The sequence below is a fragment of the Nocardia sp. NPDC004123 genome, from assembly GCF_053603795.1.
This window is the reverse complement of sequence record NZ_JBSGGG010000014.1, coordinates 166,547-223,651: the sequence shown is the minus strand read 5'-3', so window position 1 is coordinate 223,651 and position 57,105 is coordinate 166,547. Positions and strand designations below refer to the sequence as shown.

The 57,105-nt window shown below is 68.3% G+C and carries 51 protein-coding genes, 1 tRNA gene and 1 pseudogene (1 of these 53 running past the window's edge); 27 read left to right on the top strand and 26 right to left on the bottom strand.

Annotation, left to right across the window (positions count from 1 at the left end):
* Both ACWEQQ_RS22025 and ACWEQQ_RS22020 read right to left on the bottom strand, forming a co-directional pair.
* Window positions 1-573, bottom strand: partial view of a membrane protein gene (locus tag ACWEQQ_RS22025; RefSeq protein WP_452349493.1) — the 5' end (the start) only. It extends 633 nt beyond the left edge of the window; the window shows 573 of its 1,206 coding nt (coding positions 1-573); its start codon is at window positions 571-573; its stop codon lies off the left edge, out of view.
* A gap of 250 nt (window positions 574-823) precedes the next feature.
* Window positions 824-1,483 carry a transglycosylase SLT domain-containing protein gene (locus ACWEQQ_RS22020; protein WP_452349492.1) on the bottom strand — a complete coding sequence of 220 codons (660 nt, stop codon included), beginning with the start codon at window positions 1,481-1,483 and terminating at the stop codon, window positions 824-826.
* 692 nt (window positions 1,484-2,175) lie between these two features.
* Here ACWEQQ_RS22020 and ACWEQQ_RS22015 point away from each other — a divergent pair.
* Complete coding sequence (locus ACWEQQ_RS22015) at window positions 2,176-2,730, top strand: DUF6529 family protein (RefSeq protein ID WP_452349491.1); 555 nt, start codon at window positions 2,176-2,178, stop codon at window positions 2,728-2,730.
* Between the two features lie 72 nt (window positions 2,731-2,802).
* Here ACWEQQ_RS22015 and ACWEQQ_RS22010 read toward each other — a convergent pair whose 3' ends face one another.
* Window positions 2,803-4,191 (bottom strand): cystathionine beta-synthase, encoded by a 1,389-nt coding sequence (locus ACWEQQ_RS22010; protein ID WP_452342386.1) that lies wholly within the window; start codon window positions 4,189-4,191, stop codon window positions 2,803-2,805.
* A gap of 81 nt (window positions 4,192-4,272) precedes the next feature.
* Between ACWEQQ_RS22010 and ACWEQQ_RS22005 the strand changes: the two genes are divergently transcribed.
* The 3 genes from ACWEQQ_RS22005 to ACWEQQ_RS21995 all read left to right on the top strand — a co-directional run bounded on the left by ACWEQQ_RS22005 (window position 4,273) and on the right by ACWEQQ_RS21995 (window position 6,748).
* Window positions 4,273-4,737 (top strand): hypothetical protein, encoded by a 465-nt coding sequence (locus ACWEQQ_RS22005; RefSeq protein ID WP_364620762.1) that lies wholly within the window; start codon window positions 4,273-4,275, stop codon window positions 4,735-4,737.
* 262 nt (window positions 4,738-4,999) lie between these two features.
* On the top strand, window positions 5,000-6,217 hold the full coding sequence (locus ACWEQQ_RS22000; protein WP_452342385.1) for an acetyl-CoA C-acetyltransferase: 1,218 nt from the start codon (window positions 5,000-5,002) through the stop codon (window positions 6,215-6,217).
* 192 nt (window positions 6,218-6,409) lie between these two features.
* Entirely contained in the window at window positions 6,410-6,748 is a 339-nt protein-coding gene (locus ACWEQQ_RS21995; RefSeq protein ID WP_452349490.1) for a DUF1330 domain-containing protein, read from the top strand.
* Between the two features lie 90 nt (window positions 6,749-6,838).
* On the opposite strand, the gene ACWEQQ_RS21990 is transcribed toward ACWEQQ_RS21995, so the two are convergent.
* The 4 genes from ACWEQQ_RS21990 to ACWEQQ_RS21975 all read right to left on the bottom strand — a co-directional run bounded on the left by ACWEQQ_RS21990 (window position 6,839) and on the right by ACWEQQ_RS21975 (window position 11,562).
* Window positions 6,839-7,696, bottom strand: a complete 858-nt coding sequence (locus tag ACWEQQ_RS21990; protein ID WP_452342383.1) for a Bax inhibitor-1/YccA family protein — start codon at window positions 7,694-7,696, stop codon at window positions 6,839-6,841.
* Between the two features lie 183 nt (window positions 7,697-7,879).
* Window positions 7,880-8,806 carry an LLM class F420-dependent oxidoreductase gene (locus ACWEQQ_RS21985; protein WP_452349523.1) on the bottom strand — a complete coding sequence of 309 codons (927 nt, stop codon included), beginning with the start codon at window positions 8,804-8,806 and terminating at the stop codon, window positions 7,880-7,882.
* A 75-nt stretch (window positions 8,807-8,881) separates the two neighbouring features.
* Entirely contained in the window at window positions 8,882-10,015 is a 1,134-nt protein-coding gene (locus ACWEQQ_RS21980) for a class I SAM-dependent methyltransferase (RefSeq protein ID WP_452349489.1), read from the bottom strand.
* Window positions 10,016-10,134: 119 nt separating this feature from the next.
* Window positions 10,135-11,562 (bottom strand): MDR family MFS transporter, encoded by a 1,428-nt coding sequence (locus ACWEQQ_RS21975; protein WP_452349488.1) that lies wholly within the window; start codon window positions 11,560-11,562, stop codon window positions 10,135-10,137.
* 227 nt (window positions 11,563-11,789) lie between these two features.
* Here ACWEQQ_RS21975 and ACWEQQ_RS21970 point away from each other — a divergent pair, with 227 nt between their 5' ends.
* Window positions 11,790-12,716 carry an LppP/LprE family lipoprotein gene (locus ACWEQQ_RS21970; RefSeq protein ID WP_452349487.1) on the top strand — a complete coding sequence of 309 codons (927 nt, stop codon included), beginning with the start codon at window positions 11,790-11,792 and terminating at the stop codon, window positions 12,714-12,716.
* Between the two features lie 65 nt (window positions 12,717-12,781).
* Here ACWEQQ_RS21970 and ACWEQQ_RS21965 read toward each other — a convergent pair whose 3' ends face one another.
* Complete coding sequence (locus tag ACWEQQ_RS21965; protein ID WP_452349486.1) at window positions 12,782-14,458, bottom strand: DUF885 domain-containing protein; 1,677 nt, start codon at window positions 14,456-14,458, stop codon at window positions 12,782-12,784.
* 78 nt (window positions 14,459-14,536) lie between these two features.
* Complete coding sequence (locus ACWEQQ_RS21960; RefSeq protein ID WP_452349485.1) at window positions 14,537-15,454, bottom strand: ribonuclease Z; 918 nt, start codon at window positions 15,452-15,454, stop codon at window positions 14,537-14,539.
* 118 nt (window positions 15,455-15,572) lie between these two features.
* On the opposite strand from ACWEQQ_RS21960, the gene ACWEQQ_RS21955 reads away from it, so the two are divergent.
* The gene (locus ACWEQQ_RS21955) at window positions 15,573-16,037 is read left to right on the top strand and encodes a DUF6153 family protein (RefSeq protein WP_452349484.1); all 465 of its coding nucleotides are present in this window, start codon (window positions 15,573-15,575) and stop codon (window positions 16,035-16,037) included.
* 90 nt (window positions 16,038-16,127) lie between these two features.
* Window positions 16,128-16,778, top strand: a complete 651-nt coding sequence (locus ACWEQQ_RS21950; protein WP_452349483.1) for a DUF305 domain-containing protein — start codon at window positions 16,128-16,130, stop codon at window positions 16,776-16,778.
* A 120-nt stretch (window positions 16,779-16,898) separates the two neighbouring features.
* On the opposite strand, the gene ACWEQQ_RS21945 is transcribed toward ACWEQQ_RS21950, so the two are convergent.
* Together ACWEQQ_RS21945 and ACWEQQ_RS21940 are read right to left on the bottom strand one after the other, a co-directional pair.
* Entirely contained in the window at window positions 16,899-17,186 is a 288-nt protein-coding gene (locus ACWEQQ_RS21945) for a hypothetical protein (RefSeq protein ID WP_356995903.1), read from the bottom strand.
* A 146-nt stretch (window positions 17,187-17,332) separates the two neighbouring features.
* On the bottom strand, window positions 17,333-18,856 hold the full coding sequence (locus tag ACWEQQ_RS21940; protein WP_452349482.1) for an APC family permease: 1,524 nt from the start codon (window positions 18,854-18,856) through the stop codon (window positions 17,333-17,335).
* A gap of 197 nt (window positions 18,857-19,053) precedes the next feature.
* Between ACWEQQ_RS21940 and ACWEQQ_RS21935 the strand changes: the two genes are divergently transcribed.
* Both ACWEQQ_RS21935 and ACWEQQ_RS21930 read left to right on the top strand, forming a co-directional pair.
* Window positions 19,054-19,926 carry a hypothetical protein gene (locus ACWEQQ_RS21935; RefSeq protein ID WP_452349481.1) on the top strand — a complete coding sequence of 291 codons (873 nt, stop codon included), beginning with the start codon at window positions 19,054-19,056 and terminating at the stop codon, window positions 19,924-19,926.
* 90 nt (window positions 19,927-20,016) lie between these two features.
* Entirely contained in the window at window positions 20,017-20,949 is a 933-nt protein-coding gene (locus tag ACWEQQ_RS21930) for an alpha/beta fold hydrolase (RefSeq protein ID WP_452349480.1), read from the top strand.
* A 36-nt stretch (window positions 20,950-20,985) separates the two neighbouring features.
* Here the strand turns inward: ACWEQQ_RS21930 and ACWEQQ_RS21925 are convergent, their stop codons facing one another.
* Entirely contained in the window at window positions 20,986-22,026 is a 1,041-nt protein-coding gene (locus ACWEQQ_RS21925) for an NAD(P)-dependent alcohol dehydrogenase (RefSeq protein ID WP_452349479.1), read from the bottom strand.
* A gap of 140 nt (window positions 22,027-22,166) precedes the next feature.
* On the opposite strand from ACWEQQ_RS21925, the gene ACWEQQ_RS21920 reads away from it, so the two are divergent.
* Entirely contained in the window at window positions 22,167-23,630 is a 1,464-nt protein-coding gene (locus tag ACWEQQ_RS21920) for a flavin-containing monooxygenase (RefSeq protein WP_452349478.1), read from the top strand.
* Window positions 23,631-23,634: 4 nt separating this feature from the next.
* On the top strand, window positions 23,635-24,552 hold the full coding sequence (locus tag ACWEQQ_RS21915) for an alpha/beta hydrolase (protein ID WP_452349477.1): 918 nt from the start codon (window positions 23,635-23,637) through the stop codon (window positions 24,550-24,552).
* A 36-nt stretch (window positions 24,553-24,588) separates the two neighbouring features.
* Here ACWEQQ_RS21915 and ACWEQQ_RS21910 read toward each other — a convergent pair whose 3' ends face one another.
* The 7 genes from ACWEQQ_RS21910 to ACWEQQ_RS21880 form a co-directional block, all read right to left on the bottom strand.
* Entirely contained in the window at window positions 24,589-24,876 is a 288-nt protein-coding gene (locus tag ACWEQQ_RS21910; RefSeq protein WP_379445972.1) for a chorismate mutase, read from the bottom strand.
* Window positions 24,877-24,953: 77 nt separating this feature from the next.
* On the bottom strand, window positions 24,954-25,523 hold the full coding sequence (locus ACWEQQ_RS21905) for a TetR/AcrR family transcriptional regulator (protein WP_452342371.1): 570 nt from the start codon (window positions 25,521-25,523) through the stop codon (window positions 24,954-24,956).
* A gap of 131 nt (window positions 25,524-25,654) precedes the next feature.
* Window positions 25,655-26,890, bottom strand: a complete 1,236-nt coding sequence (locus ACWEQQ_RS21900) for a cytochrome P450 (RefSeq protein ID WP_452342370.1) — start codon at window positions 26,888-26,890, stop codon at window positions 25,655-25,657.
* A 77-nt stretch (window positions 26,891-26,967) separates the two neighbouring features.
* A complete protein-coding gene (locus ACWEQQ_RS21895) occupies window positions 26,968-29,655 on the bottom strand; it encodes an alkaline phosphatase family protein (protein ID WP_452349476.1) in 2,688 nt (895 codons plus the stop codon).
* A 148-nt stretch (window positions 29,656-29,803) separates the two neighbouring features.
* Complete coding sequence (locus ACWEQQ_RS21890; RefSeq protein WP_452349475.1) at window positions 29,804-30,940, bottom strand: BTAD domain-containing putative transcriptional regulator; 1,137 nt, start codon at window positions 30,938-30,940, stop codon at window positions 29,804-29,806.
* 191 nt (window positions 30,941-31,131) lie between these two features.
* Window positions 31,132-33,270, bottom strand: coding sequence for a glycosyltransferase family 39 protein (locus ACWEQQ_RS21885; RefSeq protein WP_452349474.1), 2,139 nt, complete (start codon window positions 33,268-33,270; stop codon window positions 31,132-31,134).
* 257 nt (window positions 33,271-33,527) lie between these two features.
* Entirely contained in the window at window positions 33,528-34,451 is a 924-nt protein-coding gene (locus ACWEQQ_RS21880; protein WP_452349473.1) for a hypothetical protein, read from the bottom strand.
* A 172-nt stretch (window positions 34,452-34,623) separates the two neighbouring features.
* Between ACWEQQ_RS21880 and ACWEQQ_RS21875 the strand changes: the two genes are divergently transcribed.
* From ACWEQQ_RS21875 to ACWEQQ_RS21855, 5 genes are all read left to right on the top strand, one after another.
* Window positions 34,624-35,721, top strand: a complete 1,098-nt coding sequence (locus ACWEQQ_RS21875) for an LLM class flavin-dependent oxidoreductase (RefSeq protein WP_452349472.1) — start codon at window positions 34,624-34,626, stop codon at window positions 35,719-35,721.
* On the top strand, window positions 35,718-37,079 hold the full coding sequence (locus ACWEQQ_RS21870) for an NtaA/DmoA family FMN-dependent monooxygenase (protein ID WP_452349471.1): 1,362 nt from the start codon (window positions 35,718-35,720) through the stop codon (window positions 37,077-37,079). Before ACWEQQ_RS21875 ends, ACWEQQ_RS21870 begins: the two co-directional genes overlap by 4 nt.
* Before the next feature lie 86 nt (window positions 37,080-37,165).
* Window positions 37,166-38,998, top strand: a complete 1,833-nt coding sequence (locus ACWEQQ_RS21865) for an APC family permease (RefSeq protein WP_452349470.1) — start codon at window positions 37,166-37,168, stop codon at window positions 38,996-38,998.
* A gap of 230 nt (window positions 38,999-39,228) precedes the next feature.
* A complete protein-coding gene (locus ACWEQQ_RS21860; RefSeq protein ID WP_452349469.1) occupies window positions 39,229-39,585 on the top strand; it encodes a hypothetical protein in 357 nt (118 codons plus the stop codon).
* Between the two features lie 234 nt (window positions 39,586-39,819).
* Window positions 39,820-40,308, top strand: a complete 489-nt coding sequence (locus tag ACWEQQ_RS21855; RefSeq protein WP_452342361.1) for a hypothetical protein — start codon at window positions 39,820-39,822, stop codon at window positions 40,306-40,308.
* A gap of 13 nt (window positions 40,309-40,321) precedes the next feature.
* Here the strand turns inward: ACWEQQ_RS21855 and ACWEQQ_RS21850 are convergent, their stop codons facing one another.
* Entirely contained in the window at window positions 40,322-41,374 is a 1,053-nt protein-coding gene (locus ACWEQQ_RS21850) for an alpha/beta fold hydrolase (RefSeq protein WP_452349468.1), read from the bottom strand.
* 95 nt (window positions 41,375-41,469) lie between these two features.
* On the opposite strand from ACWEQQ_RS21850, the gene ACWEQQ_RS21845 reads away from it, so the two are divergent.
* The 4 genes from ACWEQQ_RS21845 to ACWEQQ_RS21830 all read left to right on the top strand — a co-directional run bounded on the left by ACWEQQ_RS21845 (window position 41,470) and on the right by ACWEQQ_RS21830 (window position 44,195).
* The gene (locus ACWEQQ_RS21845) at window positions 41,470-42,075 is read left to right on the top strand and encodes a TetR/AcrR family transcriptional regulator (protein WP_452349467.1); all 606 of its coding nucleotides are present in this window, start codon (window positions 41,470-41,472) and stop codon (window positions 42,073-42,075) included.
* Window positions 42,072-42,956, top strand: coding sequence for an SDR family oxidoreductase (locus ACWEQQ_RS21840; RefSeq protein WP_452349466.1), 885 nt, complete (start codon window positions 42,072-42,074; stop codon window positions 42,954-42,956). The genes ACWEQQ_RS21845 and ACWEQQ_RS21840 overlap by 4 nt, the downstream gene beginning before the upstream one ends.
* Window positions 42,957-43,215: 259 nt before the next feature.
* A complete protein-coding gene (locus tag ACWEQQ_RS21835; protein WP_452349465.1) occupies window positions 43,216-44,061 on the top strand; it encodes a universal stress protein in 846 nt (281 codons plus the stop codon).
* Window positions 44,062-44,121: 60 nt separating this feature from the next.
* Window positions 44,122-44,195 (top strand) — tRNA-Leu (locus ACWEQQ_RS21830).
* Between the two features lie 261 nt (window positions 44,196-44,456).
* On the opposite strand, the gene ACWEQQ_RS21825 is transcribed toward ACWEQQ_RS21830, so the two are convergent.
* Window positions 44,457-45,029 (bottom strand): TetR/AcrR family transcriptional regulator, encoded by a 573-nt coding sequence (locus ACWEQQ_RS21825; protein WP_452349464.1) that lies wholly within the window; start codon window positions 45,027-45,029, stop codon window positions 44,457-44,459.
* 76 nt (window positions 45,030-45,105) lie between these two features.
* Here ACWEQQ_RS21825 and ACWEQQ_RS21820 point away from each other — a divergent pair, with 76 nt between their 5' ends.
* The 3 genes from ACWEQQ_RS21820 (at window position 45,106) to ACWEQQ_RS21810 (ending at window position 47,687) form a co-directional block, all read left to right on the top strand.
* Window positions 45,106-45,576: a cupin domain-containing protein gene (locus ACWEQQ_RS21820; RefSeq protein ID WP_452341530.1), complete on the top strand. Its 471-nt coding sequence runs from the start codon at window positions 45,106-45,108 to the stop codon at window positions 45,574-45,576.
* Between the two features lie 236 nt (window positions 45,577-45,812).
* A complete protein-coding gene (locus ACWEQQ_RS21815; RefSeq protein WP_452349463.1) occupies window positions 45,813-46,232 on the top strand; it encodes a hypothetical protein in 420 nt (139 codons plus the stop codon).
* A gap of 585 nt (window positions 46,233-46,817) precedes the next feature.
* Window positions 46,818-47,687, top strand: a complete 870-nt coding sequence (locus ACWEQQ_RS21810; RefSeq protein WP_452349462.1) for a DUF2510 domain-containing protein — start codon at window positions 46,818-46,820, stop codon at window positions 47,685-47,687.
* On the opposite strand, the gene ACWEQQ_RS21805 is transcribed toward ACWEQQ_RS21810, so the two are convergent.
* Window positions 47,684-48,130, bottom strand: a complete 447-nt coding sequence (locus tag ACWEQQ_RS21805; RefSeq protein ID WP_452349522.1) for a DUF2834 domain-containing protein — start codon at window positions 48,128-48,130, stop codon at window positions 47,684-47,686. The two genes, ACWEQQ_RS21810 and ACWEQQ_RS21805, sit on opposite strands and share 4 nt — an antisense overlap.
* A gap of 12 nt (window positions 48,131-48,142) precedes the next feature.
* Here ACWEQQ_RS21805 and ACWEQQ_RS21800 point away from each other — a divergent pair.
* A pseudogene (locus ACWEQQ_RS21800) lies at window positions 48,143-48,575 on the top strand (hypothetical protein); the annotation flags it as partial.
* A 287-nt stretch (window positions 48,576-48,862) separates the two neighbouring features.
* Here the strand turns inward: ACWEQQ_RS21800 and ACWEQQ_RS21795 are convergent.
* Both ACWEQQ_RS21795 and ACWEQQ_RS21790 read right to left on the bottom strand, forming a co-directional pair.
* Entirely contained in the window at window positions 48,863-49,276 is a 414-nt protein-coding gene (locus tag ACWEQQ_RS21795) for a secondary thiamine-phosphate synthase enzyme YjbQ (RefSeq protein WP_452349461.1), read from the bottom strand.
* A 136-nt stretch (window positions 49,277-49,412) separates the two neighbouring features.
* A complete protein-coding gene (locus tag ACWEQQ_RS21790; RefSeq protein WP_452349460.1) occupies window positions 49,413-50,324 on the bottom strand; it encodes an NAD-dependent epimerase/dehydratase family protein in 912 nt (303 codons plus the stop codon).
* Window positions 50,325-50,611: 287 nt separating this feature from the next.
* On the opposite strand from ACWEQQ_RS21790, the gene ACWEQQ_RS21785 reads away from it, so the two are divergent.
* Window positions 50,612-53,347 carry an ATP-binding protein gene (locus tag ACWEQQ_RS21785; RefSeq protein WP_452349459.1) on the top strand — a complete coding sequence of 912 codons (2,736 nt, stop codon included), beginning with the start codon at window positions 50,612-50,614 and terminating at the stop codon, window positions 53,345-53,347.
* A gap of 16 nt (window positions 53,348-53,363) precedes the next feature.
* Here the strand turns inward: ACWEQQ_RS21785 and ACWEQQ_RS21780 are convergent, their stop codons facing one another.
* Entirely contained in the window at window positions 53,364-54,182 is an 819-nt protein-coding gene (locus tag ACWEQQ_RS21780) for a class I SAM-dependent methyltransferase (protein ID WP_452349458.1), read from the bottom strand.
* Between the two features lie 15 nt (window positions 54,183-54,197).
* Between ACWEQQ_RS21780 and ACWEQQ_RS21775 the strand changes: the two genes are divergently transcribed.
* Both ACWEQQ_RS21775 and ACWEQQ_RS21770 read left to right on the top strand, forming a co-directional pair.
* Window positions 54,198-54,950, top strand: a complete 753-nt coding sequence (locus ACWEQQ_RS21775) for a TetR/AcrR family transcriptional regulator (protein ID WP_452349457.1) — start codon at window positions 54,198-54,200, stop codon at window positions 54,948-54,950.
* A gap of 286 nt (window positions 54,951-55,236) precedes the next feature.
* Window positions 55,237-56,001: a patatin-like phospholipase family protein gene (locus tag ACWEQQ_RS21770; RefSeq protein ID WP_452349456.1), complete on the top strand. Its 765-nt coding sequence runs from the start codon at window positions 55,237-55,239 to the stop codon at window positions 55,999-56,001.
* A gap of 58 nt (window positions 56,002-56,059) precedes the next feature.
* Here the strand turns inward: ACWEQQ_RS21770 and ACWEQQ_RS21765 are convergent, their stop codons facing one another.
* Window positions 56,060-56,782 carry an SDR family oxidoreductase gene (locus ACWEQQ_RS21765; protein ID WP_452349455.1) on the bottom strand — a complete coding sequence of 241 codons (723 nt, stop codon included), beginning with the start codon at window positions 56,780-56,782 and terminating at the stop codon, window positions 56,060-56,062.
* Between the last annotated feature and the right edge of the window lie 323 nt (window positions 56,783-57,105).

Genomic DNA, 57,105 nt, shown 5'->3' with positions numbered 1-57,105 from the left:
CACCGTGATGAGAATCGGCATGGTGACCGAGCTTCCCACCCCGATCTGATTGAGGGCCGCGATGATGCCGATGCCCCAGATGAACACCGCCGCAATGCGTCCCAGCATGCGGCCGTAGTCCAGACCGCTCAGCATGTTCGACACCATGTCCTGCACGACGCGCGCGATCGCGCCCGCGATACAGACGATGACGATGGCGACCGCCAGCCGGGGTAGCCAGGCCACGATGCCGTTGAGCATGGTGCTCACCGGGTTCGGGCCGAAGACGCCGAAGCCGAGCTGCAACGTGATCAACAGAATCGCGTAATAGGCCAGCTTGGCGATGATGCCGGTGGCGTCGTAACTGCCGCGGGCCAGCATGTCCTTGATGCCGCCGCGTTCCACCAGCCGATCGAACCCGACTCGGTTCAGGATCCGGGTCACCAGCTTGGCCACGAGTTTGGCCACGAGCCAGCCGATGAACAGAATGACCAGGAACCCGACGAATTTGGGCACCCACGTGGCGATGGAACTCCACGCGTTCGAGAGCCCCTGCCCGATCTGGATATCGATAGCCGAACTCGAGGTGTGCATGACCCCGTCCCTTCGCTATCCGTTCCGGCCGTGTGCCGGAACTGCTCTTCGGGGTCGTTATACGCCTGGTCGATCGTCGAGTTCGCTCGTTTGCGAAATAGTTGCCAAATCAGATGCCTGAGATTAGCCAAATGGCGGTACGGCCGCCACCGAGACTCCAGCGACAGGCACCGCGGGCCGAGACGACAACGATGGCCCGCCCTCATCGGGCAGGCCATCGCGGTGTCGTCCGGTACGTCGTCGGACCGGATCAGTAGGCGCTGAAGACGTTGTCCATCGAGCCGTAGCGGTGCGCCGCGTAGTTGCAGGCAGCCACGATGTTGGCGACCGGGTCCCAGACGTCGAAGGCGGTGCCGTCGACGTGGTACGCGTTGAAGGTCGGGTCGATCACCTGGAGCAGACCCTTGGACGGGATGCCCATGGCCGCGTTGGAGTCGTACAGGTTGATCGCCTGCGGGTTGCCGCTGGATTCGCGAATGATGTTGCGGTAGATGCCGTCGTAGCTACCCGGGATGCCGTGCTGGGCCATGATGTCCAGCGCGTGGCGGATCCAGCCGTCCAGGTTTTCCTCGTAGACGGGGGCGGGCGGCGCGGGGGCCGGCGCCGGCTCGGGAGCGGGCAGCGGGGCCGGCATGGGCGCCGGGGCCGGAGCCGCAACCTCGGCCGCGGGGGCCGGGACGGGGGCGGGAGCGGGCTGTTCCTTGACCGGAGCGGCGGCGGGCGCGGCGACGGCCAGGGAGGCCTTCAGCGCGGCCGGCTGGACATCTCCGCTGGCGGCGGCGCCGGCGGCGGTGATGATGGAGCCGAAGACGCCCAGAGCGAGGGCGGCGGCACCGGCCGTACGAGCGGTGGCAACTACCTTGCTACGTCTAGCAGGGTCACTGAGAGCAGTCATAACATTCTTGGGCATGGCGAATTTGGATTCCTGTTCGGTTTCGGGCTCGCGGGCCTGAAGAAGGCAGCGCAGGATCATGCAGGCGCCTCACGACGCCTGTCTGCGTACCTCGGGCTGTTGTGGATGCTGTTGTGAAACCCGTTATGGGTCAATGGGTTTGGCACACTGCGCGGAGTGCAGTGGAGACCTTTGCGACCTTCCGGCCGCGGTGCCTCATTGCACCGATGTAGTGATCACGTTCCGCATGTGTGTTCACATCTCCTTGCGCCATTCAGACTTGCGGTCTGTTTCCGACAAGGTCACAGCTTGGTTGCGTGCTATGAACACAGCCTGAATCAAAAGTGAACAGAAGGTGAACTGGCCCGCCGAGCAGCCCCGGGACCTGCATCAATACAAGCACTGACCTGGTGATTCAATTCGAAACGCAAAGTGTTTCGGATCACAGAAAAATATCGCCCCAAGATCGCGATATACCGATATTTGCCTGATTTCTTGCCGTTCATCGGCGTTTCACATTCCAAAAGTAACAGCTCAGCAAATCCACATTGGTTATCACAAATCACATTCGTCCCAATTTTCACGCAATATAAAGACGCCGCAACGGTGCATACCGCGGCCCGCACCGCGGGCGACGCACCCGTCGGCTGTAACCCGCCGAGGTATCTCCAATGCCCCTTCTGACACACCAATCACAGAGGCGAGAGTCCTTGCTGACAGACGTTTTCACCGCGTCTCGGCGCAATCTGATCGCGGTGCCGGTGCTGCTGGCCGGCGCGGCGGTCGCGATCGCGCTCGGGATGGCCGGCACCCACTACTGGCCCGGCACCCAGCCCCTGCCCACCTGGGGCTTCTCCGCACCGCAGATCTTCAAGGCGTACCTGAGCAGCGTGGTGCTGGTGCTGATCGGCGGCCAATTGCTGACCGCCGTCTGGATCTACCGCTTCCACGCGCCGCGATCGGTGCACATCTACCACCGGCTGTGCGGCGTGCTGGCCTTCCTGCTCAGCCTGCCGGTGGCCTTCTACTGCCTCTACAGTTTCGGCTTCCAGTTCGGCCGGGGCGTCACGGGCCGGGTCATGGCGCACTCCGTCGCGGGCGTGGTGTTCTACGGCGCCTTCGCCTCGAAAATGCTGACGCTGCGGCTGAATCGGACACCGGGCTGGCTGCTGCCGATCCTCGGCGCCCTGGTCTTCACCAGCTTCGTGCTGGCATGGACGCTGGCGTCGCTCTGGTGGTTCCGTACCGTCGGATTCGCGAGATGAGCAGCCGCGAAAAGCAGTCCGCCCGCCGGAACCAGCTGTGGTTCCGGCGGGCGGCGAATACTCGGCCGCGACCTAGGAGAGGGCGCCGGTGCTGAGGAAACCGAGCAGGTCGTGGCGGGTGATGACGCCGACCGGCTTGCCGTCCTCGACGACCATGAGGGCGTCGGTGGACTCCAGCAGCTTGGTGGCCGCCACGACCGGCTCGCCCGCGCCGATGAGCGGGAAGGCCGGGCTCATGTGCTTGGCGACCGGGTCGGTGAGCTTGGCGCGGCCCTCGAAGACGGCCGACAGCAGATCGCGCTCGGTGACCGAACCCGCGACCTCGCCCGCCATCACCGGCGGCTCCGCACCGACCACCGGCATCTGCGAGACGCCGTACTCGCGCAGGATCTCGATGGCGTCGCGCAGCGTCTCCTGCGGGTGGGTGTGCACCAGGTCCGGCAGCTCACCGGACTTGCCGCGCAGCACGTCTCCCACGTGCACCTCGGTGTCCGAACCGTCGAGGCGGGTGCGCAGGAAGCCGTAGGAGCTCATCCACTGGTCGTTGAAGATCTTGGACAGGTAGCCGCGGCCGCCGTCCGGCAGCAGCACCACCACCACGGCGTCCGGATCGCGCTCGGCAACCTTGAGCGCCGCCACCACGGCCATACCGCACGAGCCACCGACCAGCAGGCCCTCCTCACGGGCCAGGCGACGGGTCATCTCGAAGGAGTCGGCGTCGGAGACCGCGATGATCTCGTCCGGGATGGCCGGGTCGTAGGCGGTGGGCCAGAAGTCCTCGCCGACGCCCTCGACCAGGTAGGGACGGCCGGTGCCGCCGGAATAGACCGAGCCCTCCGGGTCCGCGCCGACGATCTTGACCTTGCCGCCGGAGATCTCCTTCAGGTACCGGCCGGTGCCGGTGATGGTGCCGCCGGTGCCGACGCCCGCCACGAAGTGTGTGATCTTGCCCTCGGTGTCGCGCCAGATCTCCGGGCCGGTGGTCTCGTAGTGCGATTCCGGGCCGCCCGGGTTGGAGTACTGGTCCGGCTTCCACGCGCCCGGGATCTCGCGCACCAGGCGGTCGGAGACGTTGTAGTAGCTGTCCGGATCCTCCGGCGCGACCGCGGTCGGGCAGACCACGACCTCGGCGCCGTAGGCGCGCAGCACGTTCCGCTTGTCCTCACTGACCTTGTCGGGGCAGACGAACACGCACTTGTAGCCGCGCTGCTGCGCGACCAGGGCGAGGCCCACACCGGTATTGCCGGAGGTCGGTTCGACGATCGTGCCGCCGGGCTTCAGCAGCCCGGCCTTCTCAGCGGCGTCGATCATCTTGACGGCGATGCGGTCCTTCGAGCTGCCGCCCGGGTTCAGGTACTCCACCTTCGCCGCCACCAGTCCCGAGTTCGGACCCACCACGGAGTTCAACCGAACGAGCGGGGTGTTTCCGATCAGATCGACGACATGGTTAGCGATGCGCATACCCCTTATCGTTGCAGAAAGGAGATCCGCGCCCACGCGCACGTCGGAGATATCACGGCGCCGCGAACTACGATCGGCCCTATGTGGATGCCGACGAGCGTGCCCGCCGCCTCCCTGCTCGCCGCCTCCGGCCTCGCGACCATGATCGTCGCGGCCGCGCCCGCGGAGGCCGCAACCGTCGAATTCCCGCAGGTCCCGAGCGTTTATCACGATGCCTTGATCTGTGGCGGCAATATCCGATCCTGGGCCGACACCGGCCCGCAGTGGCCCGGCCGGGCGATCATCAGCATCCAGGCGCTGCCGGTCGCCGGGTTCGATCCGGGCGAGTACAGCTTCGCCCCGCAGTGCATCACCGTGGCCACCGTCGCGTGGCGGAACATGGACACCGGCGCGGCCGGCGAATATCGAGTGCCCGTGCTGGCCGGCTTCTACGGCAGCGAGCACTACGCCCTGTTCCAGGACACCGGGCCGGGGCACATCATCGTCACCGTCTACACCGACATGCCGAACATTCCGGCGCACAGCGCCTTCGACGTCCCCGGGTGACCCACCGTCGTCGACTTGCCGAACATCCCGGTCCGACCCATATCGCGCCTCGACCTGCTCGGGTAACCCAGCTTCATCGCTGTGCTGCCCCATCTTTCACCCTGTCCGTGCCGCGCTGCCGGCGGGCAGCGCGGCACGAGAGCTGCGAGAGTGAGCGATATCCCACAGTTCAGTAGTTGGGATACGGGCATACCGGATGTTTGAGCCGGAACACACCCGTCGTAAATTCGAAGAGGATCACCCCAGCAAAAAAGGAGTCCTCATGGCTGAGGCCGTCATCGTTTCGTACGCCCGCTCGCCCATCGGCCGCGCTGGCAAGGGTTCTCTGGTGAGCATGCGGCCGGACGACCTCGCCGCGCAGATGGTGCGCGCCGCCCTCGACAAGGTGCCCTCGCTCGCCGTCTCCGACATCGACGACCTGCACCTGGGCTGCGGCCAGCCCGCCGGTGAGGCCGGTTTCAACATGGCGCGCGCCGTGGCCGTGCAGCTGGGCTACGACTCCCTGCCGGGCGTCACCGTCAACCGCTACTGCTCGTCCTCGCTGCAGACCACCCGGATGGCCTTCCACGCCATCAAGGCCGGCGAGGGCGACGTGTTCATCTCCGCCGGCGTCGAGACCGTCTCGCGCTTCCCGAAGGGCACCGCCGACGGCTGGCCGGACTCGCACAACCCGCTGTTCGCCGAGGCCGAGGGCCGCACCAAGGCGACCGCCGAGTCCAACGCCACCTGGACCGACCCGCGCAACGACGACATCCTCCCGGACGTCTACATCGCCATGGGCCAGACCGCGGAGAACGTCGCCACCTACACCGGCATCTCCCGCGAGGACCAGGACCACTGGGGCGTGCGCTCGCAGAACCGCGCCGAGGAGGCCATCAAGTCCGGCTTCTTCGAGCGGGAGATCACCCCGGTCACCCTGCCCGACGGCACCATCGTCACCACCGACGACGGCCCGCGCGCCGGCACCACCTACGAGAAGATCTCGCAGCTGAAGCCGGTCTTCCGCGCCGACGGCACCATCACCGCCGGCAACGCCTGCCCGCTGAACGACGGCGCGGCCGCCCTGGTCGTCATGTCCGACGTCAAGGCGCGCGAGCTGGGCCTGACCCCGCTGGCCCGCATCGTGGCCACCGGCGTCTCGGGCCTGTCCCCGGAGATCATGGGCCTCGGCCCGATCCAGGCGGTCCGCAACACCCTGAAGACCGCGGGCATGACGATCGACGACCTCGACCTGTACGAGATCAACGAGGCCTTCGCCGTGCAGGTGCTCGGCTCCGCCCGTGAGCTGAACATGGACCTGGACAAGCTGAACGTGTCCGGTGGCGCCATCGCCCTCGGCCACCCGTTCGGTATGACCGGTGCCCGCATCACCGCGACCCTCATCAACAACCTGCAGACCCACGACAAGCAGTTCGGTCTGGAGACCATGTGTGTCGGTGGCGGCCAGGGCATGGCGATGATCATCGAGCGCCTGAGCTGAGGCACGAGATACCCGTAGCCGAGCTACGGCGATAGTTGGGCCGCCCGACCTCACGGTCGGGCGGCCCAATTTGTTTGGGGGAAGGTGGGCCACACCCCCTCAGCAGCCGGCTTTACCTGGTGGGTAATCGACTTCGTTTCCCGCAGGCGGAAATATCAAGGGCAGCAAAGCAATCCGACCGAGGAGCCTGAAATGCCCGCCTACGCCATCGCCAACCTGTGGGACGTCGACATCAATGCCGAGGTCGTCGAATACCTGGAGCGAATCGACGGCACGCTGGCGCCCTACGGCGGGAAGTTCATCGTGCACGGCGGCACGCAGCGGGTGATCGAGGGCCCGGCCAGTGCGATCGTCATCGTCATCGAGTTCCCCGACTATCAGGCCGTGACCGACTGGTACGAGTCGGCCGCCTACCAGGAGATCCTGCCGCTGCGCCTGCGCAACTGCTCCAGCGTCGGGGTCCTGGCCGCGGACTGCGGCGAGAATCACGTCGCCACCGACGTCCTGCAGGAGGTGGTGACCAACGACTGAACGCTCTCAGGCTGGCTACACAGCAGTGGGCGGGCACCGGATTCCGATGCCCGCCCACTCAGGTATTCAGCTATGTCAGCCCTTCCCGGACTATCTGTCCTGGAAGTAGCTCAGCAGGCGCAGGATTTCGAGGTACAGCCAGACCAGGGTCACGGTCAGGCCGAATGCCACGCCCCAGGCCGCCTTCTCGGGAGCCTGGGCCCGGATGAGCTGGTCGGCGGCGTCGAAGTCCAGCAGGAAGCTGAAGGCCGCGACACCGATGACCACCAGGCTGAACACGATCGAGAGGGTGCCGCCCGAGCGCAGGCCGAAGCCGTCGGCGGTGAAGAAGCTGGCGACCAGGTTGCCGAGCATCAGCACCAGGATGCCGATCATGGCTCCGACGATCATGCGGGTGAAGCGCGGAGTGACGCGGATCGCGCCGGTCTTGTAGACCACGAGCATGCCGAAGAAGACGCCGAAGGTGCCCAGCACCGCCTGCGCGATCAGGCCGGATCCGCCGACGCCACCGAACTGCACATTGGTGAACAGGAACGAGAACGAGCCCAGCAGCAGGCCTTCCAGCGCCGCATAGCTGAGCACCAGCGCCGGGTTGTCCTGCTTGCGGCCGAAGGTCATGATCATGGCGAGCGCGAAGCCGCCGAGGCCGCCGACCGCGAGGAACAGCACGGCCAGGCCGTGGTTGGCCGAGGTGAGCGCGTAGGACAGGATCGCCGTCAGGGTGACCACGCCGAGGGTGATGCCGGTCTTCTGCACCACATCGTCGATGGTCATCGGGCGGGTGGTCGGTACGGCCGGCTGGTAGGGCTGCTGGTAGCCCGGGTACTGCGGCTGCTGACCGTACGGGTTGTTGGGGAACTGTCCGGCTCCAGGCGCCGAGCCGAAGCCGGCGTAGCCGCCCTGCTGCGGCTGCAAGTTCCGGAAGACCGGGTTGGATGTGGAGCGCATTTCCGTGCGTCCCTTTCTGGAGTCGCGGCTCACGTCGGTCGTGGCCATTGAAGCTACTCGTCCAACGCGCTGTGGGGGCTCGGAGTTCCCGAACCCCCACAGCGCGGACGAACCGGACTTTACCTTAGCTTTACCGAGTGCGCCGCCCGATAAGCCGCCGTCCGGCCGCCCCGGAAGCCGGTCTCAGCCCAGCTGGCTCATCACGCGAGTTGCGATGAGCTCCAGGTGATCCAGATCGGACAGATCCAGAATCTGCAGGTAAAACCGGCTGGTACCGGCGATCTCGGCATAGCGGCCGATCTTCTCGACCACCTCGTCCGGGCTGCCGGCCAGGCCGTTGGCCTTCAGCTCGTCCACCTCGCGCCCGATGGCGGCCGCGCGCCGCGCCACCTCGGCATCGCTCGCGCCGACACAGGCGACCAGCGCGTTGGAGAAGGTGATGTCATGCGGATCGCGGCCGGTGTCCTTGGCGGCCACGCGAACTCGCTCGAACTGCTCGGCACTGGCCTCGGCCGACTGGAACGGCGCGTTGAACTCGGTCGCGTACTGCGCGGCCAGGCGCGGGGTGCGCTCGGCGCCCATGCCGCCGATGATGACCGGGATACGCGGCTGCGCGGGCTTGGGCAGCGCCGGGGAATCGGTGAGCGTGTAGTGCTCGCCGGCGAAGGAGAAGGTCTCGCCGACCGGCGTCGACCACAGCCCGGTGACGATCGCCAGCTGCTCCTCGAAGCGCGGGAACCTCCGGGCCGGGAACGGAATGCCGTAGGCGGCGTGCTCGGCCTCGAACCAGCCCGCGCCGAAACCGAATTCGACGCGGCCGCCGGACATGGCGTCGACCTGGGCCACCTCGATGGCGAGCACGCCCGGGTGGCGGAAGGTGGCCGAGGTGACCAGGGTGCCCAGCCGGATGCGGCGGGTCTCGCGGGCCAGGCCCGCGAGGGTGATCCAGGCGTCGGTGGGGCCCGGGAGACCGTCGGCGTCGCCCATCTTCAGGTAATGGTCGGACCGGAAGAAGGCGTCGTAGCCCAGGTCCTCGGCGGTCTTGGCGACGGTGCGCAGCGTGTCGTAGGACGCGCCCTGCTGGGGTTCGGTGAAGATTCGAAGATCGATTCGTCCCATGCGCCCGATTATTCGACGTCGCGCAGGCCGGGCACCCAGCGGGTCACAGTGGGCGGACCCCGCGGGTCACAGGGGACGCACCGAGCGGGTCACGGTGAACTTGCGATTGCGGCCCATCACATCGGTTCTGCCGACCATGCGTTCCATGACGCCCCGGTAGTTGAGGTGGGTGTTGTAGACCGTCCACAGCTCGCCGCCAGGGCGCAGCACCCGGCCGGTCTGCTGGAACATCTTGATGGCCGAGCCGGTGTGCACGGCCGCGCCGACATGGAAGGGCGGGTTGCACAGCACCAGGTCGGCGCTGTTGTCGGGAGCGCTGGACATGGCGTCGTCCTGCAGCACCGTGACCCGGTCGGCGACGCCGTTGGCGGCGGCGGTGGCGCGGGTGGAGGCCACAGCGGCCGCGGACTGGTCGGTCGCCGTCACCCGGATGCCGGGCCGGGCCTTGGCGAGTGCGACCGCGAGAATGCCGGTGCCGCAACCCAGATCGATGGCATCGTGGGCATCGGGCTTCATCCGCTTCAGGTGGTCGAGCAGGAAGCGGGTGCCGATGTCCAGGCGCGGGCCGGAGAAGGCCGCGCCGTGGGCCACCACCTCCAGGCCCTGCTCGTCGAGCCGGTTGCGGATCGGAAAACGGGGCTCGCCAATGGTTTTGGGCTCGGCGGCGAGCAGGATGCGGGATTTCTGGCGGCCGCGGGTGGCGCGCACCGAGCCGAAGGATTCGGCGAGCACCTCGTTCATGGCGGGGGTCAGGTACTTGTCGCGGCCGCCGGCGAAGACCTCGACATCGGGTGCGGCCCAGCGCGCGATGGCCTCGGCGGTTTCGGCCAGGCCGGACAGCGCGCGCGGCAGCCGCCACAGCACCACGCGGACATCGGAGAGCAATCCCGCACCCAATTCGCGGGTCGAAAAGCGATCGGCTAGACCGACAATTCGGGCATTGTTGGCGAGGGCCAATTCCCCGGTGAGCAAATCCTGATGCACCCGGACCCCGTGCAGGTCGTGCGCGGCGATGGCCCCGAGCGTCAACGCCCCGTAGCCGTCGTCGATCACGGCCACCCGCCCGTCCCCGGCGATGGCCAGCGAATCCGCGGCGACATCCAGCATGAGGCGGTCGGCGGCATCGACCGCATACAGGTTCACCGCTTCGACATCCGGATACCGCCGTAACCGGCCCAATACGTCCTCGACCTCAACCACACCTACAGTGTGCTAGATCATTGCCGAAGTATTCCATTCGGCACGGTCGGCGGCCTTTTTGCGGAATTAACCGATCCCGGCGCTATTCTGCGATTCCGCAAATCACATGTCGATCGTGTTCAGGCCGAATGGATTTCCGAGTTGCCCGCGCTTCGCCGGGGCATGACGGCCGCCGCACCGATGAGGACCACCGCCATGGCGGCCACGCCCAGGAACACCAGGTGCACCGCCGGCGCGAGGTCCGACGCGGCCGGCTGGCCGGCCTTCCCGAGCCGGGCATTGACCAGCGCGCCGAACACGGCCACGCCGACCGCACTGCCCAGCGAGCGGGCGAACATATTGGTGGCGGTGACCACGCCCCGCTCCGACCATTCGGCGCTCGCCTGGGCGGCGATCAGGGTCGGGCTGGCCACCAGGCCCATCCCCATGCCGACGACGAAACAGCCGATCGCCAACTGCCACAGGCTCGACCGCGCGTCCACCACCAGCAGCGACGCCGCGCCCACCACGGCGAACAGGCTGCCGATCACCGCCGTCGCCCGGAAACCTATGCGCAGGTACACCTTTCCAGCCTGCGACGCCGACACCGGCCAGCCCAGCGTGAGCGCGCCGACGGTGAGACCCGCGATCAGCGCCCCGCTGCCCAGCACACCCTGCGCGAAGGTCGGCACGTAGGAGGTGAGACCCAGCAGGATCGCGCCGACCAGCAGCGAGGCCAGGCTGCTGGCCACGACGATGCGGCGGGTGAAAACCCACAGCGGCAGAATCGGATTCGCGGCCCGCCGCTCCACCAGTCCGAACAACGCCAGCGTCACCCCACCGCCCGCGAAGAGCACCAGGCTCGCGGGTGAGCCCCAGGCCCACGCCTGGCCGCCCTCGAGCAGGGCCAGGATCAGCGCCCCGGCCCCGACGGCGAGCAGTCCGGCACCGAGGTAGTCGATCCGATGGCTCTGCCGCGGAGCGCTTTCGGTGAAGTTCCGCAGGATCATCCAGGCCGCCAGCGCCGCCAGCGGCAGGTTGATCAGGAAGATCCACCGCCAGCTGATGTACTCGGAGAACACGCCGCCGAGCAGTGGCCCCAGCACCGACGAGGTCGCCCACACACTGGCCAGATACGCCTGCACCTTGGCCCGTTCCGGCACCGTGTAGATGTCGCCCGCGATGGTCATCGAGATCGGGCTGACCGCGCCCGCCCCGATGCCCTGCACCGCCCGGAACGCGATCAGCGCGGGCATGCTCGTCGCCAGCCCGCACAGCAGCGATCCCACCGCGAAGGCCCCGATCCCGAACAGCATCACCGGTTTCCGCCCCACCATGTCGGCGAGCTTCCCGTAGATCGGCACCGTCACCGCCTGCGCCAGCAGGTAGATGCTGAAAAGCCAAGGGAACTGCGCGAACCCACCGAGCTGATCGGTGATCGTCAGCACCGCGGTGGCAATGATGGTCGAGTCCAATGCCACCAGCGACGTCGACAACATGATCGCCGCGAGAATCGGCCCCCGCTCCGACCGCAACCCGATCGACGACGTCACATCCGTAGCCGTCACCGGCAGCCCCTTCCCTCAACACAACTCACCACCACTGTCGAACACGCCATCCGGGCCGCTATTCCCGGTGCGGTTGCGCCGGCAAGCGTGGGACGCGAAACACGAGCCTCGCAACGGTCGGCGCGGGTTGCGTCGGCAGCGAGCCGGCGTTCCCATGGAATCGGGGGCGCAACGATCTGCGTCCGGGACTCGACGTGCTCGGTAGTACCGAGTGGGAGGGATTGTCCATGAAGAGGATCGTTGGCATCATCGCGGCGGTCGCCGCGGTGGCCCTGGCGACGGCATGTCAGGACGGTGGTTCGACACCGGCGACCAGCGGGGCGTCGGTGCCGAGCTCCGCCACCGTGACCGCGCCGGGAACTGTTCAGTCTCCCGCCCCGCAGCAGTCGCCGGGCGCCACGCAGCCCGCCGGTGACGGCGCTCCCGCCACCGCCGGAAACGGCAAATGCGTCGATCTGAAGTCGGCGGTGGTCACGGCCGCGCTGGGCAGACTCGGCTCCGGTGTCGGCGGTGACGGGTACTACGCGGACAGCGGCACCGATGCCGCCGTCGGCTCCTGCCCCGCCCTGCTGTGGGTGCTCGCCGGGACTCCGCACGGCACGGCCAGCTCACCTTGGCACGTGATGCTGTTCAACCACGCGGGTTACCTGGGTACCGCGACCAAGAAGTCGACGTCGTACACCCAGGTGGTCGGCTCGTCCGATCGCAGTGTCCAGGTCCAGTACCGGTGGCTCGCCGGTCAGGACGCCAGCTGCTGTCCCTCGGGCGGACCGGTCACCGTCACGCTCACCCTGGGCGCGGACGATCACACCGTCACCCCGGATCGTGACTTCCCGGCCGAGGTGACCGATCCGAATTCCGCGGGCACCCCGCCGGTGTGCCCGGTCACCAAATCCGTTCTGCTCCAGGCATTGCACGGCACCGACATCGAGTCGCGATTGGCGCAGCCGGTCGAACTCGAGGATCGGATCGACTGCTCGGGCGATTGGGCGATGGCCCACAGCGGAACCCACAACAATACGGTCAACCGAGCCCAGGTCCTGTTCCATTACGTGGCGGCCGACGGCGGCTGGAAGCCGGTGGACCTCGGCAGCGCCCTGCACTGCACCGAGATCGGCGTGCCGGCCGATGTCGCGGACAAGATCTGCCACTGATCGATCTGTCACCGGGCGGGCAGGCCGGTGAGCCACGGGCCCACCGGCCTGCCCGCCACCGAGTGTCAGAGGGAGTCGGCTAGATCGCGCAGAACCGGGAGGCTGACCGAGCCGGAGCCGAGCACCGTGTCGTGGAAGGCCTTGATGTCGAAGGCGGATCCGAGGCGGTCGGTGACCAGGGCGCGCTGGCGGCGGATCTCCAGCTGGCCGACCTTGTAGGCGACCGCCTGGCCGGGCATGGCGATGTAGCGGTCGATCTCCACCCGGATCTCCTCGAGCCCGACGGGAGCATTGGCGGACATGAAGTCGACGGCCTGCTGACGGGTCCAGCCCCTGGCGTGCAGGCCGGTGTCCACGACCAGGCGGCAGGAGCGCCAGGAGTCAGCGGCGAGCATGCCGATCCGGGTGAGATCGTCGGGGTACAGGCCCATTTCGTCGGCGAGGCGCTCGGTGTAGAGCGCCCAGCCTTCGACGAAGGCCGTATTGGAGAAGGACATGCGCTGGAAGCGCGGGAGATGGTCCAGCTCGTTGGCGATGGTGAGCTGGAGGTGGTGGCCGGGGATGGCCTCGTGGTAGGCGACCGCGGCGGTCTCGTAGCGGTTGCGGCTCTTGGGTTCCCGCAGGTTCACGTAGTAGGCGCCAGGCCGGGAGCCGTCGGCTGCGGGCGTGAAGTAGTAGGCCGCGGGCGCATCCGCGGCCAGGAAGTCGGGGACCGGCAGGATGTCGCAGGACTGGCGCGGGAGCCGGCCGAACCAGTTGCCCATCTCCGCCTGGGCGGCGGCCAGATACGCCCGCGCGTCCGCCATGATCTCCGCACCGTCGCCATAGCGCAGCGCCGAATCCTCGCGCAGCCGGGCGAAGATGGCGGTCTGCTCGGCGAGGCCGAACAGGCGGCCGCCCACCTCCTCGTATTCGGTGCGCAGGCGGGCCAATTCGTCCAGCCCGAGCTGGTGGATCTCGTCCGCGCCCAGGTCGGGCAATGTGGTGTGGTGGCGCAGCAGGCGGCGGTAGATGTCGGCGCCGTCGTCGCCGAGCCAGCAGAGGCCGGGCTTGTCATCGGGGCGCGAAACGGGTTCGAGCTCGGCGGCGAGCACCGCCCGGTAGGCGGCGAAGGCGGGCCGGATGACCTCCCGCGCGACCTCGGCCAGCTCTGCGCGCCAGGCGGTTTCGCCGTCCCAGCCCGCCGGGCCGGCCAGGGTGGCGAACGGGTCGTCGGCGAGATCGGAGGCCAGGTAACCGTCCAGCTGATTGAGCGAGCGCTCGATGGTGATGTGCGCGGGCGTGCGCCCGGCCGCGAGTCCCGCCCGGAAGCGCTCCACGGCCTGGTTCATCAGCGTGCCGAACTGCCGGTAGCGCTGCACCAGCCGCTGCGCGTTCTCCGGTTCGGGTGCGTTCACCAGGGGAGCCATGGTCAGCATCCCGGCGTGCACGCCCGTCATCTGATCCGAGGCCATCTCGACGGGCCGCCACTCCAGATGCGAGACCGCCGAAGCCAATTCGGTGCGCAGCAGGCTCCGCGTGGTCCGGTCCTCGTCACCCAGCCGCGCCGGATCCAGCGCATCCACCTCGGTCAGTAGCCCCCGCCAGGTACCCAGCAGCCGTTCCTCCGCCGCGACCGACAGATCCTCGATGCGGTCGTCGAATCGCCTGTCCCCCAACAGGGTCGCCTCGCTGGGCGCGGACTCCAGCATGGCGTCCCAGTAGCGGTCGGCGAGTGCGATGAGTTCCTCGTGCGAGTCCATGCCGACCATCATGCCCGGGCCCGCCACCGCCGCGCGGCCGCACGGAAACTTCGCACCCCCGGCGGCGCGGTCGCCCGCTCAGCGGCGCGGGGGCACCGGAATGCGCATCAGATCCTCGGCCACCACGATCTCACCGTCGAAATGGGCACGGGCATCGGCCAAATGCTGGTCCAGGGTGCGGTAGCGCTGCGAGTAGTGGGTCAGCACCAGGGTGCGGACCCCCGCCCGCGCCGCCACCTGCGCCGCCTGCCCCGCCGTGAGATGACCGTATTCGATCGCCAGGTGCTCATCGGCATCGATGAAGGTGGACTCGATGACGAGCATGTCCACGCCCCGGGCCAGGTCGTGGACGCCATCGCAGAGCCGCGTGTCCATGACGAACGCGAAACTCTGCCCCGGCCGCGCCTCGCTCACCTCGTCGAGCGTGACCGTGCGCCCGCCGATCTCGACTTCGCCGCGTCGCTGTAATTCACCCACGACCGGCCCGGACAATCCCAGTTCGCGCAACCGCTCGGGAATGAAGCGCAGGCTGTCCGGCTCGTCGAGGCGATAGCCGAACGATTCGACCGGGTGGGACAGCCGCTCCGCGCGCAGGGTGAAATCGGCTCCCGGCGGCGGCAATTCACCGGCTTCGGTGATCGGGTGCGGGTACAGCTCCACCTGGCGGTTGTGCGCCGAGGAATCGATGAGCCGTTCGTAGTAGACCTCGCCGGACGCCGGGAAGTAGACGTCCACGGGATGCAGCGCCCCGTCCAAGCTGATGCGGCCCAGCACACCCGGCAGGCCGAAGCAGTGGTCCCCGTGGAAGTGGGTGATGCAGATGCGGGTGATCCCGCTGGCGGCCACACCGGCGAAGCTCATCTGCCGCTGGGTGCCTTCCCCGGGGTCGAACAGCAACCCCTCGCGATCCCACCGCAGCAGGTACCCGTTGTGATTGCGCTGTTTGGTCGGTACTTGGCTGGCCGTCCCCAGAATGACCAGTTCGCGCTGTGACACGGCCGTCAGGCTACCGCCCACCCCGCCGATCCTCGCGATGGCGAGGCGGCGCGTCCTGTGACGATACCGACAGGGGGTATCCGGCCCGGGGCGGCGGCAGGTCCGTAGAATGGCCGCCGTGATCGAGCAGCAGCCCCGAGGCACCCGGTTCATCCGGGCCCTCTGGCTGCTCGCCCTACTGGCCGGGCTGGTGGCCATGCACGCGCTCGTCCTCGGCATGAGCCACGACCGCATGTCCGGCGACCACGCCGGGAGCCCGGCGACCGTCATGACCGAGCACCTGCACGACGCCGTTCTGCCCATGGCGGGTATCGCCCCGATCGCGATGGCCGCGGGCGCGGACCACGAGATGTCCATGCCCGGCTGCGGCGGCGATTGCGGCAATGGCCACGCCGGAATGCACGGTTGCCTGTTCGTGCTCGCCGCGCTGCTGCTCGGACTGGGTTTGGCCGTGCTGGCCTGGGTCGGTATCGGCCGTCGCGACGCCGCCACCTCGACACCGCGCCACCCGCGCGCGCATCACGCCCGTCCGCCACCCTGGACGGTGCTCTCCCTGGCCGAACTGGCGATCCTGCGGATCTGATGGGCCGCCGCGGCCGCGTATCTCCCACGCGGACGCGGGTTTCCGCCTGCTCATTTTCCGATTCGCCAGTACCCACCAAGGAGTTCGACCATGTTCAGCACCCGGATCAAGCTCGCCCTGATCGCCGGCACCGCGGCCACCGCCCTGATCGCCGCCGGCTGCAGCAGCAATGACGGCGACACCTCGAAGGCCGCGCCGTCCTCGACCACCACGGCCATGGACCACGGCAGCATGCCCGGCATGGACCACGGCGCGACCGCCACCTCGGCGCCGGCGGCCACCCGCAGCGATTTCAACGCCGCCGACGTCACGTTCCTGCAGATGATGTACCCGCATCACGCACAGGCCGTGGAGATGGCGAAGCTGGTGCCCACCCGCTCGCAGAACCAGCAGCTGATCACCCTGGCCACGGCCGTGGAGCAGGCACAGTCGCCGGAGATGCGGCAGATCACCACGCTGCTGCAGAGTTTCGGCAAGCCCGCGCCGAGCGGCGACATGGGTCACGACATGCCCGGCATCATGTCGAAGGACCAGATGACCAAGCTGGCGGGCCTGTCCGGCCCGGACTTCGACACGCTGTGGATGCAGATGATGATCGAGCACCATCAGGGCGCGATCACCATGGCGAATACCGAACTGGCACAGGGCGCCAACGCCGAATCGAAGGCTCTGGCGCAGTCCATCGTGACCGCCCAGCAGCAGGAGATCACCCAGATGAACACCATGCTGGGCCAGAGCTAGCAGCGAGAAGCCAACGGGTGCGCCGGTATCCGGCGCACCCGCAAGCCTCGGTCCCGACAAGGGAATCGGAGGCGAAGCCCACGGCCTTGGGAGGTATGGCCGCGAATTACGAGAGTGGTTCTAATTGCCGATGACGGCGTTCATGATGGTGCCGGCGCTGGTGGCGGTGACGCCACCGATCATCGCTCCGGCCACCATCTTCGGTGATTCGAGGCCGCCGCCGCTCCACTTCTCCCAGGCGAACCGGCCACCGCCGTAGGTGATGGCGGTGACGCCGGACAGCATGGTGAACCAGGTGAAGTAGCGGACCAGCTTCATCAGCTTGTCCGCTACGGGCGGGGTCTCCGGGGTCGGGTTGCCGATCTGCGCGACAACCGTGGTGTAGGCGTCATGCACAGCGAGGAGCATGCTCACGATCGGTTCCTCTCGGGATGCTGAGACGGTGCTGATGGGCCGAACTTGTGGCACAACTCTCAATATTCAGAGCAATTGAACCGCATTCCGCGAGGTGGCGTAGGGAAGACACACCACCAGCACCAAACTCGAGCACCCGATCAGCTACCGGTTTTCGCCTCCGCGCGGGCCAGCACCGAGTGCCGTCGGCCGTAGGCGAAGTACACGACCAGGCCCAGTGCCATCCAGATGACGAACCGCAGCCAGGTCTCCACCGACAGGTTGAACATGAGCCAGGCGCAGGCGATGACCGACAGGATCGGGATGAGCGGCACCAGCGGCACGCGGAAGCCGCGCTCGAGATCCGGCCGGTTGCGGCGCAGCACGACCACGCCGACGGACACCAGCACGAACGCGAACAGCGTGCCGATATTGACCATTTCCTCCAGGGTGCCGAAGTCCACGAACCCGGCCAGCACCGCGCAGATGACGCCGACGATGGCGGTGATCCGCACCGGCGTGCCCTTGGGGCCGGTGTGCGCGAGCCGGCGCGGCATCAGGCCGTCGCGGGACATGGCGAACAGCACGCGGGTCTGGCCCAGGAACAGCACCATGACGACCGTGGTCAGACCGGCCAGCGCGCCGACCGAGATGATGTTCTTGGCCCAGGTGACGCCGTGCAGGGCGAAGGCCGTCGCGAGGGTGGCGTCGTTGCCCTGCAGGTCCTTGTAGGACACCATGCCGGTGAGCACCAGCGAGACCGCCACGTACAGCACGGTCACGATGGCCAGCGAGCCCAGGATGCCGCGCGGCACGTTGCGCTGCGGGTCCTTGGTCTCCTCGGCGGCGGTGGCGACCACGTCGAAGCCGATGAAGGCGAAGAACACGATGGAGGCCGCGGCCAGCAGGCCGTACCAGCCGTAGTGGCTGTTGCCGCCGCCGGTGACCAGCTGGAACAGGGTCTGCTGCAGCTTGCTCGCGCTGCCGGAGTCCGCGTTGGGGACCGATGCGGGGATGAAGGGCTTCAGGTTCGAGGCCTTGAAGTAGGTGGCGCCGACCACGACCACCAGCGCGATGACCGCCAGCTTGATGGCGACCGCGACCGCGGAGACCCGCGAGGACAGCTTGGTGCCGAGGGCGAGCAGCACGCCGAGCGCGGCGATCAGAACGACCGCGCCCCAGTCGAACTTGACCGACCCCAAGTGCCAGATGGGCTGACGCCCGCCCATGACCGTGCCCAGGTACTGCGACCAGCCCTTGGCGACCACCGAGGTGCCGAGCGCGAATTCCAGGATGAGGTCCCAGCCGATGATCCAGGCGACCAGCTCACCGAAGGTGGCGTAGGAGAAGGTGTACGCGCTGCCCGCGACGGGCACGGTCGAGGCGAATTCGGCGTAGCAGAGTGCGGCCAGGCCGCAGGCGACGGCCGCGAAGACGAAGGCCAGCGAGACCGCGGGTCCGGCCATGTTGCCCGCGGTACGCGCGGTGAGGGTGAAGATACCGGCGCCGACCACGACCGCGACGCCGAAGACCGTGAGGTCCCACGAGGTCAGGTCCTTGCGAAGTTTGGCATCGGGATCGTCGGTGTCCCGGATCGACTGTTCGACGCTCTTGGTGCGGAACAGTCCGGTGGTGCGTTGGGCAGCGGGACCGGCAGCGTCTCGCGAGGAGTCCGATATCGCCACTGTCTCTCCTAAATCTGGCTTCTCGGCAACAATGCAGTTCTCACCGGTCGGTCACCATCAGGCGAGTTGTCGGCGTCACACGGCACCGTATCATCAGCTGGTACGTACCAGTTCAGCAACGGGCTGGTCACCGAGAACGCACCCGCGTGCCGCCGCAACACCACGCCGAGGACCGGTGGGCGGATTAGTGTTTCGGTATGGCTTTCGGGGGAACGTCCGCGGGCGGCGATCCGGTCGCGCTGGATCGGGTGCTGGCGCATGCGCACAGCGTCAGGGTGAGGGAGATGCCCGGTGACGCACCGACCCTGCTGGAGGAACGGGACCCGGTTGCCGTGCGAGCGCTGCGGGACGCCCTGCGCGTTGCCGACCTGTCCGGTTTCGTGTGCATGTGCTGGGGCGATGTGGTGCTCGACTTCTTCGACACCGACGAGCGTCCACTCACCACGGTGACCCTGCATCACGGCTATTCGATCCGCTGGGACGGCTGGCCCCAGGACGCGCTGCTGGCCGACGGCGTCCGCTCGCTGGAATGGCTGGCCGTGCGCGGCATCGCCGTTCCCCTGCGCGAATACCGCGTGGCCGAGCAGCGCCAGGCCGAAACCGACCGCACCGCCCGGCTCTGGGTGGCCGAGATCCCCGCACCACTCATGCCCTACACCGAGACCTTTCTCGATACGTCCACCTCCGGCGGCGGTCTGACCGGACCCCAGGTGGCAGCGGCCCGGGCCCTGCTGTCGACGGCGTACCCGGATGCGGTGGATCGAATCCTGCGCCTGTGCGCCTGGTACGCCGCGGGCACCGGCGCCTACTCGGGCTACCCGCCGCACGAACGCATTCCGGCCCAGTTCCTGGATCTGGAGAACCGCACCGATTTCGCCCGCGCCGTCGACCTGGCCGATGACGCCGCCATCGCCGGCGCGGTCCGCTACCTGATCAGCTGGGATACCCGAAAACGCCTGGCCCGCCTGCTATCCGCGCTCTCCCCCGCCGCCCGCCGCAAGGTCCTCGTCCACGCCCGCGACGCCGAATCCCGCCGCTGGCTGGAGCGCCGCATCGCGGGGTTGCAATGAGATGCCGCCGGGTTGCACCGAAGTTCACCCGACGGGTTTCGCGAGGGTCGACTCGTCGCCGCACGCGGCTCGGAGATTAGCGTGGAAAACATGGTCGAGTTTCCCGAGAGCAACGTGGGACCGAAGTTCAAGGGCAAGCGGGTCGGGTACTTCCGCGAGACGGCGGGGTATCGGCGGTATGCGGGGGCGTATCGGGACGGGTTCGAGCTGTTGCCACCCGAGCGGGAGACCATCGATGTGCCAACGAGTTTCGGGACGGTGCGGGCGTATCGATTCGGAGACGGGGAGGCGACGCCGCTGGTGCTGCTGCCCGGCAGGCAGGCGGCGACACCGATGTGGGCGGCGAATCTGCCGGGGCTGCTGGCGGTGCGGCCGGTGATCACGCTGGATCTGCTGGGTGAGCCGGGGTTGAGCGTGCAGTCCGGGCCGCTGACCGACGAGGTCGATCAGGCGGCGTGGCTGTCGGAGGCACTGGCGGCGTTGGAGCCTCGGCCGGTGCATGTGCTGGGCGTGTCGATCGGCGGATGGTCGGCGGTGAATCTGGCAGTGCACCATCCCGATCAGGTGGCCTCGCTCATCACCCTGGACGCACCGTTCGTGTTCGGCGGGGTGACCTGGAAGATGGTTCTGGTGTCGCTGGGTTCGGTGCTGCCGGGGATGCCGGAGACCTGGCGCAACAGGCTGTTGAGCTGGATTTCCGGCGGGGTGTCGGCGCCGCAGGACCTGCCCGAGGGCAGGTTGATCGCCTCGGGCATGAAGGACTTCTCCTCCTATCTGCCGATGACGAATCCGCCTGCCAAGGACCAGCTTTCGGCACTGGCTATGCCGTTCCTCGGGATCTTCGCCGGGCGCAGCATCGTGCACAATGCCCGCAAGCTGGCGGACAAGGCGCGAAAGCTGGTGCCCGGTGGTCAATTCGAGGTGTGGCCGGCGGCCTCGCACGCCATCAACGGCGAGTTCCCGGACGAGATCGCGGCGCGCGTCGCGAAGTTCCTCGGCGAGATAGAGCCCGCCGCAGGCTGATTCGTCCGGCCTGTCTCGGGCTCATTCGCGAGTCGGTCAGGGCACCAGGACCGCGCGCCCCCGGATCTGGCCCGCGTCCAGGCGGCGGAAGGCTTCCGGCCCCTCGGCGAGGTCGAAGCGCTCGACCTCCATGTGCAGCTTGCCCGCCTGGGCGAGGGCCACGCACGCGTGCAGGTCGCTGCGGGTGCCGCCCAGCGATTTCCGCACGGTCGCGCCCCACGGCCAGCCCAGGCCGCCGGCCGGTCCTGCGGTGATTTCCGGTGCGCCGCCGCCGATTCCGACCATGCGGTAGGCGCCATTGGGGGCGACGGTCTCGCAGGCCAGCTTGGCGGTGGAGTCCACGCCGACGAAGTCGAAGACGGCGTCCGCGCCGCGGCCGTCGGTGAGGTCGAGGATCTGCTGGGCGGTGTCGCCGCCGGAGAGGATGCCGAGTTCCGCACCGCAGTCGGCGGCCAGGTCCAGCTTCTCCTGCGCCTGGTCCACGGCGATCACCCGCACGCCGGAGATGGCGTGCAGGATCTGCACCGCCACGTGCCCGAGCCCGCCGATACCGATGGCGACCGCGGTGCCGCCGGGCCGGAGTGCTTCGCGCGCACCGCGAATGGCGTGGTAGGCGGTGAGGGCGGCGTCGGCGACCGGCGCGGCCTGCAGGAAGTCCAGGTCGCCGATGGGCACGAACGAGCTCGCCGGAATCCGCACGTACTCCGACATGCCGCCCTCGATGGTGAGTCCGGGGCAGGGCGGCATGGCGACGCGACCCGCCGCGAGACAGACGTTCTCGTTGCCGCTCACGCATTCCCGGCAGACGCCGCAGGTCCAGAACAGGTAGACGACGCCGCGTTCGCCGATCTCGCGCCCGTTCACGTCCGAGCCGATGGCCTCGATGGTGCCGGCGATCTCGTGGCCGAGGGTGAGCGGATCCTCGCGCAGCTGGATCGGGAAGTTGACCAGGGTCAGGTCGGAGTGGCAGACCCCCGCGGCGCCGACCTTCACCAGCAGGTCGGTGGGTCCGATGTCCGGGACCGGGATGTCGTTGATCTGCACCTTTTCCGGGCCGGTCCACTGGAGTGCGCGCATCGTGCTTCCTTGCCTCGAGCTTGTGATCTGGCGCACACGGTAGCAGTGACTTTACACTGTGTCTATCGAATGACGGAATGTCTACTGATTTACTCGAAAGTCTTCCCACCATGTCGGACAGCTGTCTAGGCTCGCGTCCCATGAACACACCGCGGATCGCCATCGTGGGCGCCGGAATCTCCGGGATCTGCATGGCCGTGGCTCTGCAGCGGGCCGGATTCACCGACTTCGCCCTCTACGAGAAGGCCGACGAGTACGGCGGCACGTGGCGCGACAACAGCTATCCGGGCCTGGTGTGCGATGTGCCCTCGCGGTACTACCAATTCCGGTTCGCCATGAATCCCGAATGGTCACACCTGTATTCGGCCGGACCGGAGATCAAGGACTACCTGGTCGGGGTGGCGCGCGAGCACGGACTGCACCGGCGTACCCGCTTCGGGACCGAGGTGACCGGCGCGGTGTTCGACGGCGACGGCTGGCAGCTCACCACCTCCGACGGCGTGACCCGGCGCGTCGACTTCGTGCTGTGCGCAACGGGTTTCCTGCACCACCCGAGCCGGCCGGACATCCCCGGCCTGGACGAATTCGGCGGCCCGGTCATGCATTCCGCGCGCTGGCGGCACGATGTCGAGCTGACCGGCAAGCGGGTGGGCGTCATCGGCACCGGCTCCACCGGCACCCAGCTGGTGAGCGCGCTCGCGGGCACGGTGCCGGAAGTCGTGCTGTTCCAGCGCACTCCGCAGTGGATCCTGCCGACGGTGAACCGGCCTTACACGCGGGTGTCGAAGCGGCTCTACTCGCTGATCCCCGCACTGGGCGCACTCCCCTACTGGTTCAATCGCGCCGCCTTCGCCGTGTTCTCGCAGGGCCTGGTGCATCCCGGCCGGGTGCGCCGGTTCATCCAGTGGGTGGTGGAGCGAAACCTGCGGTCGGTCAAGGATCCTGAACTGCGCCGCAAGCTGACGCCCGACTATCAGGCCATGTGCAAGCGGCTGGTGGTGTCCGACCGCTTCTACCAGGCGGTGCAGCGCCCCGATGTCACGCTGGTGACCGAGGGCATCGATCACGTCGAGAAGCGCGGCGTGGTGACCACCAGAGGCAGCCTGCACGAGCTCGACCTCCTGGTCCTGGCAACGGGATTCGACTCGCACGCTTTCATGCGCCCGATGGCCATCACCGGACTGGACGGCCGCACCCTGGATCAGGCCTGGGAGCAGGGCCCGCGCGCCTTCGAGGGCGTCATGATGCCGGACTTCCCGAATCTGTTCATGCTCGTCGGCCCGCACAGCCCTTTCGCCAATCATCCGCTGACCGCGGTCGCCGAGGCGCAGTCCGCCCGTATCGTCGGCTGGCTGCGACGGTGGCAGGCAGGTGAATTCGCGACCGTCGCCCCCACCCGCGCCGCCACCGACCGCTACAACGCGCGGATGCGGGCCGCCGCCCCGAGCACGGTGTGGACCACCGGCTGCACCAGCTGGTACCTCGGCAAGGACGGGCTGCCCGAGCTGTGGCCGTGGACCCCGGGGCGCTACGAGAAGCTGATCCGCAGCGCACCGGATCCGGTCGACTACGACCTGAATCAGCGTGTCGAGAGCCGGAAGTGAGATCGTGGAAATAGCGTTCTGGCGCTTGCTCTCCCGCCTGGTGGGCCACTGGTGGTTCGGCCCCGCCCCCGACTGGTCCCGGGTCCGCGCCCGGGTCGGCGCGGGCACCACCTTCGCCCGGGCGCCCCGCGGTATCGCCGTCGAGACCAGTCGACTCGGCGGCATACCGGTCGAAACCCTCACTCCCCGTTCGGCGCCCGCCGATGCCGCGGTGCTGTACCTGCACGGCAGCGGCTATGTGATCGGCATGCCGCGCATGGTCCGCACCCTCACCGGCGCGCTGGCGGCGGGCATGGGGACCACCGTGCACGCCCTGGATTACCGGCTGGCCCCCGAGCACCCGTACCCGGCTGCCATCGACGACACCGTCGCCGCCTATCGAGCCCTGCTCGCGGCGGGCATCCCGGCCGAACGCATTGCGGTGGTCGGTGATTCGGCCGGCGGCGGCCTGGCGCTGGATCTGGCCCTGCGGCTGCGTGAGAAGCAGTGGCCGCAACCCGCGATCCTCGGGCTCATCTGCCCGGTGCTGGACCTGACCGCGAATTCCTCGGCCTTCCAGTGCGATCCGAGCCGGGAGCCGCTGCTGAACCCGCCGCTCATGACGCAGTTCATGGATGCCTATCTGCCGGGTGTCCCCGAGGACGAGCGCCGCGCCCGGTCTCCGCTCTACCGCGACATCACCGGCCTGCCGCCCATCGTCATGCATTCGGCGGGCGACGATCTACTGGCCGGGGACGCCCGCCGTTTCGCCGCCCTGGCGGCGAAATCGGCTGCGCCCCTGCGGCACCGCGAGTACCGCAATCTCTGGCACGTCTTCCACGCCATGCCCATGCGCGTGGCACGGGAAGCCGTGACCGATCTCGCCTCCGCACTGTCCGACCGCCTCTACGGCCACCACGTCGGCCACCGGGCAAGCCGTTGATCGATCGATCCGGCATCGCCGCCCGGTCCGGCACGTTCAGCGCCGGGCGGCGTGCTCGTCCAGTTCGAGGTCGATGAAGGCTCCGATCATGGCCCGCCACACCGCTTCCGCGACGGCGGGCGCCAGTCCGGCCGCGTCGGCACGCTCGCGGGCGAGCGCCACAACCCGCTCCACGCGATCGGGCGCGCGCACGGCCTGCTCGTCGGCCTTGAAAGTGGCGGCCGCGCGCACCAACTCCTGTCGCTCGGCCAGCAGCCGGATCAGGTCACCGTCGAGAACATCGATGCGCGTGCGGACTTCGGCCAGCGAACGTGGAGCGGACATGAGCAGGCAGCCTATCGAACGCCGGGCGCCCGGCGTTCGGGCTCGAACGCCGGGCGCCCGGCGTTCGGGCTCGCGGATCACACGAAAGCCCGGCTGACGACCGGCACCACGAACTCCTCCAGCATGGCGCGCTCCTCGGCGTCGTCGCGGCCGGGGGCGGCGAGGAAGGAGACGATGATGCGGGTCAGCCAGCGGGCCAGGCGGCTGCGTTCGGGATCGGTGAGGGCGGTGGGCGTGAACAGGCCCGCCGCAATGGATTCGATGACGTCGGAGTCCTGGCTGATGCGTCCGGCCGCGCCGGATTCGCCGGGGCGGAACCAGGCGATGAGCATGGGGTCGGCCCGGACCGCGTGGATCGCGCCGAGCATGGCGGTGACCACCTTCTCGCCCGGATCCTCGATCGCGGCGACCTGCTCGAACACGCCCCCGGCAATGCGGCGGGTGGCGCGGTGCACGAAGGCCAGGCGGACGGCCTGCCGGTTGTCGAAGTACCGGTAGAGGGTCGCGCGGGAGCATCCGGCCGCCTTGGCGATATCGCCCATGCCGACCGCGGTGACGCCGCGTTCGGCGAACAGGCGCGCGGCGGCATCGAGGATGCGCTCGGCGGCCAGGTCGGCGCGGCCGTCGGCCAGCCAGTCTCGGCTCATGGATGTCCCTTCGCTGCTCGCGGATCCGGCGGCGGGCAGCCGCCACCGGACCCACTCGTTCACACTCTGCCCGCGCGGTGCGCGGACGGTGCGACCGGGCCGACCTTGCGCGGTGGCCGGCCCGGAGTCGGTCAGGCCGTCGCCCGGAACGGGACGGAGATCGGCCAGCGCACGTAGTTGCCGTGCGCCCACTGCACGGTATCGAGATCGACGGTGAAGTCGGGGCAGCGGGCCAGCAGTTCCTCCAGGGCAACGCGTGCCACCATGCGGGCGGCGGCCGCGCCGAGGCAGTGGTGGTGGCCGTGGCTGAAGGTCATGATGCGCTTGGGATTGCGGCGCACGTCGAGTTCGGCGGCGGTGGGCCCGAATTCGCGTTCGTCGCGGTTGGCCGACCCGTAGAGCAGCAGCACGCGGCGGCCCGCGGGGATGGTGACGCCGTGCAGCTCCACATCGCGGGTGGCGGTCCGCGCCAGGCCCTGGACCGGGGAGGTCATGCGGAGGAATTCCTCGACGGCGTCGGGGATGAGCGCCGGATTCTCCACCAGCAGGCGGCGCTGGTCGGGGAAGGCGGTGAGCAGTTGCACCGCGCCGCCGAGGTTTCCGGTGGTGGTGTCGTTGCCGCCGGTGATCATGGTGAAGGCGAAGCCGAGCATGGCCAGCAGGCCCTCGTTGTCGCCGTCCGCGCCGAGCCCGGAGGCCAGCAGGTGCGAGATGGTGTCGTCGCCGGGTTCCTTGCGCCGCCGGTCGATGAGTTCGCTGAAGTAGCCGACCATTTCACCGACCGCGGTGAAGGCGTTCTGGTCGCCCGCGGCCAGCCCCGCACCCTCGACCGCGCCGCCGACGATGTTCTCGGTCCACGCGTCGAACTTGCCCCGATCCTGTTCCGGCACACCGAGATAGTGCGCCACCACCATGGTGGGCAGGGGCTTGAACAGGTCTTTGACGATATCGCCGGAGCCCGCGGCCCGCAGGCCCTCGATGCGCTCGATGACGAAGGCGCGCACCTCGGGTTCGACCGAATTGACCTGCCGGGGTGTGAATCCCGGCGATACCCGGCGGCGGAAATCGGTGTGGTCGGGCGGGTCCATGAAGACGAACGGCTTGGCGGCGCCGAATCCGGCGGCCAGCAGGTCGACGTAGTCGACGGTCAGGCCGGAGGCCGAGGAGAAGGTCTCGGGGTCGCGGGCGGCCGCGTACACGTCCGTGTGCCGGGACAGGACGTAGAAGTCGTCGGATTCGCGGCCCTCCGGGACGGCCCGGTGGACCGGATCGTGGTCGCGCAGCTGGGAATACATGGGATACGGGTCGCGCCAGGTTTCGCCGGAGCGCAGTTCGAATCGCACCGCATGAGACGCCGTTGAACTCATGAACCGACGGTAAGACAAAACTCACGATATGTCTAGAACCTGTTGCATAACTGTCCTGATGTACCAGGCAGTCGGGATCAGAGCACCCGGAAGCGCACCGGATGGGCCAGCGTCCGGCCCGCGTCATCCAGATGATGCAGCAGGTAGGAGCCCGTCGGCAGCGGACCCGGCCGCAGGGCCGCGTCGGCCGGGACCACGGCCGCGCCGACCTGCCGCAGGCCCGCTACCGGAGCGACCGCGGCATCGGCCGCGCCCGGCTGGGCGATGACCGGTAGGACCACCTGATCCCGCGTCACCCCGTTCCCCAGCGTGAGAGTGCGCAGCGCGGGCGTGGCGGGCACCGTGGCGGCCAGGCCACCGGGATCGGCGTAGACGGCGAGGCGATGCCCGGCCACCGCACCCGCGAGGCCGTAGCTGACAACCAGATCCCGGCCGGGCTCGTAGAGGGACCGGTCGAGCAGCAGCCGGTCGAAGGGCGCCGCGTCGTCGGCGGTCCGTCCGGCGGCTCCCGTTTCCACGAATCCGCGTGCCCGGCACCAGAATCCGGCATCGGCGGCGGCCGTCACCGAGAAGTCGTACCAGCCCGCGCCCTCGGCGTCGGCGTCACAGGACATCTCGCGCCGTTCGGTCCCGCCCGCCGCGATCTCGATAGTCCAGGGCCCGTCGTTACGGTAGGCATTGGAGACCACCGCGACCGAAACACGGTGCGTCCCGCCATTTTCGAATACCCAGGAGAGCTTGCGCCTGCCGGAGGCGGCCGCGGCGGCGGTGACCCGCAGCGCGCCGCACGGACCGGTGAGATCGCCGGCGAAGCGGCGCTGGAAGCCGTCGGGGCCGTACACCGAATAGTCGTAGCGTCCGTTCACCGCCGGAAAGTCCTGTGCGACAGCGCCGCCGCCGGGGATGTCGAACCGGGTCGGCGTGAAGTCCGCGGCGAAGGCGTTCGGATGCACCCGGCAGTGCACAGTGCCGGGGCCGCCGTTGTCGATGGCGACGGTGATCCCGCCCTGCCCGTTGGGCGCGCACCGGGCCTGCATCCGGTACGGCAGCGGTACCCGCGCCTTGCTGCCGCTCTGCTGCTTCGGCAGGCGCTGCACGAACGGAAGCGGTTGCGCGACACCGGACATCGTCTGCTCGCCGCGCGGGGCGGCGGTGGGCAGGATGAGGGTGCGGCGCGCGCCGAAGTCGAACAGCGAGGACAGGTCGCCGCACCCCGCCCGCCGCCACGGGCTGATATTCGGTTCGGCGACACCGGTGACCCGCTCCAGGAACTTCAGCACCGAGGTGTGGTCGAACAATTCGGAGCAGACGGCCTGTTTGCTCCACGGCGACACGATGATCGCGGGTGTCCGCGCGCCCAGGCCGACATTGTGGCGGCCGAAGTATTCACCGGCCGCGCCCGGCGGCGGCGCCGGCGGCGGGATGTGGTCGAAGTACCCGTCGTTCTCGTCGTAGTTGAGGATGAATACCGTCTTGTTCCAGACGTGCGGGTGTTCGGCGAGCGCCTCCAGCACCCCGCGCACCATGGCCTGCCCATTGCGCGGGCCCATGACCGGATGCTCGCAGTCGACGTAGGGCGCGACGATCCAGGACACCGTGGGCAATTGTCCGGTCGCCACGTCGGTGCGGAAGGATTCCACGAGCGTGCCGGTGCGCGCCCGCAGCAGCCCCTGCTCCACCAGCGCCCGCTGCCCCGCCGACAGCTCGTCCAGGCCCCGCTTCAGGTCGGCGGCGTAGGCGGGTTCGAGGCTCGGATCCCGTTGCAGGTCCGCGTAATAGCGGAAGAAGTTCTCGAAGGCGACCCCGCGCCCGCCATTGGTGTACTTCAGCGCCGCCCGCGCGGCCTCGCGGAAGGGCAGGAAGAACTCGAGCGCATTGTCGGTGTAGTTGTCCCACTCCTGGTAGACGCGCCAGCCGATGCCGCGCTCCTGGAGTCGTTCGGCGTAGGTGGTCCAGGGCAGGCCGAAGATGATGTCGTTGACGTAGCGTCCGGCGTCGGGGCCGAGCAGCGCGTCGTAGAGGAACAGATTGCCGGTCCGCGGCGCGACCAGCCCGGCCAGCGATTCGGCGACCGAGTGCGGGAGGGCGCTGGTCAGTCCGTGCACCATCCCCAGTACGGCGTCCACGATCCCGGCGACCGGCAGGCTGCGCATCCAGCGCAGTTTCAGATCATCGGCGAACAGCGAGACCTGCAGGGATTCCGCGAAATTGTCCAGGGCCAGCGGGTTTTCCACGGTGCCGGTGAACAGGTACATGCGATTGGGGTCGGTGGGCCCGTTCACCGAGCAGTGGTAGCCGTCGCACAGGGTGAACGCCTCGGCCAGCTGGTAGTAGAAGCCCAGGCTGTCGCGGTCGTAGCCGACCATGGTGCCCTCGCCCTTGGCGGGGATCCAGCCGTCGTGCCGGCCGAAGGCGAAAGCGTCATGGCCGGTGCGGGTTCCGTGATCGGTGCCGTCGATGTTCTGCAGCGTGGTGGGGTACGGCAGCACCACCCGGCCGCCGTCGGGCTGGTGGAAAACCGAGCGTCCGGTGGACAGTTGTAGCGCATTGAGATCGGCATAGCCGCGCACGCCGGCCATGGAGCCGTAGTAGTGGTCGAAGGAGCGGTTCTCCTGCATGAGGATGACCACGTGTTCGATCCGGTCCCAGCCGCCGGGCGGGGCCGGTTCGGCCCAGGCCTGCACCAGGCTCGGCGGGAGCATCGACATGGCTCCGGCCGCACCACCCAGCTGCGCGGCGTGCTTCAGAAAACGCCTCCGATCCATGGCAACCCCTGTGAGCATAGGAACGGCTACCGTTGAGGATCGCCGACCGAGCTTGGGGGTTCGTGGCGGTGAGGGGGATCAGTAATGAAGGGTCAGTTAATCATTGGCTCCGGACGTCGCGGATCTGTCACGTGGCATTCACTGCTGTTCAGCCGGCGTTGTCCTCGTCGCGAACCAGCAGGAAGACCAGTTCGGTATCGCCGATGCGCAACACCGCTCCATCGGACAATAATCCGCTGTCGGCAACCCGTGCGCCATCGACATAGACGCCGTTGGAGGAGTGCAGGTCCTTGATCACCCAGGTGTGCCCGTTGTCGATGAGCAGCGCGTGGTGGCGGCTGACCCGGCCGTCGGCGAGCGCGATGTCATTGTCGGACAGGCGGCCGATGCGGGTCGTGGAGCCGATCACCGGAAAGACGTTCCCGGAGCGGTCGCGCAGCAGCGCCTGTGGCTCGTGCCAGCTGCGGTCCACGATGGTGGTGGCGCGGGTGGCCGAGGCCGCCGCGACCGCCGGCACACTGAGCTGATCCTGGCGGAGGATGCGCGATTCCAGCTCCCGGATGCGATGCCCAGGATCGATGCCGAGTTCCTCGGCGAGGATGCCGCGCAGCCGGCGGGCCGCCTCGAGCGCGTCGGACTGCCTGCCGGTCAGGTAGAGCGCGGTGATCAGCTGCTCCCAGAGCGATTCCCGCAGGGGATGATCACGCACCAGCAGGGCCAGCTCGGAGACCACGCCCTCGGCGCGGCCCTGGGCGATATCGGCCTCGGCGCGAGCCTCGATGACGCCGATGCGCTCGTCGTCGAGGGCGACGGCGTAGGCGTCGGCGAAGCCGAGTCCGCGCAGATCGGACAGGACCGGTCCGCGCCACTGGGCGAGCGCGTCGGAGAGGGCGGCGGTGGCGGCGGCGAACCGTCCGGCGGCGAGGGCGCGCAGGCCGTTCTCGCGGCGGGCCCGGAAGCGGAAGACATCGCAGGCCGGGTCCGCGAGCACGATGCGATAGCCGGTGCCCATGTGCTGCAGCATGTTCCGGGCGTCGATGCCGCCGTCGCGCAGCGGCTTGCGCAGATTGGAGATGATGGCGTGCAGGCTGACGCGTACGTCGGGCGGCGGATTGTCCTCCCAGACCGCGCTGGCGAGGGCCTCGACGGATACGGGACGGTTGGCATTGATCGCCAGGTAGGCGAGCACGGCGCGCTGTTTGGGCCCGCCCAGCGGCTGGGACAACCCGTCGATGGTCAGCTGCACCGGGCCGAGCACCCCCACCTGCGCGCGCACCTCGCCCATCGCCGACCTCCCACCCGGCCCCAGCTGTCGCCCGTCACTGTAGCCATCCACGGCCGCCCCGCCCCTCGCATCCGCCGAATTCCTCTCACCGAAATGGTCGGTCCCCGGCCCGAATTCGTTCCACCGGGCGCGAATACGACGGGCATGCACTGGTGCCCGCACCGGTGCATGCCCGTGGACGCTGTCCCCGGTCAGGGGTTGAGGTTGTAGACCTCCACGCTGCCCATCACGGTGACCGGGTAGTTCGCCTTCACCCAGGCGGTGATCTGGGCGGAGGTGGACTGATCCGAATCCGAATTGCCCGGGCCGGACTGCGGCGCGTTGCCGCCCTGGGCCGGCTGGGGGTCGGCACCGCCCGGCTGGGGGTCGCGGCCCGCGCCGGAGTGGTTGTGGCCGGACTGCGGGTTGCTCGGCTGACCGGCATTCGGCTGGCCACCCCGAGAGTTGTTGTCCTGTCCGGATTCCTCGCGCTGACGCACCAGCAGGTAGCCGATCTGGTGGTCGGCGACATACTGCTGGAACTGGGCCAGCGTCGGTGAATCGTCGCGACCGCTGAAGCCACCGACCGCGAGCAGCGCCTTGCCCGTGCTCAATTCGAGCGAGCTGACGTCCTGAGCGCCGATAGCCGCTGCGGCCCAACGGGTGTCACTGCCCGCGATGAGGCCGGCGATCTGCGGGTCGGCCACGCCGCTGCGCTGGCCGGGGCCGCCACCGTGTTCGCTGCGGGGCGGACCGGCGGTCGGGCTGCCGCCATTGTGCACCTGGGCGACGGTCTCGAGGGTGTAGACGGTGGGACCGAGCAGACCGGCGAGCAGAACGAAGACGCCGATGGCGAGCGTGAAGCGCGGCAGCTTCGGGGCGATCAGCAGCACGGCCGCGGCGACCACCGACAGCGCGACCAGCGTCCAGCGCAGCCACGGCAGCCATTCGGGGGTGCGGTGCAGCAGCACGAACGACCACCCGCCGGTGGCGAGCAACATGACCGCGAGGGTGCCGCGGGCCGCGAGATGTGTACGGCGCTGCCACAATTGGGTCGCACCGATGCCGATCAGCGCAGCCATCGCCGGCACCAGTTCCATGGCGTAGTACGAGTGGAAGCTGCGGCTCATGTAGCTGAGCACGGCCGCGGTGGCCAGCAGCCAGCCACCCCACAGCAGCAGGCCGGCGCGCACGCGATCGGTGCGCGGCAGCCGGCGGGTCAGCCACAGTCCGGCGATCAGCGCGATCAGCGCGGCGGGCAGCAGCCACGAGAATTCGGTGGCGAGCTCACCGCTGAACAGGCGGGTGAGACTGGGCTGCGAACCGAAACCGCCGTGCATCTGGGACGGGTCGGCATGCTGGGCCGGATCCGGTGTCGGCATCGGGGGCGGCGTGGGCCGGTGGCCACCGCCGTTCTTGTTCCCCAGCACCCGGCCGAGGCCGTTGTAGTCGACGGCCAGTTCCCAGAGGCTGTTGCTGGTGGAACCGCCGATGTAGGGCCGGGATCCCGCGGGCCACAGTTCGACCAGCGCCACATACCAGCCCGCGGACAGCACCAGGGCCACGCCCGCGGATGCCAATTGCGTGATGCGCGTGCGCCATCCGCCCGCGCCGGCCACCAGCACCACCAGCGCGAGGCCGGGCAGCACCAGGAAGGCCTGCATCATCTTGGCGAGGAAGCCGAACCCCATGAGCACACCCGCGCCGACCAGCCAGCCGGTGTTGCCGGACCAGAAGCGTTCGCCGCGGGCGTCGATGGCCCGCACCGTGCAGTACGCGGCGGCCACCAGCAGCAGGAGCATGAGGGCGTCGGGGTTGTTGAAGCGGAACATCATGGCCGCCACCGGGGTCACCGCGAGCGCCGCGCCGGCGATGAGGCCGGCGGCCGGTCCGGCCCAGCGCCGCACCGCGGCGATGAGCAGCGCCACCGCGGCCACGCCCATGAGGGCCTGGGGCGCGAACATGGACCAGGAGTTGAAGCCGAAGATGCGGCCGGACAGGCCCATCGCCCACATGGCGGCGGGCGGTTTGTCGACGGTGATGGAGTTCTGCGGGTCCAGCGACGCGAACAGCAGGGCCTTCCAGCTCTGGGTGCCGGACTGCACGGCGGCGGCGTAGTAGCCGTTGCCCCAGCCCGCGCCGCCGAGGCCCCACAGGTAGACGACGGCCGTGGCGATCAGCAGCGCCAGGGTGGCCGGTCGCTCCCAGCGCGGCTGCCCGGGCGGGTTGAGCAGCGTCGCCCACCGCGACGCGCGCCTACCCTCCGACAAGGCTGCGTTGTCCTCCCCGATGGAGGCGTCGCCGCCTCCGGAGGAGGCCGCATCGCCCGCGACGCTGGTGATGGTCGACATGCCACCCGCCTTCCTGTGTTCCCAGATTCCGATTGACCTCGCGGAGCCTAGGCGGCGGGTTTTGAACCGAGCTTCAGGTCGGCTGGGAGTTCCCTGTGAGAGACCGCGAGGGCACTTCTACCTGGGCAGACAGCAAGAAGGGCAGCCATTCGGATGCCCTTCCGCGTGTCGTCCGCGCTGCGGACCGCGTTGTTCGGTTGTCCTGCTCCGGGGACATCGGCAGTTGCACATGGCTTCTCCGATCCGGGCGGATGTGGTCAGACGGTGGGCAGGGTGAAGGCGGCGGTGCGGACCTTCCCGGCGTGCTTGAAGTCGAGGAACAGCCGGTAGGTGCCGCGGCCGGGAACGGCGGTGTGGAAGGTGATGTCGGGGCCGGGCGCGGTGACGCCATCGCCGGGCTCACCGTTCGGGTGCACATGGACGTAGGCCAGATCGCCGGCGCGCAGGATCACCAGATGGCCGTAGGCCGCCAGGTAGGGCTGCAGATCGGTGACGGGCGCGCCGTCCTTGCGCACGGTGAGGGTGAGCAGGTGGCCCTCGCCGGGAACCAGATCGCCGTCCAGGGTGACCTCGTAGCCGTCGACGGTGATGGTGCGCTGCGGTTCCGGCGCGGTGCCGGGCCGGTAGTCGCCCGCGATGCCGAAATCGGCTCCCAGCGTGATGGTCTTGCCGAGGGCGCGCGGCGCGATATCGGTGAAGGCGCGGTAGGCGCCCGCCTCGGGCAGGTTCAGCCGGACGGTCCAGGTGCCGTCGGCCTGCCGCTCCGGGTGCACGTGCCAGAAGCCGGTCAGCTCGCGCTGCACGACGATCAGGTGCAGTTCCTTGTCGTGGATGGCGTCGAAGTCGTGGACGGGCAGGCCGTCCGGGCCCAGGATGCGGAATCGGAACTCGATTTCGCCTGCGGTTACGACCTTTTCGGCGAGGTCGAGGGTGTAACCGTCCTGGGTGATCTGGAGTCCGCCCGGCAGGCCGCCGTCGTGGCCGCCGTGGGCGTGCCCACCGTGAGCGCCGGGCGCCTCGTGGGCCGTATGAGCCGCGTGATCGCCGTGCCCGGCGTGGGCCGCGTGATCGGCATGGTGGGCGTGAGCAGTGTGGTCGACCGGGGCCGCGTGGTGAGCATGCGCGGCGTGATCGCCGTGCGCCGCGTGATCGTGGTGTCCGGTGTGCGCCTGGGTGGTCATTTCTCTTCCCTCTCAACTGCTTCGGTGCCTTACGAAAGATCAAGTTAATACCCCCCAGGGGTATGTGCAAGATGTGTTGTTGTGAACCGGATCACCGCCGCATCCGCGCGGGTTCGGATCACCGTGATGGCAACCGTGGCCGGACGAGCACGGTTCGACAATCGTCCAACCCATGGCGAGCGAGAGCGAGTACCGAACGGGCCTGTTCGCGTTGGGAATCGAACTCGACGGGGAGGGTCACCACCCCGCCGCGTGGCATCGAGCCGGACACGAACCAGACCGTCTATTGCATCCACAGACCGTGCGCACCCGGGTCCAGGCGGCGGAGAACGCGGGCTTCACGTTCGCGACCTTCGACGATGCCCTGAACCCCGGCCCCGGTCCGGGCGGGCGGCTCGATGCCACCACCCGCGCGGCCTTCGTCGCGGCCACCACCAGCACCCTCGGCCTGGTCCCGGTGTCGGCGGCGACCTACGCGGAGCCGTTCCACCTGTCGTCGCAGCTGGCCTCGCTGGACTATGCGGCGCGCGGCCGGGCCGGCTGGCTGGCCGTCGACGAGCCGGGCGCGGCCCGGGCCTGGGGAGCCACCGCCCGCGAGACCCCGGCCGAGATCCGGCGCGAGCGCGTCGATGCCGTCGAAGTCGCACGGCGACTGTGGGATTCGTGGGAGGACGACGCGGTCGTCCGCGACTACGCGGCCGGGAAGTTCCTGGACCGCGACAAGCTGCACTACATCGATTTCATCGGCGAGACCTTCTCGGTGAAGGGCCCGGCCATCGTGCCCCGCCCGCCGCAGGGGCAGGTCGTCGTATTCGGTTACGGCGCAGCGGGAACCGAGGGCATCGACGTGGCACTGGTGAGCGGAACCACGCTGCCCGAGATTCACGAGGCGATCGAGCACGCCCGGGCGGAAGGGGTTTCGCGCGTACTCGTGGATATCGAGGTCACCCTGGACACGCCGACCGCGACCGCCGCCGAACGCCGCACGGATCTGGACAGTCACGGCGACCCCGGATCCACTGGGCGACTGTCCTTTTCGGGCTCGCACGCCGAGCTGACCGCCCGGCTCACCGAGCTGGCCCCGATCGCCGACGGCGTCCGCCTGCATCCGGCCGTCATCGACGAGGACCTTCCGGTCCTCGCCCGCTACGTCCTCCCCGCCCTGCTGCGCACGGGTCTCGCTCATCGCCCGGTCCCCGGTTCGACGCTGCGCGCGAATCTGGGCCTGGCCCGCCCCGCCAATCGCTACGTCAAGGAGCTCGCCCGATGACCGAGGTCCCCTTCCCCGACGCCCAGGTGCATTTCGGGGTCTTCTTCCAGGGCGTCAATCACCACACCATCTGGGCGGATCCGAGCAGCGGTTCGCAGATCGACTTCGAGACCTTCCGCCGGGTCGCCACCACCGCCGAGCGCGGCCTGTTCGACGCCTTCTTCCTGGGTGAGGGCCTGCGCCTGCGCGAACAGGACGGGCAGCTGCTGGACACCGATATCGCCGGACGGCCCGACGCCATCACGCAATTGGCGGCGCTGGCGGGCATCACCACGCGAATCGGCCTGGTGGCCACGCAGAACGCCACCTACAACGAGCCCGCCGATCTGGCGCGCCGCCTGGCGAGCCTGGATGTGCTGTCGGGCGGGCGCGCGGGATGGAATGTGGTGACCACCGACAATGCCTGGACCGGTGAGAATTTCCGGCGCGGCGGATTCCTGGATCACACCCAGCGCTACGAGCGCGCCGCCGAATTCCTGAGCCTGGCACGGGAGATCTGGGATGCCTGGTCCGGCAATGCCATTGCCGCGACCCGCGAGCACGAGAGCTGGCTGCAGCCCGGTGCGGTGCGCGTGGTCGAACGCGACAGCGCGCAATTCAAGGTCGCGATCACCCCGACGGTGCCGCGGAGTCCGCAAGGTCATCCGGTGATCTTCCAGGCTGGCGTCTCCCCCGCCGGTCGCGATTTCGCGGCCGCGCAGGCGGAGGTCATCTTCTCCCCCTTCGGCACCGATTTCGATCCGGCCCTGGAATTCGCGAACGATATTCGTGCCCGGCTCGTCGCGGCGGGGCGGCCCGCCGACGATATCCGGATTCTGCCCGGCACCCAGATCGTGCTGGCCGAGACCGCCGCCGAGGTCGAGGAGAAGCGGCGCTGGGTGCTGGAGCAGCAGATCACCGGCGCGACGGCGCTCTCGCTGGCGGGACAGGTGTGGGGACGGGATCTGTCGCACCTGGATCCGGACGGCCCGCTGCCCGCCGAAGATCCGGCGCCGTCGGTGATTTCGTCCACCCGCGGCGCGCAGCGGGACGGCCAGGACCGCGCGGCGATCGTGGCGCAGTGGCGGGCGCTGGCCGAGTCGAAGGGGCTGACGCTGCGACAGGTGGCCGTCGAGACCACGGCCCGTTTCGGTTTCGCGGGCACGCCGGGGCAGGTCGCCGATGAACTCACCCGCTGGGTGCGGCACGGCGCGAGCCACGGCTTCAACATCACCCCGTGGCGGGTTCCGGCCGGCCTGGACGAGATCGTGGACCTGCTGATCCCCGAACTCCAGGAACGCGGTTCGTATCGGACCGCCTACACCGGCGTCACCCTGCGCGAGCACCTGGGCCTGCGCCCGCCCCTCACCCGGCGCTGACGCCCGCTCACCGGTCCGCGCAAAAATACGCCGGAAGGCGGTGTCATACCGCGAGGTCCGGGCGGCGGCCGCGTTCAATGAGGGCCGTGGTCGAGACACTCGAGACTCCGAAGAAGCATCCGCTGACCGTCGACCGGCGGCTGCGCCGCGATCAGCGCGGCGACGCCTATCGGCTGACCGCGCTGGGCGGGCTGGCGGCGCTGTCGCTGGACGCCCTGTCGAGCGTGGCCTATGGCCCGGAAGCCATTGTGCTGGCGCTGATTCCGGCCGGGATCGGGGCGGTGTCGTGGACGCTGCCGGTGTCGCTGGCCATCACGGCGCTGCTGCTCGTGCTGGTGCTGTCGTATCGCCAGGTCATCGCGGTGCACCCGGATGGCGGCGGGGCGTACGCGGTGGCCAAGAAGGATCTCGGGCGCGGGGCCGCGCTGCTGGCGGCGGCCAGCCTGGTCGTCGACTACGTGCTGACCGTGGCGGTCAGCCTGGCGGCGGGCGCGGCCAGCCTGGCCAGCGCCTTCCCCGCCCTGGCCGATCATCTGCTGCTGGTGACGCTGCTCGGGCTGGTAGTGCTGACGGTGCTGAACCTGATCGGAATCGCGGAATCGGCCAAGGTGCTGATGGGGCCGACCATCGTGTTCATACTGGCCATCTTCGCGGTCATCGCCGGCGGCTTCCTGCACCACGATCCGGTCGCGGTCATCGGCACCGACCTGGGTCCGGTGGAACCGGTCGAGTCGGTGGGAATCCTGTTGCTGCTCAAGGCGTTCTCGGCCGGCTGCTCGGCGCTGACCGGTGTCGAGGCCATCGCCAACGCGGTGCCCGCCTTCCGCACGCCCGCGGTGAAACGCGCCCAGCACACCGAGATGGCGCTGGGCGCGCTGCTGGGGATCATGCTGATCGGGCTGTCGATGCTCATCCGGCAGTACCACATGGTGCCGCGCGGGGACGTGACGATTCTGGCGCAGCTCTCGGCGGCCGCGTTCGGCACCGGCTGGATGTTCTATCTGACCAATATCGCGGTGACCGTGGTGCTGGTGCTGGCCGCCAACACCAGTTTCGGCGGGCTGCCGGTGCTGCTGTCGCTGCTGGCCAAGGACCACCGGGTGGCGCACGCCTTCGCCATGCGGTCGGAGCGGCCGGTGTTCCGGTACGGCGTGGGCGCGCTGGCGATCCTGGCGGCGATCGTGCTGCTCATCGTGAGGGCGGACACGCATCGGCTGCTGCCGGTGTTCGCGATCGGCGTGTTCATCGGGTTCACCATCAGCCAGATCGGTCTGGTGCGGCACTGGCGGGAGGTGCGCGGGCCGGGCTGGCTGCCGCGCGCGCTGCTCAATGGTTTCGGCGCGGTGCTCACCGCTGTCGCCGGGGTGGTGCTGATGCTGGAGAAGTTCCGTGAGGGCGCGTGGCTGCTGTTGATCATCATCCCCGCCCTGGTGCTGCTGTTCGCGCGCACCGAGGACTACTACGCACAGGTCGCGAAGGTGTTGGGGCTGGGCCGGATTCCGCCCGCGCCGGCGCCCGGCACGAAGACCAGCCTCATCGTGGTGCCGGTGGTGGCCGTCAGCGCGCTCACCGAACAGGCCCTGACCACCGCGCTGCGACTGGACGGCGAGGTGGTGGCGGTGGCCGTGGCCATCGAACCGGACTCGGCGAAACATCTTGGGGCACAATGGAAGAAGTGGGATCCGGGCGTGCCGCTCATGGTGCTGCCCGCTCCGAACCGCAGCCTGGTGGCCACGCTGGTCGGATATGTGCGCAAGCAGACGGCCAAGGGCCACCAGGTGACGGTGCTGCTCACCCAGGTCGAGACGCGCCGCTGGTGGCATCGGCTGCTGCACAATCCGCGCGGGCCGGTGCTCACCGCCGCGCTGCGCGCCCGCACCGATGCCGTGGTGGCGACCTTGGCCGTGCGGGTGGATTGATCACGGCCGTGCGGGAGGCGAATCGTCCGCTATGCCCGGGATTCGCTACGCCTCGTAGCGTTCCGGGACCTGCCCCGTGGCATAGCGGGCGTAGGTGTTCTCGGGGTTCACCGTGATGATGTCGGCGACGGCCACCAGATCGGCAGATACGCAAACTCCTTCGAGGACGGAACGAGCTGCTCATCGAGGCTCGGCTGCGCATGGAATCACCCGGAGCGCCGGGGCAATCGATGACTCGCCGGGAGCTGGCCGACGCCGTCAACGACCAGGTCTTCCGGGCCACCAGCAAGCGCGGGGCCGTCGACGAACGGCACGTCGGCAAGTGGGAGCGAGGCGAAACGACGTGGCCCAGAAGACATTACCGATCCGCACTGCGTGCGGTCCTGAACGTGGCGACCGATGCCGAACCCGGCTTCAGCACGCCGCATCGCGCGGCGGATGACGAGCCCGTGAACCGCAAGCAATTCCTGTCCGGCGCGCTCGTGGTGACCACGAACGTGGTGCTGTCGAACTCCGCGCCAACCGAATCCGAGTGGGCGACAATCGCGCGGCACACCTCGCCTTCGAGAACGCGGACTCCGCGTTGACCGCCGAGAAGCCACGCCCACTGGCCAAGGTCGAGCACGCCCAGGTGCTGGCGCGCAGCGGCGACATCGAGGCGGGCTGCGCGCTGGCGGCCGAGGCGCTGCTGGTCGGTCTCACCTACCAAGTGAGCGAATCACCCGCCTGGCCAGGGCGTTCCGCGCCGATCTGCCCGCGCGTACCGTCGAGGCGAGGGCACTCGACGACGCCCTCGCGACCCTCTACGGACGAGACGACCAATGACGAGCGTCGCCATCACCGGGCATCGCGGGCTGCCCGCGACCACGCTCGCCCTGGTGGATCGGGCGCTGCGACTGGAGGTGGCGCTGCGCATCCGGCCCGGCGGCCCGCCCCCGGTCGGGGTGAGCTGCCTGGCCGACGGGCCGGATGCGCTCTTCGCGCAGGCGATCCTGGATGCGGGCGGGGTACTGATCGCGGTCGTCCCGGCCCGGCGGTACCGGGCGAGCCTGCCCGCGTTCCATCACCCGGTCTACGACCATCTCCTCACCGCCGCCGACCGGGTCATCGAACTGGACCGCGAGGAATCGAATCCCGAGGCGCACCAGGCCGGCAGCCTGCGCATGCTCGACGAGGCCGGCGAGCTGCTGGCGGTGTGGGACGGACTGCCCGCGCGCGGCTTCGGCGGCACGGCCGATGTGGTGTCGACCGCCCGCGCGCGGGACATGCCCGTGACGGTGGTGTGGCCGGAGGGGGCCGAGCGGCCGTGAGCCGCCCGCCCGGTCACCAGGCGGCGGTCGAGACCAGCCAATCGACCATGATCCGGTTCGCCTCCGGCAGTTTGGTGATCGCACAGTGCCCGGTATCCGGGAGCAGGTGCACCTCGGTGTCACGGCGGCCCTCGAAGATCAGGGTGTCGGCGGCCGGGATGTGCACGTCGTCCGCGCCGTTGAGCACGAGCATGGGCGCGTTCCAGTCCCGGTCCAGCCACTTACGCAGCGTGAATTCGGACATGCGCTGCGCGAGTTCGGCATCGGCGGGCTCGGCGTCGAATCCCAGTGCGTTGCCGATGATTCCGCGCATGCCGTAGGCCCAGGTGCGGTCCGGGTCGAAGGCGCGCTCGATCGGGCCGCCCAGCACGATGGCGGCGTCCACCTCGGCGGCCAGGCCGGAGCGGGCGGAGAACCAGCCGCCCATGGAGATGCCCAGATGTACGACCCGGCCAGTGCCGAGGGTGCGGGCGCGGTCGATGATCGCGCGGACCACGCCGTAGCCGCTGTCGGCGGACATGGGCACGGGCGTCTCGCCGGTACCCGGAATGTCGAAGGCCAGCACGCGCATTCCGGTACGCAGGGCCAGGTCGGCGAACAGCGAGTGCAGGTCGATCTTCCAGGAGTCGACGCCGCCGGAGGCCAGCAGAACGGGGTCGGCGGCCGACCAGCCGGGCGGGGTCAGCAGGTGCACCGGGACGTCGATCCGCATGCCGCGATAGGGAGCCTCGACGGTCAGCCGGGAGAAGTCGAGCCCGAAATCCGGTGCGGCGAGCAGGTATTGATCAACCTGATCGGACAGCGCCGCGCACTTGGACTCGTCGGCCAGGGTGGGGAACTTGGCCCAGCCGTAGGCCAGCGCCGCGAGCCGGTGCCGGCCGGTGGCCGCGTATCCCCCGGCCAGGGTGGACCATTCGTGCACCCAGCCGCCCGGGCCGTCGTGCCACATGTCCGTGATGGCCGCCCGCGTGATGTCGACGTCGGCCTGCGGCAGGCCGGTACCCACCATCTGCGGGTACCGCTCGACGAAAAGGTCCTGCGGGTCGATCTGCCAGTGGAACGCCATTCGATCCTCCTGCCACTAACGCAAAGATGATTGCGTTTAGGAACGGTAGACCTCGGCAGGATCTAACGCAAGACTCCTTGCGTTAATATTGCCGAGTGACCGATTCGGAAGTTCGCCGCCGGACAGGCGGCCGCTCCGCGCGCGTCCGGCAGGCCGTGCTGGACGCGACCTTGGAAGTGCTGGCCGACAATGGATTCGACCAGCTGAGCATCGGCGCGGTCGCCACCCGGGCGGGCGTGCACGAGAGCTCGATCTACCGGCGCTGGAAGACCCGCGAGCGGCTGATCTTCGACGCGATGCTGGAGCACAGCGCGGAGAACCTGCCCGTGCCGGACACCGGATCACTGCGCACGGACCTGATCGCGTTCAACCGATCCATGATGGCGATCGTCGATTCGCCGCTCGGCACGATGCTGGGGCGGGCCATGGCGAGTGCAAGCGACAACCCGGAACTCGCGGAATCCCGCGCGGAATTCTGGCGGGTTCGCCTGGACGGCGCATGCGTGATGCTCGATCGCGCTGTCGGACGCGGTGAGCTGAAGACGGCTCCGGACCCCTGGCTGGTGCTCGAAATACTGACGGCGCCAATTCATTTCCGCAAACTGCTCACCCGGGAGCCGCTGTCCGACGACTACGCCGAGCGGGTCGTCGACCTCGTGCTGAAGGGGCTGATCTCGGCAGGCGAAAGGACATCGGAATGATCGTGGTGATGGGAGCGTCCGGAGAGACCGGAGGCGCTGCTCTGCAAGGGCTTCGAGAACTCGGGGTGCCGTGCCGGGCCCTGAGCCGGGACCCCGGGCGATTGCGAGATCGGCTCGGCGAGGTGCGCGGCGTGGAGTTCGCGGCCGTTGATGCCGCCGATCCGGAATCGCTGCGCGCGGCGTTCGACGGAGCGTCACAGCTGTTCCTCACCATGGTGAACGGCCCGCGGCAGGTCGAGTTCGAGACGCGTGCCATCGACCTGGCGGTGAGCAGCGGTGTGGAACACATCGTGAAGCTGTCCGCGCCCGCCGCCGAACCGGACTCCCCCGTCACGATCTCGCGCTGGCACTGGGCCATCGAGGAGCATCTGCGCGGATCCGGTGTCGCGCATACGATTCTGCGGCCGTACGCCTTCATGCAGAAGCTGCGGACGCTGGCGCCCGGGTTGGCGGAAGGCGTCATCGTCGGCGCGATGGGCGATACGGCCTGCAACTGGGTCGACTGCCGTGACATCGGGGATGTCGCGGCCGCGGTGCTGACCCGGCCCGAACTCCGGGGGCAGGTACACACGCTCACTGGCGCGGAGGTCTTCGGCTATCCGGAGATCGCGGCGCGGCTGTCCCGCTTGCTCGGCCGTCCGATCCGCTATGTCGATGTACCGCCGGAGGCACTGCGCGACAACCTGATTCGGCAGGCGCATCTGCCCGATTGGCTGGCCGCCCACGTGACCGAGATCCAGCTCCTGGCCCGGACCCGCCCCGAGCGGCCCACCGGCGTGGTGGCCCGGATACTGGGGCGTGCGCCGCGCACCCTGGATGACTTCCTCGCCGAAAACCTCACGCACTTCCGCCGAGCCGGCGGTCCGCCCCCGGGGCCTTGACCTCAATGTGGGTTGAGGTACCAGGATGCCTGCATGGGCTGCTCGCAGCCCGGCCCCGCGGCCCCGCCGAGTCCCCCGTACACCCCTCGGCGGGGCCGCGGGTGTGTTGCGCCGCCGGTCCGGGACCTGGCCGGAATTCCCGTGACCCGGATCGCGGTGCCGCTCGGCCGCGGCGGGCCCGCGTCGGCGTAGGGTCGATAGCGACCGCTCAGCTATCCCGCAGCCGCACCGCGTGATTCACGATGGGAGAGGACTCAGCATGTCGACAGGGGAAGCCGTCATCGTCGCCGTGGACGAATCGGCCGGTTCGGCCGTCGCCTGGGCGGCCCACACCGCCGCCCTGCACCACGCGCCCCTGCACCTGCTGCGCGTCCTCGAGATCACCCCCGACCAGGGTCTGGGCCTGGGCACCACGATCACCACCGAGGACTACTCCCGGCTCGAGGAACACGGCAACTGGCTGCTGGAAACCGCCGCCGAAGAAGCCGCCAAGATCTCCCCCGGCCTCACGGTCACCACCGAATTGAGCGCCGGCGCCGTGGTCCCCACCCTCCTCGAGCGCACCCGCGACGCCCGCATGGTCGTGGCCGGCGCCCGCGGCGGCGGCACCCTGCGCCGGGCCCTCCTCGGCTCGGTCAGCTCGGTCCTCGCCCGCCGCTCCCACTGCCCGTTCGTCGTGGTCCGAGACGGCGTCCCCCTACCTCCCGATCTACTCACCCGCCCCATCCTGGTCGGCGTCGACGGCACCAAGATCAGCGAGCCCGCCGTCGCGGCGGCCCTCGACGAAGCCTCGGTCCGCGGCGTGGCCGTCATCGCCCTGCACGCCGAAGGCGCCTCCGACGACCCCGAAATGGATGCCCTCGACGACTACGTCCTCGCCGAGAGCCTGGCCGGCTGGCAGGAGCGCTACCCCAACGTCCGCATAGACCGCGAAACCTCCCACGACAGCCCCGAACGCTCCCTCCTCGAACTCTCCTCCAGCACCCAGCTTCTGGTGGTGGGCACCCGAGGCCGAGGCGGCTTCGTCAGCAAGGTCTTCGGCTCCACCAGCCAATCCCTCCTGCTCTCCGTCCAAACCCCCATCATGATCGCCCCCACCCCCTGACCCGCCCCCCCAAATACCTGCTACCAGCACGACCGTACGGCTCGGTAGTCTGACCCAGACGCCCCCGTAGCCCAATTGGCAGAGGCAGCGGACTTAAAATCCGCCAAGTGACGGTTCGAGCCCGTCCGGGGGCACTACAAAACCGCTGGTAAATCACCCTGAGACACGCCCGTTTGCCTGCCCCGATACGCACTCAGCAAGACGCCGATGGCCGTCGAGAAGCGCTACTTCGAGCTGATCCGGCAGGGGCTGAAAGGGGCTGCGGCAGCACGGATCGCTGTGGTTCCTCGATCCCGGCTCGGCGAGCAGTTCACTGAACCCGGCGATCTCTGCGGGCGGTCGAGACGCCAGGAAGTGTGTCAGTGTTGCAGCACAACAACATTCACGATACAGCCTTAAACTCGCAGCCCGTCGGACAGCAGGGTGAGCAACCGGCGCCAGTCGCCACTGCCGGAGCGGATGGTGGCGGACAGTGCGCCGACCACCATGTAGACATCGGCGACGGTCAGGTCCGGGCGCACCGTTCCAGCAGTCTGGTCGGATTCGATGAGCGCGCTGAGGATCTCGGCGAGCTGTTCCAGCGCAGCGCCGCGCGGTTCACTACCGCGCGATTGACGGGAGGCTTCGATGGCGGCGGACAATCCACTGTCGGCCGCGAGGGTTTCGCCGACATGGGTCAGATAGTCCAGCACCGCCCGGCCGGGCTCGGCGTGGTTCAGACATTCGGTGCGCGCGTATTCCTCGATCTCGGCGAAGCGTTGCGCGGCCGCGGCTTCGATAAGGTCGGCCTGTGCCGGGAAGTGCCGGTACACGGTGCCGATCCCGACACCCGCGGCCCGCGCCACTTCCGGCAGTTGGACCTGGCTTCCCCGCTCCGCGAACAGGTTTCGTGCGGCTTCCAGGATGCGGTCACGATTACGGGAGGCGTCCGCACGCGGCTTGCGCGACGGCGACGACGGGCTTGACACTCGGGTCCCCTTCCTGCCTACACTCAAAACGGATCCGGATTCCGGTTCCGTTTCTCTTGAGTCGAAGGGTACCACCATGTCCCACAATCGATTTCTGCTGCTCGACGCCGGCGCGGCCCGCCCCGGCCGCCTGCCCCTGCCGCCCGCGTTCGCCGTGAAGGCCACCACCGCCGATACCGAAGGCCGCTTCTCGCTCCTGGAAGTCACCCTCGCCCGCGATATCCCCCGCCACACCCATCACGTGGCCGACGAATGCATCTACGTGCTCGACGGCACACTCGAGGTGGAATTCGACGACCGCGTCGAACACGCCACCGCCGGGATGTTCGTCCTACTCCCCCACGGCATTCCGCACGCCCTGCGCCGCGCCTGCACACCCCCGCCTCGCCTCATCCAGATCTCGTCACCGGGTGGCTGGGAGTGCTATCTGGAGGATCTGATCGAGGCAGGGCCGACCGTGCTCACCGCGGGTGCCCTCGACCCGGCCAAGATCAACCCGATCGCCGCGAGGTACCAAATCCGGTACGAGGAACCCACGGTGGCGTAGACACCGGCGTGCCTACACCTTCGTTTCGCATGCCCCGATTCGGGCGATATCACATCTGAAATAGATGTCAGTCACTCGCGATACGCTGCGCCAGTCCCCTTGACGTACGGGGATTTTCGACAACTGGAGAAGGAAGTATGACCATGTCGGTCCTTGCTCGTTCGACCGTTGGATTCGCTGCCGTTGCAGCGATCGGGGTGGCCACCATCGTTTCGGCTACGACCGCATCAGCAGAGATGTCCGTTACCAAGTCGTCGGCCTACTGCGTCGGTTCGACCTACACGCTCACCATGCCCGCCGCCGACGCTGCAGACCTGCACGCCCAGGCTTCGGGCTTCGCCGATTTCTCGTTCTACGACTACTCGTTCACGACTCAGACGAATCCCATGATCTCCATGGTCAAGTCGTATGTCGCCGGACAAGATGTCACCGTGCAGTGGACGCCGACCGTCGCCGGGCAGCACCAGCTCACCGCCATGGCCGACTTCAATCCATGGAGCAGCACCGCCGCCAAACTCGTCGCGACGGAGCTGATCAACGTTGTCCAGAGCGCTCCCGCTGGAGCCAGCTGCACGCCGTCCACCGGCGGAACCGGCAGCGCGAACTCGATTCCGGTAATCGGTGGGCTCCTGAGCAGCCTGTCGGCTCAGAAGTAGCACCACGCTGTCGAAAGCCCTGGCTTGCCAGGGCTTTCGACAGCCCGCAGAGCTACTGCAACGCCATGGGCAGTGCTGGGCACGAGAGAGCCGTACCCGACTCGGCCTCCCGCAGTCGAGTTCGGACCGTCGACTCACTGCCCGGGCGACTGGCTGTGGTCCGGTCCGACGATCCAGCTGCACCAACTGCCAGCGCTTCCCGAGCTGGCATCACGTCGCTTTGGAATTCCCGGCCTTCCTCATGGCCTGATCGTCTCACTCCGCTGAGGGTATGAGGAAGGTGGAGGAGTCGCCAGGGAGCGGATAGCAACCTACCCGCACACGCCCCGCAGTCGCGGGCCGTGGTTCGCGTAGCGCACTACTCAAGACAGGCGGCATCGACGACCGCATAGTCGTTCTCGAAGCCGGCTCGTTGGAGAGGGGAGGTCGCAATGGCCCGTATTCCCGACCTCGGCCGACCAGCACAACATCGGCTACTTCGTCGTAGCTGAGGGCCGAAGCGCCCGCAGGGGCCGCCAACCGTCGCCACCTCGCCGCCTCGACGTAAGCCGCGATCCGCATGATGAAAAAAGGGGGGAGAAATAGATGACTCAGGCCAGTAAGGACGGCTTGAACGAACATTCGGTATATGGCCTCGGTGCCAGCATCGCCTGCGCCATAGCGATTGGCTACCTGGCGGCCGCGGCCCACCTTCCCGCCCCGGTACAGGGAACGCTCGTGTCCACCGGGTTGGCTCTACCAGCGGCAATTCATTACCAGGTCCGCACCCGGCGGAGAAGTCCGGCGGCGGACATTGCCGACATACGACAGCAGGGATGGCCGCAACGACCGATTGGCCTCGTGGTGGCGCTCTTTGTCGCGGCGTTGTTTTTCGTGGATTCGATCGGTGGCGTGCTCATCAGTGCGGGTGGGACCGACAACGACCCGGGGGCCACGATCGTGATCATGGCCATCGTCATCGCCCTCGTCGGGATCGGTATGGCATTCGTTTCCGCCCGCGCTTCGCATTACCTGAGGGACCATCCGTACCTGTGGACGATGGCCGCCGTCGGCCTGGCACTGGTGCTTCGGATATTGATCTTGGCGGTGGCGTGGCACGCGCTCACAGCGGATATGGGCGACAACGCCCCACCCTTCTCGTCGGAGCTACTTCCTTTGTTCCTCGCCTACGCCGTTATTCTGTCCTTCTGCCTCGCCGGCGCCTTCTGTGGCAGGCGCCGTCACGATCAGTTCGTAGCGGCGAGACTGGCCAAGCTGGAGAAGGCCGGCTTGCAGCCGCTGCTGGGACAGCAGGCATTCACCCGGCCGTATCCCCGGCCAACCGGACCTACGCAGGCCGTCCCACCTCCGGCCTTTCCCCCTGCGGGCTGGTACGCCGACCCCGAGGGATTGCGGAACATCGACCGCTGGTGGAACGGCGCGCAGTGGACGGATCATCGGAGGAACCGGCCCTAGGCCCGCGCGGTGGCCGCCGACAGTCGGCGGTGGCGGTCAGCGGTGATGAGGTAGAGGACGAATCCGAAAGCGGCGCTGGTGAACAGGCTGTTGACGAAGAAGAGCCAGGGTTTGGGCAGGCCCTTTCGAATTCCGCCGGTGATCGACATGAGGGGCAGGATCAGGACGTTGAGGATGGTGTAGTCCTGGCTCGCGGAGTCGGCGGCCCAGTTGCTGAACATGAGGTTGATGTAGTGGGACCAGCTGGCGCCGTTGCCCCACAGGGGATTCGAGTCGTCGGAGTGATACCGCGCCACGAAGCGGATATTGAAGTACCAGCCGAGCAGCACCGAGGCGATGCCGATCGTCCAATACGCGATTTCCAGTGCGCTGCTGCGATTTCCGTCGATGTCCACGCGGAAGAGGGCGCGGTTCTCTCGCAGTATCCAGGCGGTGGTGGCGATTCCGAGGACGGACGCGGCAAGGTCATCGTGATCGACCCGGTGCGCACCAAGACCGCCGCCCGCGCCAGTGAGTGGCTCTCCGTCGTCCCGGCACGGACGCGGCCCTGATACTGGCGGTCGTCCACACCCTGTTCGCCGAGAATCTCGTGACACTCGGTGATCTCGCGGCCGAGGTCGACGGTCTGGCGACCGTCCGCTCCGTCGCGGCGGACTGGCCGCCGGAACGGGTCACCGACACCCCGAATGGGAGAAGCTCGACGAGTTGCTGACGGGCCTGGACGCGATGATCTGCGTCGACAACGCGGTCAACGAAACCACCCGCCGCGCCGACGTCATCCTCCCCGGACTGTCGCCGCTGGAACGACCGCACCACGACGATCTACTGCTCGCGTTCGCGCTCAACAGCATTGCCAGCTATTCCGAACCCGCCTTCGCACCCGAGGACCCGGCGCCAATACCAATGCGCTCTCCCCGCCGCTGCTCATCGACGAACCCTCGGGCAATGGCGCACTCAACGGCATCCCGGTCACTATCGCCAAGCTCTAGGTCCGAGGGTGCGCATCGAACGGGCAGCGCGAACTCGATTCCGGTGATCGGTGTTCACCCGAGCAGCCTTGTCGGCTCAGAAGTAGCACCACGCTGTCGAAAGCCCTGACTTGCCAGGGCTTTCGCAGCCCACAGAGCGTCCGCGACAGCTCCATGCGTGGCCTTACGGCCGAATGGTGCTTCGTTTCAGCCGGCCAGGAAGGACAACCGCACGTGCCGCACCGGGTTGTCGACATTGAGATCCACGATGGCGACCGATTGCCAAGTCCCCAGCGCCATTTCGCCGCGCAACACCGGAATGCTGGCATAGGGAGCAATCAGCGCGGGCATGACGTGCGAGCGTCCGTGTCCGCGTGAGCCGTGTGCGTGCCGCCAGCGATCGTCGGCGGGCAGCAGGTCCCGCAGCGCGGCGAGCAAGTCATCGTCGCTGCCTGCGCCGAGTTCGATCAGCGCGATGCCCGCGGTCGCGTGCGGCACGAATACGTGAAGTAACCCGTCGGATTCCGTCGCCGTCTCACGCAGAAAAGCTGCACACTGCGATGTGAGGTCGTGGACAACCTCGCGACGGCCCGTCTCCACCTCGATCAGTCTGCTCTCCATGGGCATCATCGTCCTCCAGCTGTGCCGTCTCATGAGATCGGCGTCCCCGGCTCCCGGGCGAAGGCGTAGCCCTCTCCGCCCGAATCGACTTGAAGCCGCCGTCACTGCCGGGCTTTTTCCACTCACCGGGGGATTTTCAGGATTCTTCTAGAAGCGCCCGTGATTCATCGCGAACGATGTCATCGATATCAGAATGCGTTGGCTTCCAGCCGATTTCGGTCATCGCCTTGGTCGGGTCGTTGATCAGCACCGCAGGTTCCGCTGCCGCAGAACGATGCTCGAGCGCAACAGGTCGGCCGGTTACCCGTTCCACCGCGGCCACCACGTCGAGCACACTCGTACCCCGTCCACTGCCGATGTTGTAGCGGGTAGCGGTGCCAACGGGCGGGAGGTGCTCGATACATGCCACGAGGGCGCGGGCCGCATCCATGATGTGCAGGTAATCACGAACGGCAGTGCCATCACCGTTGACGATCAACGCCGAACGCTCGGATGCAGCTGCCAACGCACGCGATATCAGCCGACTCGGATCCCCATCCGCACCGCCTGCGATATTCGACAGTCGAACAATTACTGCCGCCAGTTCCCCGCTACCAGCGGCGGCCTCGATGGCCAACTCAGCCGCAAGCTTGCTGCCGGCGTATGGATGAGGCGGCGCATCACCGATGTCCTCGGTCATCGGCTGCACATCCGGCGTGCCGTAGATCGCCCCGGTCGAAGCGAAAACGATCCCGCGGATCCCCGCGTCGATCATGGCTTCGAGCACCGACAGCGTTCCGCTGGTATTCACGCGGAAATAGCGCAATGGTTCGTCGACCGATTCGCGGGCTCGCGCCAACCCGGCGAGGTGACAGATCGCGTCTACGCGCTCTACCGCGTCGCGAACCGCCTTGTCGTCGAGCAAATCAGCCACGCGAACATCGGCTGCGCCCGGAATCACCAGCCCATGAGCGCGAACCATCGCAACAGGCTCGTGCCCCGCAGAGTGAAGGGCTTCGACGACAGCACGACCGAGGTAACCGTTCGCTCCGGTGACAAGTACGCGCACCCGGCCATCATGTCATCACGGAAACCGCAGATCGCAATGCTTCCAGGTGAGTGCGATAGAGGCCGCTGCAGCGGCGGCCGCCAAGGCGTCGACGCCCTGGTCGTCCATCAGCTCGGGCCAGCGCCCAGCGCCGATCACGTTCGCTCAGCGAGTAATTCGGATGCGTGCGGGTCTCTTCTCCAAGTGTGATTTCACCTGGTAGGAACACCATACGTGGTATCGGACCGGAGGATTCGGTCGATCAACCTGTCTGGTACCGACCAGTTTGCTTAGGTAGGGTCTGCCGAGTGCTGCACGGGCGCGCCGACGAACAGGCGCTGATCGATCAACTCGTGGCGGACGTACGCGCCGGCCGCAGCGGGGCACACGTGCTGAGCGGGCCCGCGGGCATCGGCAAAACCGCACTGCTCGACTACACCGCGGCGAAGGCCCAGGGACTGCGCGTGATTCGCGTGGCAGGCATCGAATTGGAAGCCGAACTCCCCTTCGCCGGCCTGCATCTACTGCTGCATCCGGTGCTCGACCGGCTCGACGCGCTGCCCGCACCGCAGGCCGCGGCACTGCGGAGCGCCTTCGGACTGGCCCCGGCCGCACCCGGCGATCGCTTCCTGGTCGGCCTCGCCGTGCTGTCCATGCTGGCAGAACTGGCCGAAGACGGACCTGTGCTGTGCCTCGTCGACGACGCCCAGTGGCTCGACCGATCCTCCACCGAGGCACTGACTTTCGCGGCCCGGCGCCTGCACCACGAAGGCGTTCTACTGCTGTTCGCGGTGCGCGGCGAAGCCCGGGAGCCGGCCGGACTCACCGCACTCACCACTCGCGAACTGACCGGACTCGATCCCGCCTCCTCGGCCGCGCTGCTGGACGAGCGGTATCCCGAACTCGCCGCACCCGTGCGCGCCCGACTCCTGGCCGAAACCGAGGGCAACCCATTGGCCCTGGTCGAACTACCCTCCGCGCTGAGCACCGAGCAACGCACCGGTCACGCACCGGCGGGCTCCTACGACCTCGCCACACTGCCCCTCTCCACCCGGGTACAGACGGCGTTCGGCGCGCGCGCCGCACGGCTGGACGACGGGGCCACCAGACTGCTGCTGATCGCCGCCGTCGAGGAGACCGGCCGGCTCGAAATCGTCTTGGCTGCCGCGGCCGCCCACCACGCGGGACCCACCGAACTGGCAGCTATCGAGGACTCGGGACTGCTGGTGCGCCAAGGCGATCGGATAATCTTCCGGCATCCGCTGGCCCGCGCGGCCGTACTGAGCGCCGCACCGATGCACCGCCGGCTCGACGCGCACCGCGCGCTCGCTGAGGCACTGACCGCGAGCCACTCCCCCGAGGCCGCCGACCGAGCGGCGTGGCACCGCGCCGCCGCCTCGACCGGCCCTGACGACGATATCGCCACGGCACTCGAGAGTGCGGCACTGCGAGCCTCCGAACGGGCCGACCACGCGCTCGCCGCCGCGGCCATGGAACGCGCGGCCGAACTGACCGTCGAACCGCACACCGCTGCGCGCCGCCTGACCTGCGCCGCCCACGCAGCGGCGACCGGCGGCGATCTGCAACGGACCGCCGCACTCGTCCGCCGCGCCTATCGCGGGCCCGTCCACCAAACGGAGGCACCACGCCTGGATTACCTGCGCGCCATCGTCGAATCGGAATTCGGTTCCCGGCACCGGGCCGCCCGCATCCTGATCGACGCCGCCGGCCGGGCTCCGGCCGATCTCGTGAGCATGATGCTCGTGGACGCCATGCGCAATGGCGTGCTGGTCGGCGATGCCGAACTCACCGAAGAGGCCGCGACCCTGCTGCAACAGCGCGCCGGCCGGACCCCGATCAGCGAGGGAATGATCGGCATGGCCCGCATGCTGGGTGGTGACGACGAAGCCGCGCTCCACCGGCTGCACGCCTGCGCGATGCACGCGCACTCCCACCCGGCGGGCTTCAGCCCGGACGAGCGCATGAACGCCGCCGCGATGGGCCTGATGACCGGCCTGGACGACGAGGCACGCGACCTGCTCACGACCCTCGTCACCGATGCCCGCGAGCAGTCCACACTCCGGCTGCTGCCGATGCGCCTGCACTATCTCGCCTCCGCCGAATACGCCACCGGCCGCCTCCGCGACGCCACGGTCCACGCAGAGGAGGCGCTGACACTGGCCGACTCCATCGGACAACACCACCAAATGGACGGCCTGCGTAGCATTCTCGCCTGGGGTGCGGCACAGACCGGCGATGAGCAGCGCTGCCGGGAACTCGCCGAACCCACCCTGGCCGCCGCCCTCGACCGCGGCGAACTCGCCACCGCGCTACTGGCCACCACCGCGCTCGGGCTGCTCGACCTGGGCGCGGGTCGCTACGACCGAGTACTGGACCGCATCGAATCCGCCTCCCGCGGCCCGATGGGCAGCCACTACATGGCCGTCTTCTTCACGCCGCTGCGCGTCGAGGCCGCGATGCGCACCGGGCAGCCCGCACGTATCGGCGAAGCGCTCGAACGCTTCCGCCGCTGGGCGGACGCCAGCCGATCACCGTGGATTCAAGGCGTTTACGCACGCTGCCTGGCCCAGACGAGCTCTGACGACGAGGCCGGAGCACACTATGCCGCAGCGGTGCGGCTGCACGAGAAAGGCGGCCGCCCCTTCGAGAGGGCCCGCACCCAACTGCTGTACGGGGAATGGCTCCGGCGCGCCCGGCACAAGACCGAGGCGCGCACGAGTCTGCGCGCGGCACTGGAGACCTTCGATCGAATCGGCGCGAGCGTCTGGGCCGGCCGAGCCCGCGCCGAGCTGCGCGCGACCGGCGACACCGGCCGGCATCCGGCCACCGCCTCGGTACTGGATCTGCTTACACCACAAGAACTTCAGGTGGTCCGCCTGGCCGCGCACGGACTGTCGAACCGCGAGATCGGCGCGCAGCTGTTCCTCAGCCCCCGCACCGTCGGCTACCACCTCTACAAGGCTTATCCGAAACTCGGCGTCGCAGTGCGGGCCGAACTACCCGCACTGGTCCACCAGCTGTAATGGGAGCCGGTCCGAGTCAGAACCGGTAACGCAGGATGCGTGCGCCTTGACGGGACAGGGCGGTGCTGCGGGACATGGTCCGGGTGAGTCCCCGCAGGGGTTGCGGCCAATCGGCTACTTCAGGTGCGCGAGTGAGGAAGTCCTCGTCGATGAGGGTCAGCCCGGCGCCCCAGGATTCCGGTTCACGGGGGTCGTCGAAACCCGCCGCGGCGGTGATGCCGAGCGCCTTGATGGTGGGATGGTATTTCATCGCCCACGCGGCGAAGCGCGTATAGCCGTTGAGGGCTATCTCACCCGTGCCGAAATGCGTTGTAAGAGCGCGGGTCAGGACTTGGAACGAGCTGCCGGGCAAAAAGGGGATCAGCCCCTCGGCGACGATCATGGCCGGCCGGTCACTCGGTATTCCCGCGAGCCAGTCCGTGCTGGTGATGTCCGCGCCCACGAGATGAGAAGGCTCCGGCAAGAATTGCGGACGCACCGCGATGACCTCGGGGAAATCGACGTCATACCAATCGATTCCGGCGGTCGGCCGACACCGGACCATTCGGGGATCCAGCCCACAGCCCAGGTCGAGCACCACCGCGTCGGGGTGCGCGGTGGTGAAGGACCGTACGGCATCGTCCAATTTCCTACTGCGCAATGCTGTTTCGTAGGTCAGGGCGGGCTTGATCTTCAAGGTGTCGAAGTCGTAGTCGATCCGATCGGCGATCTCCGCGGAGCGGGTGTCGCCGAGCATCGGGACGGGCAGCTTGCTGTCGAGAGCCTTGGCCCACAGTGTGATCAGCAGGGTTTCCTCGAGCTGATTCAGAGTCAAACGGGTACGTTGGACGGTCACGCGATACCTAACTTCTTGGATGAGGGTGCACCGCGGAAAAGTCGCGGAGGTACCCGCTCGACGTTAGGAAAAGACCACGTCGCCGGAATCCGTCGAACGACTGGCAGCCACAGGCGGCGCATCACCGAGGCCGCCTTGTCAATCGTTACCGACGTGAGTAATTTCTTACTCATGTCGGTAACGAATGCGGCAAGACGTGCGCAGATAGTTGCGGCGGCGATCGACACGCTCGCCGAATTCGGATACACCGGGACCACATTCGCCAAGATCGCGACGCGCGCGGGAATCAGCAGTACGCGGCTGATTTCCTACCACTTCGACGGCAAGAACGATCTGATGCTCGCGATAGTCGACCACATCGTCCTCGCAGCCGACCAATATATGAGCCCGCGAATCGAGGCCGCGGGCCCGGGTCGATGGCCACAACTGTCGGCCTACATCACAGCCAACCTCCACTATCACCGAGACCGGCCCGAACACATGCGGGCCTTGATCGAGATCTTCAACAACGTGCGCACCGCGGCCGGGGATCCACTACAGATCCCGCAGCATCAGACCTCCGCACTGGAACGGTTGGAGGCGGAGCTTCGCGCGGGCCAGGCTGCGGGCGAGTTCACCGCTTTCGACCCGCTCGTCATGGCGGTCACCCTCAGAGCCGCCATCGACGCGGCCGGAATCCGTTACGCCACAGGCGCCTTGACCTCTCCCGATGCGTACGCGGCCGAACTGGTCGACCTGTTCCGGCGTGCCATCACGTCGGCCACCTGACCTTCCAGGCGCGGGCCGATTCCCCGCCATGGGAATCCGTCCCAGACCGCGCCGCACTCGCCCCCGTCAGCGGTATGCCGCCCTTCGCACCGCGCGCTTTCTGACACGAAAGCGAAAAGGACAATGCCGCAGCCGAATTCGCTCGCGACATCGCCCTGGTCCCGCCGGATCACCGGTCTCGTGGGTTGCGAGCACAACCGAGCCGGGCACCGCACTGTGACTTCGCGCCCGGTCGCCTTGGTTACTGATCTGAGTAAATATTTACTCGGCGAGGTAAACTCGGGCAATGAAGAGCACCAGCAGCAACACCATTACTGCACAGCCCCTCACCAAATGCGGTACCGCCCTTGTCCTCGGCGGTGGTGGAGCCGTCGGCTTGATGTGGATGGCAGGGGTCGTAATCGGGCTCGCCAAGGCGGGAATCGATCTGGCGCGCGCCGACCGGATCGTCGGCACTTCCGCCGGTTCGATCACCGGATGCGTAATCGCGGGGGGCCTCGACCCGATGCGCCTGGTAACTCCGCCCGAACCGACCGACGAACGTCTCGAACCACAGCCCGATCCGAACAGCCCGGCGGTGCGCATCGCGCAGCTGGGCAGCCTCATCGGCCTGAGCGCATGGCCCGACAAAGAGCTGCTCATCACCGCGATCGACGTTGTCACCAAGCAACGGCAGGTCTGGACAGCGAGCGGCCCCGCCTCTCCTGCCGAAGCTGTCGCAGCCAGCACCGCGACACCGGGGGCAGGTGCGCCCGTCCCCATCGACGGCGCCTCCTACGTCGACGGCGGTATGCACTCGACCATCAACGCCGACCTGGCTGCGGGCGCGCAGCAGATCCTCATCATCGAACCGCTCGCACACCTGTATCCACACGCTCCGGCCGACAGCGAATTGGGCGGCGCCACAACAATGTTCATCGTGCCCGAAACCGCTGCCGTGATCGGCCCGGACCTGTTCGACCCGGCCGGCTTCGAACCCGCGTTCCACACCGGTTTGCGGCAGGCCGCCGACCACGCGGCTGCCGTGAGGCAGATGTGGCCGGCCGCATGAGCTCAGCGCACCGGCCGAACAGCGCGTGGCCCGAGGCGTTCGATCAGCGACGCCGACGTTATTCCGGGACGGTGAAGGCTTCGGTGATGCCGCCGTCCAGTGGGAGTGCGGCGGCGGTGAGGAAGCCGGAATCGTCGCTGGCCAGAAAGGCTATCGCGCCGGCTGCCTCGTCGAGGGTGCCGAATCGGCCCATCGGCCAGTGCACCAGGCGTTTGTCCAGTGCTCCTGGATTGCGGTCGAAGACCGCGCGCTGTGCCGGTGTCTCGATCGGACCGAAGAGGACGGCGTTCACACGGATGCCGCTGCGCGCGAGATGAACACCGAGGTCCCTGGTCAACTGGACGACGGCGGCCTTCGCGGCCGTGTAGGCCATCGGGGCGGTCGCCGACCCCAGCGCGGACAGAAACGATGCGGCATTGATGACCGAACCGCCGACCGGCTCGGTGTTCCGCAGGTATGGGATGCCGTGTTTGCAGGACAGGAAGATGCTGGTCAGATTCGCATCCTGGACTCGCAGCCAGGTCTCCAGGCTGGTATCCAGCGCCGAGTGGTCACCCGCATCCATCAGTCCCATGTTGTTGTAGATGACGTCGAGTCGGCCGTGCTCGCGCACGACCTCCTCGTACATCGCCTGAACCTGCGGCTCATCGGCAAGGTCGGCCCGCATCGACCTATCGCCGACCGAATGCTCGACCTTGTCGACGCCGACAACCACCGCACCCTCACGGGAAAACCTCTCGACGACAGCCTGACCGATCACGCTGGCGGCACCGTTGATCACACAAACCTTGCCCGCAAGCACCGGCTCCTCCGATCACGCGCACTCACGCCGACGCCCATCGATCGCGCGGATCGGCGACCAATCCAGGTCGAACTACGTTCTGCCGCACCGTAACACCTACAGATCACCGATCAGATCGACGACCCGCCCACCAACGACGCCGCTCCGGACTTCGACGCAGGTCACCCGGTCCAGGATGCCCGTTGCTTTCAGAACAGCAGGAACGGCCGGTGACAGTGAGGGCCGATGGTGGTGCAGGCACAGCTGTTGGCAACGGCTACCGACATTGGCAGCCTCGTAGCGGGCTGCGGGAACGCAATGAG

Bases quoted from the DNA above. Each gene is read 5' to 3' on its own strand.
- ACWEQQ_RS22020 (WP_452349492.1), bottom strand. From the start codon at position 1,483: ATGCCCAAGAATGTTATGACTGCTCTCAGTGACCCTGCTAGACGTAGC.
- ACWEQQ_RS22010 (WP_452342386.1), bottom strand. From the start codon at position 4,191: ATGCGCATCGCTAACCATGTCGTCGATCTGATCGGAAACACCCCGCTC.
- ACWEQQ_RS22005 (WP_364620762.1), top strand. From the start codon at position 4,273: ATGTGGATGCCGACGAGCGTGCCCGCCGCCTCCCTGCTCGCCGCCTCC.
- ACWEQQ_RS22000 (WP_452342385.1), top strand. From the start codon at position 5,000: ATGGCTGAGGCCGTCATCGTTTCGTACGCCCGCTCGCCCATCGGCCGC.
- ACWEQQ_RS21995 (WP_452349490.1), top strand. From the start codon at position 6,410: ATGCCCGCCTACGCCATCGCCAACCTGTGGGACGTCGACATCAATGCC.
- ACWEQQ_RS21990 (WP_452342383.1), bottom strand. From the start codon at position 7,696: ATGCGCTCCACATCCAACCCGGTCTTCCGGAACTTGCAGCCGCAGCAG.
- ACWEQQ_RS21970 (WP_452349487.1), top strand. From the start codon at position 11,790: ATGAAGAGGATCGTTGGCATCATCGCGGCGGTCGCCGCGGTGGCCCTG.
- ACWEQQ_RS21965 (WP_452349486.1), bottom strand. From the start codon at position 14,458: ATGGACTCGCACGAGGAACTCATCGCACTCGCCGACCGCTACTGGGAC.
- ACWEQQ_RS21950 (WP_452349483.1), top strand. From the start codon at position 16,128: ATGTTCAGCACCCGGATCAAGCTCGCCCTGATCGCCGGCACCGCGGCC.
- ACWEQQ_RS21945 (WP_356995903.1), bottom strand. From the start codon at position 17,186: ATGCTCCTCGCTGTGCATGACGCCTACACCACGGTTGTCGCGCAGATC.
- ACWEQQ_RS21935 (WP_452349481.1), top strand. From the start codon at position 19,054: ATGGCTTTCGGGGGAACGTCCGCGGGCGGCGATCCGGTCGCGCTGGAT.
- ACWEQQ_RS21930 (WP_452349480.1), top strand. From the start codon at position 20,017: ATGGTCGAGTTTCCCGAGAGCAACGTGGGACCGAAGTTCAAGGGCAAG.
- ACWEQQ_RS21925 (WP_452349479.1), bottom strand. From the start codon at position 22,026: ATGCGCGCACTCCAGTGGACCGGCCCGGAAAAGGTGCAGATCAACGAC.
- ACWEQQ_RS21920 (WP_452349478.1), top strand. From the start codon at position 22,167: ATGAACACACCGCGGATCGCCATCGTGGGCGCCGGAATCTCCGGGATC.
- ACWEQQ_RS21910 (WP_379445972.1), bottom strand. From the start codon at position 24,876: ATGTCCGCTCCACGTTCGCTGGCCGAAGTCCGCACGCGCATCGATGTT.
- ACWEQQ_RS21905 (WP_452342371.1), bottom strand. From the start codon at position 25,523: ATGAGCCGAGACTGGCTGGCCGACGGCCGCGCCGACCTGGCCGCCGAG.
- ACWEQQ_RS21900 (WP_452342370.1), bottom strand. From the start codon at position 26,890: ATGAGTTCAACGGCGTCTCATGCGGTGCGATTCGAACTGCGCTCCGGC.
- ACWEQQ_RS21895 (WP_452349476.1), bottom strand. From the start codon at position 29,655: ATGGATCGGAGGCGTTTTCTGAAGCACGCCGCGCAGCTGGGTGGTGCG.
- ACWEQQ_RS21890 (WP_452349475.1), bottom strand. From the start codon at position 30,940: ATGGGCGAGGTGCGCGCGCAGGTGGGGGTGCTCGGCCCGGTGCAGCTG.
- ACWEQQ_RS21885 (WP_452349474.1), bottom strand. From the start codon at position 33,270: ATGTCGACCATCACCAGCGTCGCGGGCGATGCGGCCTCCTCCGGAGGC.
- ACWEQQ_RS21880 (WP_452349473.1), bottom strand. From the start codon at position 34,451: ATGACCACCCAGGCGCACACCGGACACCACGATCACGCGGCGCACGGC.
- ACWEQQ_RS21875 (WP_452349472.1), top strand. From the start codon at position 34,624: ATGGCGAGCGAGAGCGAGTACCGAACGGGCCTGTTCGCGTTGGGAATC.
- ACWEQQ_RS21870 (WP_452349471.1), top strand. From the start codon at position 35,718: ATGACCGAGGTCCCCTTCCCCGACGCCCAGGTGCATTTCGGGGTCTTC.
- ACWEQQ_RS21860 (WP_452349469.1), top strand. From the start codon at position 39,229: ATGACTCGCCGGGAGCTGGCCGACGCCGTCAACGACCAGGTCTTCCGG.
- ACWEQQ_RS21855 (WP_452342361.1), top strand. From the start codon at position 39,820: ATGACGAGCGTCGCCATCACCGGGCATCGCGGGCTGCCCGCGACCACG.
- ACWEQQ_RS21850 (WP_452349468.1), bottom strand. From the start codon at position 41,374: ATGGCGTTCCACTGGCAGATCGACCCGCAGGACCTTTTCGTCGAGCGG.
- ACWEQQ_RS21840 (WP_452349466.1), top strand. From the start codon at position 42,072: ATGATCGTGGTGATGGGAGCGTCCGGAGAGACCGGAGGCGCTGCTCTG.
- ACWEQQ_RS21835 (WP_452349465.1), top strand. From the start codon at position 43,216: ATGTCGACAGGGGAAGCCGTCATCGTCGCCGTGGACGAATCGGCCGGT.
- ACWEQQ_RS21820 (WP_452341530.1), top strand. From the start codon at position 45,106: ATGTCCCACAATCGATTTCTGCTGCTCGACGCCGGCGCGGCCCGCCCC.
- ACWEQQ_RS21815 (WP_452349463.1), top strand. From the start codon at position 45,813: ATGTCCGTTACCAAGTCGTCGGCCTACTGCGTCGGTTCGACCTACACG.
- ACWEQQ_RS21810 (WP_452349462.1), top strand. From the start codon at position 46,818: ATGACTCAGGCCAGTAAGGACGGCTTGAACGAACATTCGGTATATGGC.
- ACWEQQ_RS21795 (WP_452349461.1), bottom strand. From the start codon at position 49,276: ATGGAGAGCAGACTGATCGAGGTGGAGACGGGCCGTCGCGAGGTTGTC.
- ACWEQQ_RS21770 (WP_452349456.1), top strand. From the start codon at position 55,237: ATGAAGAGCACCAGCAGCAACACCATTACTGCACAGCCCCTCACCAAA.